Origin of the sequence: Solidesulfovibrio alcoholivorans DSM 5433, assembly GCF_000702665.1 — a bacterium.
Taxonomy (GTDB): Bacteria; Desulfobacterota; Desulfovibrionia; order Desulfovibrionales; family Desulfovibrionaceae; genus Solidesulfovibrio; species Solidesulfovibrio alcoholivorans.
Genome location: NZ_JNJA01000002.1, coordinates 1 through 55903 on the forward strand (window position 1 = coordinate 1; position 55903 = coordinate 55903).

General features: G+C 67.5%; 49 protein-coding genes and 1 pseudogene (1 of these 50 cut by a window edge). 24 read left to right on the plus strand and 26 right to left on the minus strand.

Annotated features, from left to right (window positions below; translation table 11 throughout):
• The 3 genes and pseudogenes from Q368_RS0103255 to Q368_RS0103265 all read right to left on the minus strand — a co-directional run.
• Window positions 1-299: pseudogene (locus Q368_RS0103255) on the minus strand (outer membrane homotrimeric porin); the annotation flags it as partial.
• Window positions 300-636: 337 nt separating this feature from the next.
• Entirely contained in the window at window positions 637-1395 is a 759-nt protein-coding gene (locus tag Q368_RS0103260; protein ID WP_029457299.1) for an acyl-CoA dehydratase activase, read from the minus strand.
• Entirely contained in the window at window positions 1392-2669 is a 1278-nt protein-coding gene (locus Q368_RS0103265; protein WP_029457300.1) for a double-cubane-cluster-containing anaerobic reductase, read from the minus strand. The genes Q368_RS0103260 and Q368_RS0103265 overlap by 4 nt, the downstream gene beginning before the upstream one ends.
• A 207-nt stretch (window positions 2670-2876) precedes the next feature.
• Between Q368_RS0103265 and Q368_RS0103270 the strand changes: the two genes are divergently transcribed.
• From Q368_RS0103270 to Q368_RS0103295, 6 genes are all read left to right on the plus strand, one after another.
• Window positions 2877-3287 carry a hypothetical protein gene (locus Q368_RS0103270; protein ID WP_029457301.1) on the plus strand — a complete coding sequence of 137 codons (411 nt, stop codon included), beginning with the start codon at window positions 2877-2879 and terminating at the stop codon, window positions 3285-3287.
• A gap of 187 nt (window positions 3288-3474) precedes the next feature.
• Complete coding sequence (locus tag Q368_RS0103275; RefSeq protein ID WP_052360006.1) at window positions 3475-3750, plus strand: hypothetical protein; 276 nt, start codon at window positions 3475-3477, stop codon at window positions 3748-3750.
• Between the two features lie 8 nt (window positions 3751-3758).
• Window positions 3759-4787 carry a DUF6599 family protein gene (locus tag Q368_RS0103280; RefSeq protein WP_029457303.1) on the plus strand — a complete coding sequence of 343 codons (1029 nt, stop codon included), beginning with the start codon at window positions 3759-3761 and terminating at the stop codon, window positions 4785-4787.
• Complete coding sequence (locus Q368_RS0103285) at window positions 4784-5824, plus strand: DUF362 domain-containing protein (RefSeq protein WP_029457304.1); 1041 nt, start codon at window positions 4784-4786, stop codon at window positions 5822-5824. The genes Q368_RS0103280 and Q368_RS0103285 overlap by 4 nt, the downstream gene beginning before the upstream one ends.
• 3 nt (window positions 5825-5827) lie before the next feature.
• On the plus strand, window positions 5828-7558 hold the full coding sequence (locus tag Q368_RS0103290; protein ID WP_029457305.1) for a 4Fe-4S binding protein: 1731 nt from the start codon (window positions 5828-5830) through the stop codon (window positions 7556-7558).
• Between the two features lie 98 nt (window positions 7559-7656).
• Window positions 7657-8877: an aldo/keto reductase gene (locus tag Q368_RS0103295; RefSeq protein ID WP_029457306.1), complete on the plus strand. Its 1221-nt coding sequence runs from the start codon at window positions 7657-7659 to the stop codon at window positions 8875-8877.
• Between the two features lie 96 nt (window positions 8878-8973).
• On the opposite strand, the gene Q368_RS0103300 is transcribed toward Q368_RS0103295, so the two are convergent.
• The 6 genes from Q368_RS0103300 to Q368_RS0103325 form a co-directional block, all read right to left on the minus strand.
• Entirely contained in the window at window positions 8974-10518 is a 1545-nt protein-coding gene (locus Q368_RS0103300; RefSeq protein ID WP_245611275.1) for a glycoside hydrolase family 55 protein, read from the minus strand.
• A gap of 234 nt (window positions 10519-10752) precedes the next feature.
• Window positions 10753-12027, minus strand: coding sequence for an ABC transporter permease (locus tag Q368_RS0103305; protein ID WP_029457308.1), 1275 nt, complete (start codon window positions 12025-12027; stop codon window positions 10753-10755).
• Window positions 12002-12700: an ABC transporter ATP-binding protein gene (locus tag Q368_RS0103310; protein WP_029457309.1), complete on the minus strand. Its 699-nt coding sequence runs from the start codon at window positions 12698-12700 to the stop codon at window positions 12002-12004. Before Q368_RS0103310 ends, Q368_RS0103305 begins: the two co-directional genes overlap by 26 nt.
• A complete protein-coding gene (locus Q368_RS0103315) occupies window positions 12697-13962 on the minus strand; it encodes an efflux RND transporter periplasmic adaptor subunit (RefSeq protein WP_029457310.1) in 1266 nt (421 codons plus the stop codon). Before Q368_RS0103315 ends, Q368_RS0103310 begins: the two co-directional genes overlap by 4 nt.
• Before the next feature lie 86 nt (window positions 13963-14048).
• Entirely contained in the window at window positions 14049-14534 is a 486-nt protein-coding gene (locus tag Q368_RS0103320; protein ID WP_029457311.1) for a hypothetical protein, read from the minus strand.
• A 52-nt stretch (window positions 14535-14586) separates the two neighbouring features.
• Window positions 14587-15954: a phosphomannomutase/phosphoglucomutase gene (locus Q368_RS0103325; RefSeq protein ID WP_029457312.1), complete on the minus strand. Its 1368-nt coding sequence runs from the start codon at window positions 15952-15954 to the stop codon at window positions 14587-14589.
• Window positions 15955-16035: 81 nt separating this feature from the next.
• Between Q368_RS0103325 and hflK the strand changes: the two genes are divergently transcribed.
• From hflK to secF, 3 genes are all read left to right on the plus strand, one after another.
• Complete coding sequence (gene hflK, locus Q368_RS0103330; protein ID WP_029457313.1) at window positions 16036-17157, plus strand: FtsH protease activity modulator HflK; 1122 nt, start codon at window positions 16036-16038, stop codon at window positions 17155-17157.
• Complete coding sequence (gene hflC / locus Q368_RS0103335; protein ID WP_029457314.1) at window positions 17154-18002, plus strand: protease modulator HflC; 849 nt, start codon at window positions 17154-17156, stop codon at window positions 18000-18002. Before hflK ends, hflC begins: the two co-directional genes overlap by 4 nt.
• 146 nt (window positions 18003-18148) lie before the next feature.
• On the plus strand, window positions 18149-19246 hold the full coding sequence (gene secF, locus Q368_RS0103340) for a protein translocase subunit SecF (RefSeq protein ID WP_029457315.1): 1098 nt from the start codon (window positions 18149-18151) through the stop codon (window positions 19244-19246).
• 77 nt (window positions 19247-19323) lie between these two features.
• On the opposite strand, the gene Q368_RS23705 is transcribed toward secF, so the two are convergent.
• The 7 genes from Q368_RS23705 to Q368_RS0103375 all read right to left on the minus strand — a co-directional run bounded on the left by Q368_RS23705 (window position 19324) and on the right by Q368_RS0103375 (window position 26011).
• The gene (locus tag Q368_RS23705) at window positions 19324-21321 is read right to left on the minus strand and encodes a cellulose binding domain-containing protein (protein ID WP_052360008.1); all 1998 of its coding nucleotides are present in this window, start codon (window positions 21319-21321) and stop codon (window positions 19324-19326) included.
• 365 nt (window positions 21322-21686) lie between these two features.
• Complete coding sequence (locus Q368_RS0103350) at window positions 21687-21998, minus strand: hypothetical protein (RefSeq protein ID WP_029457317.1); 312 nt, start codon at window positions 21996-21998, stop codon at window positions 21687-21689.
• 45 nt (window positions 21999-22043) lie between these two features.
• A complete protein-coding gene (locus Q368_RS0103355; protein ID WP_029457318.1) occupies window positions 22044-22331 on the minus strand; it encodes a hypothetical protein in 288 nt (95 codons plus the stop codon).
• A gap of 94 nt (window positions 22332-22425) precedes the next feature.
• Complete coding sequence (locus tag Q368_RS0103360; protein ID WP_029457319.1) at window positions 22426-23595, minus strand: response regulator; 1170 nt, start codon at window positions 23593-23595, stop codon at window positions 22426-22428.
• 175 nt (window positions 23596-23770) lie between these two features.
• Window positions 23771-24754 (minus strand): type I glyceraldehyde-3-phosphate dehydrogenase, encoded by a 984-nt coding sequence (gap, locus tag Q368_RS0103365; protein ID WP_029457320.1) that lies wholly within the window; start codon window positions 24752-24754, stop codon window positions 23771-23773.
• A 150-nt stretch (window positions 24755-24904) separates the two neighbouring features.
• A complete protein-coding gene (locus tag Q368_RS23710; RefSeq protein ID WP_052360009.1) occupies window positions 24905-25387 on the minus strand; it encodes a metal-dependent hydrolase in 483 nt (160 codons plus the stop codon).
• Between the two features lie 9 nt (window positions 25388-25396).
• Window positions 25397-26011, minus strand: a complete 615-nt coding sequence (locus Q368_RS0103375) for a hypothetical protein (RefSeq protein ID WP_029457322.1) — start codon at window positions 26009-26011, stop codon at window positions 25397-25399.
• Window positions 26012-26174: 163 nt separating this feature from the next.
• Here Q368_RS0103375 and Q368_RS0103380 point away from each other — a divergent pair, with 163 nt between their 5' ends.
• Window positions 26175-26633 carry a hypothetical protein gene (locus tag Q368_RS0103380; RefSeq protein WP_029457323.1) on the plus strand — a complete coding sequence of 153 codons (459 nt, stop codon included), beginning with the start codon at window positions 26175-26177 and terminating at the stop codon, window positions 26631-26633.
• A gap of 69 nt (window positions 26634-26702) precedes the next feature.
• Here Q368_RS0103380 and Q368_RS0103385 read toward each other — a convergent pair whose 3' ends face one another.
• The 3 genes from Q368_RS0103385 to Q368_RS0103395 all read right to left on the minus strand — a co-directional run bounded on the left by Q368_RS0103385 (window position 26703) and on the right by Q368_RS0103395 (window position 35696).
• Window positions 26703-31064: a translocation/assembly module TamB domain-containing protein gene (locus tag Q368_RS0103385; RefSeq protein ID WP_245611276.1), complete on the minus strand. Its 4362-nt coding sequence runs from the start codon at window positions 31062-31064 to the stop codon at window positions 26703-26705.
• Window positions 31065-31119: 55 nt separating this feature from the next.
• Window positions 31120-32928, minus strand: a complete 1809-nt coding sequence (locus Q368_RS0103390) for an autotransporter assembly complex protein TamA (protein WP_029457325.1) — start codon at window positions 32926-32928, stop codon at window positions 31120-31122.
• A gap of 95 nt (window positions 32929-33023) precedes the next feature.
• Complete coding sequence (locus Q368_RS0103395; protein WP_084158663.1) at window positions 33024-35696, minus strand: cation-translocating P-type ATPase; 2673 nt, start codon at window positions 35694-35696, stop codon at window positions 33024-33026.
• A gap of 196 nt (window positions 35697-35892) precedes the next feature.
• Here Q368_RS0103395 and Q368_RS0103400 point away from each other — a divergent pair, with 196 nt between their 5' ends.
• The 3 genes from Q368_RS0103400 to Q368_RS0103410 are packed head-to-tail and all read left to right on the plus strand — an operon-like array spanning window position 35893 to window position 39165.
• A complete protein-coding gene (locus Q368_RS0103400) occupies window positions 35893-36996 on the plus strand; it encodes an HD domain-containing phosphohydrolase (protein WP_043784975.1) in 1104 nt (367 codons plus the stop codon).
• A complete protein-coding gene (locus Q368_RS0103405) occupies window positions 36993-38123 on the plus strand; it encodes a hybrid sensor histidine kinase/response regulator (RefSeq protein ID WP_029457328.1) in 1131 nt (376 codons plus the stop codon). Before Q368_RS0103400 ends, Q368_RS0103405 begins: the two co-directional genes overlap by 4 nt.
• Before the next feature lie 37 nt (window positions 38124-38160).
• Window positions 38161-39165: a methyltransferase gene (locus Q368_RS0103410; protein ID WP_029457329.1), complete on the plus strand. Its 1005-nt coding sequence runs from the start codon at window positions 38161-38163 to the stop codon at window positions 39163-39165.
• A gap of 7 nt (window positions 39166-39172) precedes the next feature.
• Here the strand turns inward: Q368_RS0103410 and Q368_RS0103415 are convergent, their stop codons facing one another.
• Window positions 39173-39991, minus strand: a complete 819-nt coding sequence (locus tag Q368_RS0103415; protein WP_029457330.1) for a hypothetical protein — start codon at window positions 39989-39991, stop codon at window positions 39173-39175.
• A 134-nt stretch (window positions 39992-40125) separates the two neighbouring features.
• On the opposite strand from Q368_RS0103415, the gene Q368_RS0103420 reads away from it, so the two are divergent.
• The 3 genes from Q368_RS0103420 to Q368_RS0103430 are packed head-to-tail and all read left to right on the plus strand — an operon-like array spanning window position 40126 to window position 43717.
• Window positions 40126-41826, plus strand: a complete 1701-nt coding sequence (locus tag Q368_RS0103420) for an aldehyde ferredoxin oxidoreductase C-terminal domain-containing protein (RefSeq protein ID WP_043784979.1) — start codon at window positions 40126-40128, stop codon at window positions 41824-41826.
• Window positions 41814-42986 (plus strand): class II aldolase/adducin family protein, encoded by a 1173-nt coding sequence (locus tag Q368_RS0103425; protein ID WP_029457332.1) that lies wholly within the window; start codon window positions 41814-41816, stop codon window positions 42984-42986. Before Q368_RS0103420 ends, Q368_RS0103425 begins: the two co-directional genes overlap by 13 nt.
• Before the next feature lie 14 nt (window positions 42987-43000).
• Window positions 43001-43717: a glycosyltransferase family 2 protein gene (locus Q368_RS0103430; protein WP_029457333.1), complete on the plus strand. Its 717-nt coding sequence runs from the start codon at window positions 43001-43003 to the stop codon at window positions 43715-43717.
• Between the two features lie 34 nt (window positions 43718-43751).
• Here the strand turns inward: Q368_RS0103430 and Q368_RS0103435 are convergent, their stop codons facing one another.
• The 3 genes from Q368_RS0103435 to htpG all read right to left on the minus strand — a co-directional run bounded on the left by Q368_RS0103435 (window position 43752) and on the right by htpG (window position 48065).
• On the minus strand, window positions 43752-44246 hold the full coding sequence (locus Q368_RS0103435) for a methylated-DNA--[protein]-cysteine S-methyltransferase (protein ID WP_029457334.1): 495 nt from the start codon (window positions 44244-44246) through the stop codon (window positions 43752-43754).
• Window positions 44243-45685 carry a DNA-3-methyladenine glycosylase 2 gene (alkA, locus tag Q368_RS0103440; RefSeq protein ID WP_029457335.1) on the minus strand — a complete coding sequence of 481 codons (1443 nt, stop codon included), beginning with the start codon at window positions 45683-45685 and terminating at the stop codon, window positions 44243-44245. The genes Q368_RS0103435 and alkA overlap by 4 nt, the downstream gene beginning before the upstream one ends.
• Before the next feature lie 487 nt (window positions 45686-46172).
• Window positions 46173-48065 (minus strand): molecular chaperone HtpG, encoded by a 1893-nt coding sequence (gene htpG / locus Q368_RS0103445; RefSeq protein ID WP_029457336.1) that lies wholly within the window; start codon window positions 48063-48065, stop codon window positions 46173-46175.
• Window positions 48066-48307: 242 nt separating this feature from the next.
• On the opposite strand from htpG, the gene Q368_RS0103450 reads away from it, so the two are divergent.
• From Q368_RS0103450 to Q368_RS24380, 5 genes are all read left to right on the plus strand, one after another.
• A complete protein-coding gene (locus Q368_RS0103450) occupies window positions 48308-48721 on the plus strand; it encodes an Hsp20/alpha crystallin family protein (RefSeq protein WP_029457337.1) in 414 nt (137 codons plus the stop codon).
• Window positions 48722-48748: 27 nt separating this feature from the next.
• On the plus strand, window positions 48749-49117 hold the full coding sequence (locus Q368_RS0103455; protein WP_029457338.1) for an Hsp20/alpha crystallin family protein: 369 nt from the start codon (window positions 48749-48751) through the stop codon (window positions 49115-49117).
• Between the two features lie 351 nt (window positions 49118-49468).
• Window positions 49469-49867: a Ros/MucR family transcriptional regulator gene (locus Q368_RS0103460; protein ID WP_029457339.1), complete on the plus strand. Its 399-nt coding sequence runs from the start codon at window positions 49469-49471 to the stop codon at window positions 49865-49867.
• Between the two features lie 120 nt (window positions 49868-49987).
• On the plus strand, window positions 49988-50263 hold the full coding sequence (locus tag Q368_RS0103465) for an HU family DNA-binding protein (RefSeq protein ID WP_029457340.1): 276 nt from the start codon (window positions 49988-49990) through the stop codon (window positions 50261-50263).
• 179 nt (window positions 50264-50442) lie between these two features.
• On the plus strand, window positions 50443-51183 hold the full coding sequence (locus tag Q368_RS24380) for a polymorphic toxin type 44 domain-containing protein (protein ID WP_084158664.1): 741 nt from the start codon (window positions 50443-50445) through the stop codon (window positions 51181-51183).
• Between the two features lie 93 nt (window positions 51184-51276).
• On the opposite strand, the gene Q368_RS0103475 is transcribed toward Q368_RS24380, so the two are convergent.
• From Q368_RS0103475 to Q368_RS0103485, 3 genes are read right to left on the minus strand one after another with little or no spacing between them, the layout of a single operon-like run.
• Window positions 51277-52014, minus strand: coding sequence for a hypothetical protein (locus Q368_RS0103475; protein WP_029457341.1), 738 nt, complete (start codon window positions 52012-52014; stop codon window positions 51277-51279).
• Window positions 52015-52032: 18 nt separating this feature from the next.
• The gene (gene tmk, locus Q368_RS0103480) at window positions 52033-52665 is read right to left on the minus strand and encodes a dTMP kinase (protein ID WP_029457342.1); all 633 of its coding nucleotides are present in this window, start codon (window positions 52663-52665) and stop codon (window positions 52033-52035) included.
• Entirely contained in the window at window positions 52641-53669 is a 1029-nt protein-coding gene (locus Q368_RS0103485; protein WP_029457343.1) for a 3'-5' exoribonuclease YhaM family protein, read from the minus strand. Before Q368_RS0103485 ends, tmk begins: the two co-directional genes overlap by 25 nt.
• A gap of 127 nt (window positions 53670-53796) precedes the next feature.
• On the opposite strand from Q368_RS0103485, the gene surE reads away from it, so the two are divergent.
• The 3 genes from surE to Q368_RS0103500 form a co-directional block, all read left to right on the plus strand.
• Complete coding sequence (gene surE / locus Q368_RS0103490; RefSeq protein WP_029457344.1) at window positions 53797-54564, plus strand: 5'/3'-nucleotidase SurE; 768 nt, start codon at window positions 53797-53799, stop codon at window positions 54562-54564.
• Between the two features lie 173 nt (window positions 54565-54737).
• Window positions 54738-55703, plus strand: a complete 966-nt coding sequence (locus tag Q368_RS0103495) for a GGDEF domain-containing response regulator (protein WP_029457345.1) — start codon at window positions 54738-54740, stop codon at window positions 55701-55703.
• Window positions 55704-55796: 93 nt separating this feature from the next.
• A protein-coding gene (locus Q368_RS0103500) for a hypothetical protein (RefSeq protein WP_029457346.1) crosses the window boundary here: on the plus strand, window positions 55797-55903 show its beginning. Its footprint extends 364 nt past the window's final position; only the first 107 of its 471 coding nucleotides appear in the window; the start codon lies at window positions 55797-55799; its stop codon lies off the right edge, out of view.

A 55903-nucleotide genomic window follows, 5' to 3' on the forward strand; every position in this document is an offset into this window, starting at 1 on the left:
GGGTTGGCGGCGGTGAAGGTGCCGTGGCCCCAGGTATCTTCCACCTTGATGCCCAGACGGAACTTCACGGCTTCGTTGGCGACGAAGTCGGAACGCAGGCGGAACCGTTCCCAGATCTCGAAGGTGTCTTCGGTCTTGGTGCCGGTCTTGTTCCACCCGGTGTAGTTGCGGTTTTCGAAGAAGTTGCCGTAAACACGCGCATCACCGGTCATCTTGACCTCGGTGGCGGCATGGGCGGCGCCAATGGCACCGAAAACCATGCCGGCCGCCAGGGCCAGTGCTCCCAAACGCTTTTTCATCTCTTCCTCCGATCTCATGCGGATTGCTGTGCAAACAACCACGACGCGCCCTATGCCCCGGTGGCTAATCCGGGAAGGACGTGGCTCTTCTTTAAGGCGAGGGCGTTAATATTGCAATAAGATCATTGTAAGAAAATAATATTTTTCTCAAATGTAAACCGATTGCGGCCATGATTGCATAACATGCCGAATTTGTAGGTGTTTTTTTGTAAAAATGGATGCTCTCGAAAAAGAAACATATGTCCATCTTGAATGTGCGGCGTCTGGAGACGGTGGCCGGAAACATGTCCCGCGCGGGCCGGATCGGGGACGGTGTCCGTAGAGGGCCGGAGACGGTTCAGGCGGGCGTTTGCGCAAGCCAGAGCGCCGCGCCGAGGGCACCGGTCATGTCCGGCTCCGCAGGCACGAGCGGGGCGAACCCCACGGCCTCGGCCACCAGGCGCACGGCGCAGGGGTTTTTCGCCACGCCGCCGACGAAGACCAGCGGCGCGCGCAGCCCCACCCGGGACAGCATGGCCACGGTGCGCGACACGATGGCCTTGTGCAGCCCGAGCGCGATGTCGGCCTGCGCCACGCCCCGGGCCATGAGCGTCGTGGCCTCGGTTTCCGCGAACACCGTGCACATGGAGCTGATGGGCGGCGGGTCGTTGCCGGCCAGGGCCAGGGCGGCGAAGGCGTCCACGGTCAGGCCGAAGGCCGTGGCCGTGTATTCGAGGAACTTGCCCGTGCCCGCGGCGCAGCGGTCGTTCATCTCGAAGCGGCCGACCTTGCCGCCGGGCAGGAGCGAGACGGCCTTGGTGTCCTGGCCGCCGATGTCGAGCAGGGTGGCGGCCTCGGGGAAAAGCCGCGCCGCGCCCATGGCGTGGGCCTTGATCTCGGTCACGGTGCGGGCATGGGGATAGTGCGACAGGGCTAGTTCCCGGCCGTAGCCGGTCACGGCCAGCCGTCCGGGCACACCGTCCGGAAACAGGGCGCGCACCTGCCCCAACGGATCGAAGGTCGTGGGGGCGCGGCGCATGGAGACGACCTCCCCGCCGCGCACCACCACGGCCTCGATGGACCGGGAACCGATGTCCAGGCCCGCGACGTCCGTCACGAAAGCGTCTCCACGAAGGCTTCGACGCGGGTCTTGAGCTGGCCCGCATCCTCCATGCCGTAGTCCGTCTCGATGGCGAGGTAGGGCACGCCCGCCGCCTCCATGGCCTTGCCGACCTTCATCGCCTCGTGGGCGTAGGGCTGGCAGAAAAGCAGGCCGTAGTGGATGACCCCATCGGCCTTGAGCTCCCTGGCCATGGCCGCGATATGCCCGAGGCGCTCGTCGTTGGGGGTGAAGCAGGCGCAGTCTATCTTCATATACCGCGCGGCCAGGGCGTCGAGCATGGCCTCGAGGTCCGCGGGCGTCTCGTCGGTCAGGTCGCGGGTGTTGCGCTCGCCGATGCAGGACTCCTCGCCGACGATGACCGCGCCCGAGCTCTCGATGAGGTACGGCAGCTTCCAGTTGGGCACGGCCATGGGACAGCCGGCCAGAAGCAGCCGGGGCGTCCCCTTGGGAGCCACGCCCTCGCCCTTGGCGATGCGCGCCTCCATCTCGTCGCACAGTTCGTTGACCTTGGCCGTGAAGCGGTCCGGGTCGTCGTAGAAGCTGATCTGGTTGACGAGCAGGGCGTCGCGGCCGGAGATGGGGGCCGGATCCGCGGCGCGCAGTTTCGCCAGGCGCTGGAGTGCCTGGCGCTTGGCGTTGACGCGCCTGGTCGCTTCCGCCAGGGCGGCGGCGGTGATGGCGTTGCCCGTGAGCGCCTCCAGCGCGTCCTTGTAGCGCACGAGTTCGGCCCGGAAGAGGTCCGCGTCACAGGGGGCCTTGCACTGGGGCACTTCCATGACGTGCATGTTCACATGTGCGCCGAAGGCCTCGTAGGCCTTTTTCTTGCCGTCGCAGGTGGTCTCGCCGACCACGAGATCGCAGGATTCGGTGTAGGGGCAAAGCCGGGCCAGCTTGAAGCCGACGAAGGACTTGATGAGGTCGCAGGTGCCGCGCGGCACGAGGGTTTCGGCCATTTCCGTGCCGGCCTTGGCCCCGGCGCAAAGGCCCACCTGCAAGGCCCCGGCGGCCAATGTCAGCTCCTCGGGCACGAACACGCAAAACGTGCCCACGACTTTCTTCCCGGCCGCCTTGGCGTCCTGGATTTCCTTGATGCGCAGGCCGTGCACTTCGGAAAGCACGAAGTCCAGGTACTCCGCGCCCTTGAGTCGCCCCTGCTGGGACAGGTAGATGTCGCCGTAGAACTTGCCCAGAACCGCAAGCAGGGCGTCGTGGGCCTCGATGTCCAGGTCGAGCCGTTCCCACATCGCCGCATGGGCCGCATCCGTCATGGCTTCCTCCAGGAGAAAAAGGTGATCCTCCCTGATATCCGCCTCTTGTCCCGGCGTGAAATCGTTAGTTCCAATCATTTCGTCATGATAGTATTGTAATAAACTATCGCTGCCCCGCTAAAGGATTTCCCGGGGCGTCCGAAAAGGGCTGTGAGCATCACGCGACCGGCCGGAAGCCGGAACGCAAGCCGCCAGGGAGGGAGGCGCATGGCCCAGATAGTGCATCTCGACGACCATCGTCGGATGCGGGAGCCGGGACAGGGGATGGCAACGAACCTGTCGCCAAAGCGGCCGCGTCTGAGCGATCGGGATCTGTGGACCCGGGATTATCGTCAAATAGATAATATATTATACGCCATCATGAAAATCAAGGAGATCCTCGACTACCATCTCTACTACGACGACGTGTGGCCGTACCTGCTGCTTTCGTTTCTCGAAGCCGTGCACAACACCAAGCAGGGCGACGCCAGGGAACTGCCGGGAACCGGCGCGTCGCTCAAGGACTACGTGCTTTCGGCCGTCACACCAGTCAACAAGCGGGATCTGTCCATGGTGCTGCTGCTGACCGACCTGATCGAAAAGTCCCCCCATTACCGGGGCAGTTCCTCGTCGTCCTGAACGACATCGCACGAGGGGCCGGGCGCGACGCGTCCGGCCCCTCGTCTTTGCGGTCACCCGCCGGTGGGGTGGGGCTGTCGCAACGGGCTAGGCACTTTTTGCATACTCCTTGCCAGCGGCGTTTGGATTTTGCTACTGCGGCAGGTAGATTCCTCGGAGTCCGGGTACGCGCCCGGCGGGAGGCGGAATGCCGCGTTTTTTCATTGTGTTCGCGGTGTTGCAGGCGGTTCTCGCGGCATTGTCCGGCGGGGTCGCCTACGTTTCGGCCCAATCGCAACGGGCAATGGCCCTGCGCAAGGAACTGGGCTACGCGCCCTACGCCCCGCCCAAGGCCTTCCTGGACGGGGACTTCACCGCCGACGAGTTCCGGTCCGACTCCCTCTTCGGGCCCGTGGCCGATTTCGTCGCCGCCCGGACCTGTCCCACGGCCTGGCGCGTCGAGGCCGGAAAGGCCGTCCCATAGGAGCCGCCATGGCTTTGCGTCGTCTGGGACCGGGCCGCGCCGAACGCACGGCGTCGCTGGCCGTGCTGACCGTGCTCGTCGCCCTGGCTGTCTGGCTGGGGTTTGCCCAATCGCGTTTTTCCCCGGCCGTGCTCGTGGCCACGTCTCCGTTGCCCCCGCCGGCCTCGGCCGGGCTGGCCGCCGGGCACGCCTTCGAGACCGCGGCCTTTCTCGATGCGCTCGCGGGAACCACGCCGGCTGGGCCGGTGGAAAGCTACGACGCCGAGACGCTTTCCGACCGCATCGACGGCAAGGCCGAGCTGTATCTCGCGGCCAGTTTCAAGGAAATGTCCGTGCGCGCCTTTTCCCTGGCCTCGGGCGCGCGCCTGGATGCCTACGTCTACGCCCAGGCCTCGCCCCGGGACGCCTACGCGGTTCTAAGCGGCCAGCGCCGCCCTGGCGCGACGCCAAGCGATCTTTCCCCGGACGCCTACGCCACGCCAAACGCCCTCTATTTCACCAGGGGCCGCTTTTACGTGGAGCTTTCCGCCGACCGCGCCGATGCCGCCACCCGGGACGCCCTGGCCGCGGTCGCCCGGGAACTCGCCGCGCGCATGCCCGAGGAAAAGCCGGCCGCCGACGCCGCGGGCGCGGCCCCCGATCCCAGGACGCTCTTTCCGGAAACGGGGCAGGACGCGGCGAGCCTGCGTCTGGCCGCCTCCGACGCCATGGGCATGGCCGGGTTTTCCAACGTCTACACGGCCGACTACGCCATGCCGCACGGCGCGGCCACGGCGTTTCTGGCCGCGCGCGACACGCCGGACGCGGCAGCGGCCGGCGCCAAGGCCTTTGCCGCTTTCCTGACCCAAAACGGCTACGCCCGCGAGGACGTGGCCGGATTGCCCGAGGGCGCGGTCCTTTTGGCAGCGCCCGGCTCCTTCGAAATCATCTGGACCAGGGGCGGGCTTGTCGCCGGCGTGCACGACGCCGTCAGCCGGGAGGCCGCCCTGGAGCTGGCCGCGAAGCTCGCGGCCAGCCTCAAGGAACGCATGCCATGAACGAGCATGGGAAGAGGCCCGCTGCGGCCAAGGGAAGCCCCGGACCGCTGTCGCGCCGGGATTTTCTGCTGCGCCTGGCCGCAGCGGGCGCGGCGGCCGTGGCCGTGGGCGGACTTGGGCTTTCCCTGCGCGACCCGGCCGGGCCGGCGGCCGTGGAGAACGCCCGGACGCTGACGACGCTCGGCGATTTCGCCGCGCCCTCGCCCCAGGCCGGCAAGCCCCGCCTGGCCGAGGTGCACGGCACGGACCGCGCCGTCATGTTCAAGGCCGGGGTCGCGGCCCTTGGCGGCATGGGCGCATTCATCGCCAAGGGCGACACGGTGCTGCTCAAGGTCAACGCCGTCATCGCCTCGCCGGCCATCCTCGGCGCGACCACGAGCCCGGAGCTTGTAAGCGCCGTGGCCGCCGCCTGCCGCGAGGCCGGGGCCGCGAAAGTGCTCGTCGCGGACAACCCCATAAACAACCCCGAAAGCTGTTTCGAGGTCTCGGGCCTGGGCGATGCGGCCCGGGCGGCCGGGGCGCGGATCATCCTGCCGCGTCCGGCACTTTTCTCCCCGCTCTCCCTGCCGGGCGGGCGGCTGCTCACCGACTGGCCGGTCTTTACCGGGGCCTTTGCCGGCGTGACCAAGGTCATCGCCCTGGCCGCGGTCAAGGACCACCAGCGGGCCGTGGCCTCCATGTCGCTCAAAAATCTTTACGGACTCCTCGGCGGGCGGCGCAACATCTTCCACCAGGACATCAACGGCATCATCGCCGAACTCGGCGGCATGCTGCGCCCGACGCTGTGCGTGCTCGACGGCACGACCGTGATGATGACCAACGGCCCCACGGGCGGTTCGCTCTCCGACCTGCGCGCCGCCGGGGTCATGTACCTGTCGCCCGATCCCGTGGCCACGGACACGCGCGGCGTGACGCTTCTCGGCAAGACGCCCGCGGACCTGCCCTATCTCGCCCTGGCCCAGGCGGCCGGCGTCGGCACCATGGACGTGGCGAGCATGCACCCCGTCACCGTCAACACCGAACCGGCGGCGGGCTAAGCCATGCGCATCGTCGTCGCCAGGCGCGTGAGCCAGACCTTCTTCGTGCTGCTTTTTTTGTGGTTCTGCGTGGTCGCGACCGTGGGCGACGCCTTCTGGCAGCTGCGCGGCTGGCCCATCAACTTCCTCCTCTCCCTCGACCCGCTTACGGCGCTGGCGACCGTGCTTTCCACGCACACGCTCTACGCGCCGCTTTTCTGGGCACTGCTCGTCCTGGGCGTAACCTTTTTCCTCGGCCGCTTCTTCTGCGGCTTCGCCTGTCCCCTGGGCGCGCTCAACCAGCTTGTCGGCTGGCTGTGGCGGCGGCGGGCGGGCGCGGCGCGACGTGCGGCGGAAAACGTGCCTGGCCGCGGCCAGGGCGTCAAATACGTGCTGCTGGCCTTTTTCCTGGGTGCGGCGGCCCTCGGCAGCGTGCAGACGGGGCTGCTCGACCCGCTGCCGCTGGTCGCGCGCGGCGTCAACCTCGCCGTGCTGCCGCTGGTCGATCCCGGCCGTTTCGGCATCCACGGGGAAGGCCGCTTCTATGCCGGGGCCTGCGCCATCGGGTTGCTCCTGCTGGCCATCCTGGCCGCCAACCTGTGGCGGCCCCGCTTTTTTTGCCGCTACGTCTGCCCGCTCGGGGCGCTCTTCGGCCTTGCCGTGCGCTTCGTACCCTGGCGCATCGGCAAGGCCGACGCGAAAGCGTGCGGCACGTGCCGGCGCTGTGAGGAATACTGCGAAGGCGGCTGCCGGCCGTCCGGGGAACTGCTGCTCAGTGAATGCGTGCTGTGCATGAACTGCCTGGGCGCCTGCCCCACGGGCCGCATCGGCTTCGGTGCGCGCCCGTCGGCCTGCGGCGAGCGGGCGCTGCCGGATCTCTCCCGGCGCGGGGCCCTTGTGGCGCTGGCCGCCGGCGCGCTTGCCGCGCCGCTGTGGCGCGTGGGCGGGGCCGAGGCCCTGGGCCGGAGCGCGAGCCTCATCCGCCCGCCCGGGTCCCTTGACGAGGACCGGTTCCTTGCCCGCTGCATCCGCTGCGGCCAGTGCATGCGCGTGTGCCCGGCGGGCGTGATCCAGCCGGCCGTGACCGTGGCCGGCGTCGCCGGGCTGTGGACGCCAGCGCTTGATTACCGCCTGGGAAGGGCCGGCTGCCTGCAAAACTGCATCGCCTGCGGGCAGGTCTGCCCCACGGCGGCCATCCGGCCTTTTTCGCTCGCCGAAAAGCTCGGGCGCGGCGACTTCGCCGCCGCCGGCCCCCTGCGCCTGGGCACGGCGTTCGTGGACCGCACGCGCTGCCTGCCCTGGGCGATGGGCCGGCCGTGCATCGTCTGCCAGGAGGTCTGCCCGGTCAGCCCCAAGGCCATCGGCGTGCGCACGGTCTTCGAGCCCGTGTTCGGCGGGGCCGTGGATATCGCCGACGCCCACGGCGCGGTCCTGGCTCTTGCCGCCGCGCCGGGCACGGGCCGAAACTGCGGCAGCGGCGACTATTTCCTGCGCCCGGCGGGCTTTCCCGACGCAGCGGTGAGGCGCATCGTGTCCCTTGCCGGCGCGAGCCTGACGCTCGAAAAACCGCTGCCCGACCTCGGCCAGGGCCGCCGCGCCGAGATCGTGGTGCGGCTCCAGCAGCCCCACGTGGACCCGGCGCGCTGCGTGGGCTGCGGCATGTGCGAGCACGAATGCCCGGTGTCGGGGCTGCGGGCCATCCGCGTGACGCGCGAAAATGAATCGCGCTCGGGCCCGGGACGGATGCTGGCCTGACGCTTTCCCGCCCATTGCCGGACGCGGCGGGCGGGTGATGACGCATACGGCCCTGCGGGGCGCGACGCGGGGGAGCCCGCGCGCCAAGGAGGACGGCGATGGCTGCGGAAAAAAAGGCCGGTTTCACCCGGCGCGACCTGATGAAGACCCTGGGGCTTGGCGGGCTGGCCGTGGCCGGCATGGGCCTGCCCGGCCCGGCCCTTGCCGCGGGCGAGCCCGAAAAGGCCGCCCCCGGCCCCATGCCCCGGCGCAAGCTTGGCAAGACCGGACTCGAGGTGTCCATTTTAAACCTCGGCGGCATGTTCGACACCATCAACAACCAGCTGCTCCTGCGCCAGGCCCTGGGCTGGGGCGTCAACTTCTGGGACACGGCCGAGGCCTACGGCAACGGCATGTCCGAAGAGGGCTACGGCCGCTTTTTCGCGCGCAATCCCGAAGCGCGCAAACAGATCGTCCTGACCACCAAGCTCGTGCCCAAGGGCGGCAAGTTCGACGAGCGCCTGGACGCCGCGCTCGCCCGGCTCAAGACCGATTACGTGGACCTTTTCTATGTCCACGGCATCTCGGGCATCGGCGAGATGGACGGGCAGATGCGCGACTGGGCGGCGGCCAAGAAAAAGGCCGGCAAGATCAAGTTCTTCGGTTTCAGCTCCCACGCCAACATGGAGGACTGCCTGCTCGGCGCGGCCAAACTCGACTGGATCGACGCGGTGATGGTGTCCTACAACTTCCGGCTCATGCACGAGCAGAAGATGCGCGAGGCCATCGCGGCCTGCGCCAAGGCGGGCATCGGCGTGGTGGCCATGAAGACGCAGGGCGGCGGCCCGGTCAAGACCGACTCGGAAGCGGAGCTGGACATGGCCGGCCGGTTCCTGGAAAAGGGCTTCACCGACAAGCAGGCCAAGCTCAAGGCCATCTGGCAAAACCCGGACATCGCCGCGGCCTGCTCCCAGATGCCAAATCTCACCATCCTCTCGGCCAACGTGGCCGCCGCGCGCGACGCCACGGCGCTCGCCCGGGAGGACTTCGATGCGCTGCGCGCCTTTGCCGACGCCACGCACGGCGACTACTGCGCGGGCTGCGCCGGCCTGTGCGGCGCGGCCATGGGCGGGGCCGTGCCCGTGGCCGACGTCATGCGCGCCATGATGTACCATCGCGACTACGGCGAAACGGCCATCGCAAGGGAGCTCTACGCGAGCCTGCCCGAGGCGCTGCGTCGCGAGCCCTCCTCCCTGGATTTCTCCCGGGCCGAGGCGGCCTGTCCGCGCGGGCTGGCCATCGCCGCGATCATGGAAGACGCTTCCAGACTCCTTGCCTGACATCCCTGCGGGGAAGCCTGGCGCTTTCCCCACCCTCCTTGCCGCGCCCGCTCCCGTTCCCCCGGGGCGGGCGCGGTTTTTGGAGCGGCGCGGGCGTCATTGCAGCAGCAGTGTGAAGACGGCTTGTGCCGGGAACGCCTGTTTCGGCTTCACGGTGCTCGTCTTGCCCTCGTAACGCATGCCGGCCGGATTGCGGGCCGCCTGGCAGGAGAGCATGGGCCAGGAGCAACCTGTGTAAAAGGCTGGCTCGCCGGCCAGGTAGAGACTGTTGGGGCCTTCGGGCAGGGTTGTTTCCACGGTGTTGGTCGTCTGGGGGACGAGGATGTTGCCTGTAAGGACCGTGCCGGTGATCCCCTTTTCCACGCTGAGCGGTCCGCCGGCCAGGATCAGGTTGGCGATGGCGGCCTGAGCGTGGGAAGCGTCCATGATCTCGATCCCTTCCTGGGACACGATGTTGCGCAGCAGCACGTTGCCGGGGCCGGCCGGGCCCCAGTAGTCCGTCATGTCGATTTCCTCGACCATGTTGCCTTCGAACAGGTTGCGGAAGGGAAAATGCCCGTGCAGGGAGATGTCGCAGGGTGTCCAGGCGGTCGTTTCGCATTTGCGGATGGTGGAGAAATTGTAGCCGAAGACGTTGCCGTTGGCGCCCTGGCTCACGATCATGGCGTGGCGCAAGGTCTCGAAGACGTTGTTCTGCACGAGGCAGTCCGAGACATGCCGGCCCAGGCTCACGCCGTAGCCCCGGCCGCCGTCGCCGTAGTCGTGGGAATACTTGAAGGTGGAATCCGTGACCTCAATGGCCGCCGAGGACTCGGCGTAGACATGGGCGCTGACGGTGTAGAGGCTTTCCACGCGGCGCACCCAGCAGTTGGCGGCGTACTTGAAGTGGATGGTCTCCCCGCCCGAACCCGCGTCCTCGCGGCGCAGGCCGAGATCCTCGATACCGACGTTTTGTCCCATGGAGTAGACCCGGGCCCGGGCCGTGAGCGCCCTGGTGAAGTCGATGCGCAGCGGCCTGTCCAGCGTCACCGTGGTCCCCGAGACGGAAACGACCCTGGCGAACTGGCCGACCACGCTCTGCGCCCAGTCCTGGTCCCATTCGGGATCGGTGTACATGCGCGCGGGGTCGTTTTGCTGCTCGATCTCCACCCAGGCGCCGGCGGTCATGTCTTTGGCGCTGGCCACGGTGATGGTGGTCGCGCCCAGGGCCGCGTCCGCAGTGAAGTCCGTCCAGGAGCGGGAATTGTAGGTGGTGAAATCCAGGCAGGGGTCGGACGCGCCGCCCAGGTCGAACACGAGCAGGCTCTTTTGTGCCCCGTCGCCGCGCAGGACCATGCCGCTTTCCAGGGAAAGGGTGCGGCGCAGGCGGTAGGTTCCGGCCGGGATGCGCAGCACCCCGGGCTTGGCCAGGGCGGACATGGCGGCCTCGAAGGCGGCGGTGTCGTCGGTTTCGCCGTCGCCCGTCGCGCCGTAGTCGCGCACGGAGAGGGTCGCAACCGGCGTCGGGGGGGACGTGCGCAGCCCGGCCCTGTCCCAACTGGCGGCCGGGTCTTCGTAGGTGGTCGCAGCCGGGGCCGTTCGGGCCGCTGCCAGCAGCATGGCCAGGGCCAGGAGAAGAACTCTGCGGGAGGGGAGGAACATGGGCATCCGTGCGTCGCGGGTTGGGCCGGGGGAGGAGTCCCCGGTTGCCAAAGATTTGCACAGGCGATGCCGTTGTGGAAAAAGTCAAGAATTCGTATTTTAGTATATTGAATACGGGGTGTTGGTGTATTGAGAAAGGGGGGACAGGAAAACGGCCCTCAAGACGCTGTCCATTGTCTGTGGAAAATCCACGAGGCATGGAACCCGGAGCGTCTTTTGGAGATCGCAGGAGGATCAGTCGCCGCCGCCGCGGAGGGCTTCGATGGGATCCATGGCCGCGGCCTTGCGCGCGGGCCTCAGGCCGAAGACCAGGGCGATGGCCACGGCCGCGGCAAGGGAGAGCACGAAGACCTTGGGCGACAGGCGCAGTTGCAGCAGGCCCAGGCGGGACAGGGATTCCCCCAGTGCCACGCCGAGCGCCACGCCGCACAGCGAGCCGGCCAGGGTCAGGTAGAGGGCCTCGGACAGGAACTGGGCGGTGATCGCCGCGCCGCTCGCGCCCACGGCCTTGCGCAGGCCGATTTCCACCTTGCGTTCGCTGACGCTTAGAAACATCAGGTTGGCCAGTACGAAGCCTCCGACCACGATGGCCACCCCGGCCGTGATGCCGAGGAAGGCGACCAGTCCGCCGGTGAACGCCGTGAGGAACTTGAGGATTTCGCTGGCCGAGATGATGGTGAAGTCGTCGTTGTCCGTGGGCCCGAGGTGGTGCAGGTGGCGCAGCAGGGCGCGCAGGTTGTCCTTGTGCGTGTCGATCAGGGCCGGGTCGTGGAACTTGACGCGAAGTCCGCGGAAGTACTTGCGGTCGAGGTTGAAGCGCTGGGTGAGCGTGGTGATGGGCATGATGACGCGGTCGTCGATGGTGACGTCCGACCCCCCGCCCGAGAGCCCGCGGTAGGCCAGCCGGCCGACGATCTGCACGGGCAGGTTCTTGACCATGATGGTGCGCCCGAGCGGCGAGGCGTCGCCGAAGAGCTGACGCGCCGGCTCGTCGCCGATAAGCGCCACCTTGGCCCCGCGCGCCACGTCCTCCTCGGACAGGTCGCGGCCTTCGGCCAGCGGCCAGTTCCAGGCCCTGGCGTAGTTTTCCGTGGCCCCGACCACCACCGGGGATTCGTGATTCCTGTTGCCGTACTTGAGCGTGATCTGGCGGATCGAACGCATGGGCAGCACGGCGTAGGCCCCGGGCAGGGAGCGCGACACGGCCCGCGCGTCGGCCCAGGTGAGGGTGTAGACGCGCTGGCCCACGGGCCGGTTCTCGATGTCGCCGCCAAGGACCATGACCGCGTCCGGGCCGAAGAAATCGACGATCTCCAGTGCCTTGCGCCGCGCGCCATCCACCGAGGCCACGATGACCGTGAGCGCCGCCACGCCCATGGCCACGGCGGCGATGACGAAGGCGCTGCGCGCCTTGTGCGCGGAGAGCGCAAGCAGGGCCATGCGCTGGATGCGCCAGAGGATGCGCAGGATGCGCAGGGCGCGCCTAGGATTTGGCGATGCGGCCGTCATGGACGAGGATTTGCCGGCGCGCGTAGGCGGCCGTGGCCTGGTCGTGGGTGACGACGATGACGGTCTTGCCCGCCTCGCGGTTGACCGTGGCGAGCAGCCCCATGATTTCGGCGCTGGTGGCCGAATCGAGCTGGCCGGTGGGCTCGTCGGCCAGGATCAGGTCCGGGTCGTTGATGAGCGCCCGGGCCAGGGCCACGCGCTGCTGCTGGCCGCCGGAAAGCTGGGAGGGCTTGTGTCCGGCCTGGGCGGTAAGGCCGACCTGGGCCAGGAGCGCCTCGCCGCGCCGGCGCAGCGCCGCGCCCGGCGTGTCGCTGTAGAGCCCCGGGAGCAGCACGTTGTCGAGCGCCGTGGCGTAGGGCACGAGGTAGAAGCTCTGGAACACGAAGCCGATGGCCTGGTTGCGCAGCCGCGAGAGGGCGTCGTCGTCGAGCCCGCCGGTGTCGCGCCCGCCCAGGCGGTAGCTGCCCGAGGTGGGGCGGTCGAGCAGCCCCAGGATGTGCAGCAGCGTGGATTTGCCCGAGCCCGACGGCCCCATGATCGCGGCGAATTCGCCGGAGGCGATGTCGAGCGTGACCCCGGCGAGCACGGTGTGGGGCGTGTCGGCCATGACGTAGGTCCGCGTGACGTCCGCAAGCTCGATCAGCGCGCCCGGGGCGTCGGCGGGGGCGCTCATCGCCGCACCGGCCTGTTGGCGCGGGGGGCGTTGACGGTCGGCGCGGCAAGCCCCGGCAGCACGATCTGCGTGGCCACCTTTTCGCCCGGGGAAAGCCCCGCGGTCACCTCGGTCTCGTTGAGGCCCTCCAGTCCGAGCTTGGGGCTGACCTCGCGCACGGAGCCGTCCCCGGCCACGGCGAACACGACCTGGCGGTCGCCGATCCATTTGAGCGCGGCGTTGGGGATGACGAGCACGCCCTTTTTCTCCTGGACCACGATCTGGCACTGCGTGGTCATTTCCGGGCGCAGCTGCGCGGACTCCTTGGGGTCCAGGCGCACGAGCGCCTGGTAGTAGACGATGTTGTCGCGGATTTCCGGCTGGGGGTAGATCTGGTCCACGCTGCCCTTAAACACCGTGGCGGGATGGGCGTCCACGCGAAATTCCACGGCACGGCCGGGGTGCACCTGCCCCACGTCGGTCTCGTCCACGTAGATCCACATTTCCAGGCGCGTGGGATCGAGCACGGTGATGAGGTTGGCCACCTGCAACCCGGCCACGACCGTCTCGCCGGCCTGGGAGGTGACGAACGCGACCACGCCGTCGATGGGGCTGACGATGCGGGTGTAGGAAATCTTGGTCCTGGCGGACTCGATGACGGCTTCGGCCTCTTCCTTGGCTTTTTGCGCCTTGAAGCGCTCTTTCTCGAACTCGGTTCGCAACCTGATCTCGGAGGCCTCGCGGGCGAGCACCTCGTTTTGGCCGACCAGGGCGTCGCGGTGGGCGGCGTCGAGGACGTCGCGGGCGATCAGCGACTTGCCGTAGAGCTCCTGCTGCCGTTTGAGGTTGGCGGCGGCGTAGTCGCTCTTGGCCCGGGACAGGCGCTGTTCGGCCTGCGCCTCGGCGATGCGCTTGGGGTAGACGGCCTCGACCTGCGCCAGTTCGGCCGTGGTCCGGGCGAGCTTGGCCTCGGCCTCGTCGAGTTGGGCGCGCAGTTCCCGGTCGTCGATGACGGCGATGAGCTGGCCCTTGTGGACCTCGTCACCGACCTTGACGTTCATTTCCTTGATGGTGCCCGTGGCGCGCGCGCCGATCTTGACGATGGCCCCGACCTGCGCCTTGATGATGCCCGTTGCCTCGAGGACCTTGCGCACGTCGCCGACCTGCGCTTCGGCCGTGGCCAGCACGCGGGGCGGTTCGACGGTTTTACGGGTGATTTTCCAGGCGTAGATCCCGGCCCCGGCGACGACGGCCAGGACAATGAGCCACTTCAGTCTGCGCATGCGTTGTATCCGGAGGTCGGTTTTCCCGTCCTATAGCCCGGATGGCGCGGCGGGGCAAATCGGGGTTGCGTCTGTGCGGCTGCCGCCTAAAACGGCGAAAGCTGCTTCCAGAACGGCTTGCCTTCCTTGGGCGGGGGGCCGGGTTTGGCGCGGTTTTTCTCGATCTTGCACTCGACCATGGCGAAGGTCTCGGTCTTGCCGCCGGAACAGCCCACGAACACCTTCACGTGGTAGCTGTTGTCGTTATGGAGCAGAAAATATTCGAGCAGGGTCTTGCCGCCCGGAGCCGGGGCGGTGGCGTCGGGACGGCCGTACTTGGCCGTGAAGTCGGCCGTGGCTTTGGCGACGTCGCACGTTTCGAGTTCCATCCTGGAGGGGCTTAGGGAAAAGCTGTCCTTGTAGATGCAGCTGTTGTCCAGGATGTTCTTGCCGCCGACGTTGGCGGGCTGGGCGATGTATTTCGTCTTGGCGAGCAGTTCGCCCAGAGCCGGATTGGGATGGTAGGTCTGGGCCAGGGCCGGGCGGCAACACAAGAGCGCGGCAAAAAAGCAAAACGTCGCAACCGTACGCATCGTCATTCCTCCTTGCGCGGACGCCGCCGCCGGCCCGGGCGGGCGCGAGCGGCTACGCCGAAAGCTCCGCGATCCAGCCGGCCACCGGCTCCTCGATCAGGCGGCGGATCGCCGCGAGCCGCTCGGGTGTCTCGGCCTCGAAGCGCAGCACCAGCACGGGCTGGGTGTTGGAGGCGCGCAGCAGCCCCCAGCCGTCGGGGAAGGTCAGCCGCACGCCGTCCACGTCGATGACGTCGTAGCGGCCCGTAAAATAGTCACGCGCCTTCTCGACCACCGCGAACTTGACCGCATCCGGGCAATCCATGCGGATTTCCGGGGTGTTGACCGTGGCCGGCCAGTCCGAAAGCATGGCCCCGAGCGGCCTGTCCGAGGCGGCCACGATCTCGGCGAGCCGCGCGGCGGCGTAGATGCCGTCGTCGAAGCCGAAATAGCGGTCCGCGAAAAACATGTGCCCGCTCATCTCGCCGGCGAGGATCGCGCCGGTTTCGCGCATGCGCGATTTGATCAGCGAATGGCCCGTGGCGGCCATGATCGGCTCGCCGCCATGGGCGGCGATGTCCTTGTAAAGCAGGTGGCTGCACTTGACCTCGCCGATGACCGTGCCCCCGGGATGGGCGGCGAGCACCGCGCGGGCGTAGATGGCCAGGACCTGGTCGCCGTACATGAGCCGGCCGGAGCCGTCCACGACGCCGATGCGGTCCGCGTCGCCGTCGAGGCCCACGCCGAAATCCGCGCCCTCGGCCACGACCCGCGCCGCGAGGTCGGCGACGTTGGCAAGCACCACGGGGTCGGGGTGGTGGTTGGGAAAGCGGCCGTCGGGCTCGCAATAAAGCGGCACGACCTGCGCGCCGCACTGGCGCAGGGCCTCGGCGCAGACGAGCCCCCCGGCCCCGTTGCCGCCGTCCACCACGACCTTGACCGCGCGCGAAAGCACCATCTGGTCGGTCAGATGCTCCACATAGGAGGGCTTGATGTCGTGCTCGCAGACGATGCCCATGCCGGAAACGAACTCGCCTGCGGCCATGATGTCGTAGAGTTCCCGGATGGCGTCGGTGTGGATGGTGGTCTCGCCGCACCAGATCTTGAAGCCGTTAAATTCCGGTGGGTTGTGGCTGGCCGTGACCATGACGCCGGCTTTGCGCCCCAGTGCCTTGACCCCGTAGTAGAAGACCGGCGTCGGCACCATGCCAAGGCACACCACGTCGATGCCGCACGAGGCCAGGCCCACGGCCAGACGCGCCTGGTATTCGGGAGAACTCAGGCGGCAGTCGTGGCCGACCACGGCCTGACTGTGCCCCTGGCGCAGGAAATAGGTCCCGGCCGCCCGGCCGAGCAGCTCCACCCAGTCGGGGTCGAAATCGACGTCCACAACGCCTCGGATGTCATAGGCGCGGAAAACGCCGGGCGAGACGGATTTCATGCAGCATCCTCCATGCTGTTACGACGGCGGCGGTGGGGGCTTCCCTTGACCTTCCCCCGCATCTCTCCTATGCCGCCTGGGATGAACTGGGATTGGGAAAAGCTCACTGAGCAAAAACGCCGCCAGGGTTCGCCGATTCCGGACCCCGGCCGCTTCGGCGAGGATCTGGGCAAGAAACTGTCCTCTTTCAAGGGGCGGTTGCCGGGGGGACCGAAACTCGTGCTGTTGGTCGTGGTCCTTTTGTGGGCCGCCAGCGGCATCTACATCGTGGAGCCCGACGAGGCAGGCGTGGTCCAACGCTTCGGCGCCTACGCCTACAGCACCGGACCGGGGCCGCATTACCACTTACCGTTTCCCCTCGAGACCGTAAAGACCCCGAAAGTCTCCCAGGTGCGCCGGGTGGAAATCGGGTTCCGCTCCATGGCCGGGCGCGACGGCGGCACGTTGCAAAGCCGCCCGGTGCCGGAGGAATCGCTCATGCTCACGGGCGATGAGAACATCGTGGACGCGCAGTTCATCGTGCAATACCAGATCGGCAACCCCGTGGACTATCTGTTCAAGGTCGACCACCCCGACGAGACGGTCAAGAGCGCGGCCGAGGCGGCCATGCGCGAGGTCATGGGCGACGCCAAGATCGATTCCGTGCTCACCTCGGGCAAGCTCAAGGTGCAGACCGACGCCAAGAAGCTGCTCCAGGAGATGCTCAACCGCTACGACAGCGGCGTCGAGGTGCTCGCCGTGCAGTTGCAGGACGTGCATCCGCCCCGTGAAGTGGTGGACGCCTTCAAGGACGTGGCCAGCGCGCGCGAGGACAAAAGCCGTCTGATCAACGAGGCCGACGCCTACGCCAACGACATCCTGCCCAAGGCCCGGGGCCGCGCCGCGGCGATCCTCAACGAAGCCACGGCCTACCGCGAGCAGACCATCCGCCGCGCCAAGGGCGGCGCGGACCGCTTTTCGGCCCTGCGCACCGAATACGACAAGGCCAAGGACGTCACCCGCGAGCGGCTCTATATCGAGGCCATGGAAAACCTCTTCGCCAACCCCGACCTGGAAAAGATCGTGCTCGGCAACGACGCGGCCCGCCAGGCGGTGCCTTACCTGCCGCTGACCCAGCTTGCCCCGGCAGCGCCCGAAACGGCCGCCGCGCGGCCGGAGGCGGCCAAGGCCGACCCGGCCAAGCCCAAGGGAGGCCGGCCGTGAAAACTTCCGTCATCATCACCGCGGTGCTGGCTTTTTTCGCCCTTGTCGCCGCTTTTCAGAGCGTCTACGTGGTGGACCAGACCGAAACGGCCATCGTGCTCCAGCTCGGCAAGCCCACGGGCGACGCCAAGGGGCCGGGCCTGCACTTCAAGATCCCCTTCATCCAGAACGTCGTCTTTTTCGACGCCAGGCTCCTGGAATACGACGCCAAGACGGCCGAGGTGCTCACCCTCGACAAGAAAAACCTGGTGGTGGACAACTACGCCCGCTGGCGCATCGCCAATCCGCTCCTGTTCTACCGCACGCTGCGCACGGTGGGCCGGGCCCACGCCCGCCTCGACGACATCATCTACGCCGAACTGCGCGTGGCCCTGGGTCAGTACACGCTCCAGGACATCGTCTCGGAAAAGCGCGCCGTGATCATGGGCGAGGTGACGCAGAAGTCCAACCAGCTGCTCTCCCCCTACGGCATCGACATCGTGGACGTGCGCATCAAGCGCACCGACCTGCCGCCGGAAAACGCCCAGGCCATCTACGGCCGCATGCGCGCCGAACGCGAGCGCCAGGCCAAGCTGTACCGTTCCGAGGGCTGGGAGGAGATGGAAAAGATCAAGTCCGGCGCGGACAAGGACCGGGCCGTGCTCCTGGCCGAGGCTGAACGCCAGGCCGAAGTGCTGCGCGGCGTGGGCGACGCCGAGGCGGCGTCCATCTGGGCCGAGGCCGTGACCAAGGCCCCGGACTTCTTCTCCTTCACGCGCAGCCTCGAGGCGTACCAGAAGGCTTTTGCGCACAAGACGCGGCTGGTGCTCACGCCCCAGAGCCCGTTTCTCAAATACTTCCGGTAGGCCGTGCCCCGGTCCCGTGACCGGGGCCGGCCCGCCGGCCTTGACAAGCCCTGCGCCTTTGGCGGAAGGTTCAACCCCATTTCCGCGGGCGGGTGGCCCGGGCGCCTTCCGTCCGCCATTCCCGCACCAACCCAGAGGGGGAAACGATGGTCCTCGAGCTGATCAAGCCCGGCACCAACATCAACTTTCTCAAGTACCGCAAGCTGGCCTACCTGATTTCGGGGGCCATCATCGTGGCCGGGTTCATTTCCCTGGCCATGCATGGCGGGCCGCGCCTGGGCGTGGACTTTTCCGGCGGCCTGTCCATCCAGGTCCGCTTCGCCAAGTCCATCGACGTCAAGACGATCACCCAGGCCGTGGACGGCGTGGGCCTGGACAACGTGGTCGTGCAGCGCTTCGGCAAGGACGACGCCAACGAATACCTCATCCGGGCCTCGGAAAGCGACGCGCACCAGGAATCCATCCGCGCGGCCGTGGAGGCGTCCCTGGCGAAAAACCTCCCGGATTCGGGTTTCGAGGTCCAGCGCCTGGAGATGGTCGGCCCCAAGGTCGGCGCGGACCTGCGCGGCAAGGCGCTCGAGGCCATCTTCTATTCGGTGCTGCTCATCGCCATCTATATTTCCGGTCGCTTCGAACAGCGCTGGATGGCAGCGGGCATGATGGCGGCGGGGCTCGCCGGCGGCATCTACGTGCTCAAGCTCTTCGGCGCGTCGACCGTGTGGCTCATCGTGGCCGCCATGGTCATCACGCTCGCGCTGTGCTTCGTGATGCGCCTCAAATACGCGCTCGGGGCCGTGGTCGCGGACCTGCACGACATTCTGGTCACCATCGCGCTCTTTTCGCTGCTCGACAAGGAGTTCGACCTGACCATCGTCGCGGCGCTGCTCACCATCCTCGGCTATTCGCTCAACGACACCATCATCGTCTACGACCGCATCCGGGAACATCTCCGCGCCGCGGGCAAGGGCATGCCCTTTGGCCAGTTGATCAACCAGAGCATCAACGAAACGCTCTCGCGCACCATCCTCACGGCCGGCACCACGCTCATCACCGTGGCCTGCCTGTACGTCTTCGGAGGCGCGGTCATCCACGACTTCGCCCTGGCCATGCTCATCGGCATCCTGGCCGGCACGTATTCCTCGGTCTTCGTGGCCAGCCCCATCCTGCTCGACCTGGGCTCGGGCCTGACGCCGCGCCCCAAGGTCCCGGCGACCAGCGGCGACGCGACCGCGGCCAAGGCCTGAGGCCGACACGCTTTCGCAGACGCAAAAGGCCGTCTCCGCAGGGAGGCGGCCTTTTTTCATTGCGCCGGGGCAAAGGGCTACTGCCCGGAAAGCAGGAGCAGCAGCGGCGCCGGCGGCAGCGTCGTCACCGCGGACGCGGCGGGATGGGCCAGGGAGTATTCCTGGACGGCCTGGATGAAGAACCAGCCGTCCGTGGGCGGGTTGCCCGTGCCATGGGTGCTGTCGCCGACGCCCGCGCCGAACAGCGCGGCGATGACGCCGTATTCGGGCAGCGCGCTTATGTGTTCGCTCCAGGTCACGGTCGTGCCGTCGCGGGAGACGCCCGCGTCCCCGGCCTTGTTCGTGGCGAAATAATCGGCCCGAAGCGTGGTTGTTTCGGTGAAGGCGTCGCCGAAAAAGAAGGTGGCGCAGCTGTCCTCGTAATGCTGGGAGGTGTTGTCCAGGTCCGTGAAGGCCTCCCCCGTGCGCACGCTGACGCGCGAAGTGGCATTGATGCGTCCCACGGGCAACTGCCACAGTACCATGGGCTTGCCCGTGGCCTCGCCCAGCGTTTTGACGAACAGCAGGTAATTGTTCCAATGGTCGCTGTTCCAGAACCAGGTGGAATTGTCCGGGTCGTCGGGAGAGCTGATGCCGGCGTCCAGGCCGTACTTGTCGATGGACACGAAATCCGCGTCGCTTTCGAGGATGCCGGCGGCGACGGCGTAGGCGGCGATCTCCTTGGCGGCGTCGACGATGGTCTGCCGTCCGGCGGTCCAGCCGAGGTCGCGTTCGTCGGTGCGGCGCATGACGCCGCGCGCGCCCGTGGCCGTGGGCGAAGCCCAGAGGTTCAATTGCCAGCCGAAAACCACGTTGCCGCCCTCGGCGCGGACCTTGGCGTTGATGCGTTTGACCGTGTCCGTGAGGGTGCCGTCGGCGGTCGTTATGGCCGCGGGGGCGAGCCCGGAATTCTGCTCCATGTAGCCGAGGAAGTCCGGTTCGAGGATCACGCCGTAGAGCTCCCCCTGCATGACGGCCGTTGCCTGGGAGAGAAAGAGGCTCAGGTTTTCGTAGTAGGCGGCCATGTAGGACGCGTCCTGCACGTGGCTCAAGTCCGTGTAGTAGCTCTCGCCGCCGTCCGGGATGTTGTAGAAGACGAAGAAGGGCACGAGTCCGAGTGCCAGGCTTTCCTTGGCGTAGGAGGTGGCCCGGTCAGGGTCCCAGGAGCTCCAGCCGGAGACGGGGCCGCCGTTGATGTAGATGTAGCGGATGTCCGCCCGTGTGCCGGCCTTGCCCGATTCGTGCCCGCGCCAGAAGGCGAGGTCGGCATCCGAATCCTCGGAAACCGAGCCGAGGGCCACGGGCCCGGGCAGTCCCAGCAGGCTGCCGTCGGCATTGTCCACGCGCAGTCCCATGAAAAGGGTCGTGCCGTCGGCGAAGGTCAGGCGTAGTCCCGTGCGGCCGGGGGCGCGGCCCGTGGCGCGCAGCGCGCCGTCCGCGACGACGAGGCGCGCCGCGTCCGGGTTTCTCGGGGTGACGGCCGTGAGTGTCTTGTCGAAGGAAAAGGTCCGCGTCTGTCCCGCCCGGACATGGATCTGCAAGGGGTCGTTGACGCCCAGGGTGAAGGTGTTCGCGTCGCGGTCGGCGTCGATGCGGTAGTCGCCGGTCGTGGTCGTGGTGGTCGTTGTGGTCGTGGCGCAGTCCGCGCACCACGTGCCGGTGACGGTGATGTCCGCTGGCGCGGCAAGCCCGCCCGGGGCCGCCGTGAACCCGATGCTGACCGATGCCCCCGGCGCGATGGTCCCGTTCCAGGAGGCCGGACCGAAGGCCGCCGTGCCGGCGTCGCTGCTTAAGGAGACGGCGTTCCAGCAGCTTTGGATGGTCCCGGCCAGGGGGAAGGAGACCGTCCAGTCGGTCAGGGACTGGGTGGCGGAATTGTTGGCGACGGTGAGCGTGGCGGTGAAGCCGGACCCCCAATCCTGGTCCACCGTGTAAGCGGTCGCGATGTTCTCCAGGGCGCAGGCCGCACGGGGGGCAAGCAGGCAGGCGAGCGTCAGCGCGATATGGAGCGGGAGGCGCAACGGGAAAGTTCGCATGCATTTCTCCGGTTCGGGACTGGGAGCGGAAGGGCCTCTGGAGAGAAGCTCCAGCAAAATTCATGCAATAAGGAGCAGGTACGGCGACGTGCGCAGCGTCTGCCGCGTCGTTCCACATCCGGTGGATGCCGCCGTGGTGATGCGCCAGTGGTCATGGAACCGTGGGAAGGGTTTCACAGGCCGGTGCGCGGCCGTGTGTGAAGATTCCCGGCGCTCAAAGGAGTCTCGCCCCGGGACGGCTTCCGCTGCGGAAACGCGCGGGGGATGCGACCGAAACGGTCAGGCGATGCGGGAAAGAGGCACGCCGGCATGACGCCCCACCACAGCCGGGCATTGTAGCGACCGGCTGTGGTGAGGGACGGCGGCTACTTGGACAGGCCCGAGGCGTGCTGCGACTGGTACGCGGACAGTTCCTGGTCGTAGCGCTTGTACTGCTCGAGCGCCGCCTCCTTGGCCTGACGATAGCGCGTCGCAGCCTCGGCGTTGCCGTCGCGGCGGGCGTCCTCCTCGGCCTGGGAGTAGCGCATGTAAGCGTACTTGTTTGATTTGACCTTTTCGGCCAGCACCTGGTCGGGGGCGTGGACGATTTTCGAGCTGCATCCGGACAGGGGCAGCCCCAGAAGCAGCGCGAACAGACAAACGATCAGACGCAGGGAAGGATGAAGTGCTTTTTGCATGGCGAATGACGGGCGGAGCCCATGCCGCGTCACATGGCGGCGGGACTACAGCCGGATGTTGACGATGCCGCCCTGCGTGACTTCCAGCACGCCGGAAGCGACGGGCTGGATGTTGCCTGCGGACGTCGGTTCCACATGGCCTCCCAGGGGCACTTCCACGTGTCCGGCCGGCGACGTCTGCACGGCGCCCGCCGGCGACGGCGTCACCGCGCCGGGTGGGCCGGCTTCGAAACGGCCGGGCGGCAACGCTTCGATGCGGCCTGGGGGCAGGGCCTCGATATGGCCGGAGGGAGACGCTTCGGTGTGTCCGGCTGGCGTGACGGCATCGGACATGGCTCTTCCTCCTCGGACGCACGGCGTCCTTGCCTGTCTGTATGCCGTATTTCGCCCGGCGAGGCAATGCCGGGGCAGATCGGGGGGACGGCGGTCAGGCGGCGCGGGCGGCCTTGCGCGGTCGCACCAGGGTTTCGGAAGCGATTCCGGCCAGGTAGAGCACGCCGCGCAGCAGCAGCGGATAGCGCGGCGCGGGGGCCTCCTGGGCTGCCTGCTCCATGGAGGCGATGTCGCCTTGACGCCGCCCCTGGGTCAGGCGGCGGTGGATGGCGCGCGCTTCCTCGTTGCGGTCGTTTAAAAGCAGGCTCTTGTGCGCGGCCCGGCGGGCCAGATCCGGCCGGCGCAGGAAATGGTAGGCCTTGGAGAGCCCCAGGTAGATGTCGGCGTTTTTCGGGGCGAGCTCCAGGGCGTGGCGGTAGAGCACGATGGACGAAGTGTAATGGCGTTCACGCAGAAGCTCGTTGCCAAGGGCCAGGAACGGATTGAACCCGGCTTCGTCATCGCGAAGCAGGGCCACGAACTTGTCGCGCAACTCCACGAAGCGGTTCGCGCGCGCGCAGACCGAGGCCGCTTCCTTCATGTAGTGCCGATACTGCTTGGTGCTGCCCTTGGACTTCCAGGCCCGGGCCAGGCCGAGGTAGGCCTCGACGAACAGGGCGTTGATCGCCAGGGCCTTGTGAAAGGCGAGGATGGCGCGTTCCACGTCGCGCACGGCAAGCGCGGCCATGCCTTCCTCGAAAAAACGGGGCGCGTCGTCGGGCGTGCGGGCCACTTCCTCGTAGTCCTGCCGGGCTCCGTCGGGGTCGCCGGCGGCCTCCCTGGCGGCGGCGCGGGCCAGGGCCGCCTTTTCCGCGGCGGCGAAACGGGCCATGTGCGCGGCCATGGCGAGGTGCTTGCGGAAGGTGTCCTCGGAGTAGGGGCGCAGGCACAGGCCGGCCGCGCCGAGCTTCACGGCCGAGAGCACGTCGTCGCGCCGGGCATCGGTCATGGCCAGGATGACGGGGATGTGCGCCAGGGCCGGATCGGCCCGCAGGGCGGCGACGAAGGTGTTGCCGTCCATGTCGCCGAGGGCGGCGTCGCAGAAGATGACGTCCACGGGCTCGCGGCGGGCCAGGGCCAGGGCCTCGGTCCCCGTAGACACGTGACGCACGGCGAACATGCGCACGCGCTTGAAGAATTCCCGATCGATGCGGGCATGGCCTTCGCTTGCGGTCACGATGAGCGGGGAGCGGAAGAGCGTGTCGGGCGTCACTGGCGCGGTCATGGCCGAATCCTCGTCCTGGCGTTATGCGGGGCGGGCTTGCCCCGACACACACCGTATCGACCGCCGCATCGGATGCTTTAGGGGAAAAACCCCATCGGGCCACGAGACGCAAACCGCCCGCCGGGTGCGAGACCCGGCGGGCGGCAAAATGAGGCATAAGGACGGGGTGTCGCCGTTACTTCGCGGCGACCATCTTGATCAGGCGCACGAGCTGGTTGGTGAAACCGGCCTCGTTGTCGTACCAGGCCAGGACCTTGCACAGCGTGCCATCGAGCACCTGGGAGGCCTTGGCGTCGACCACGCCGCCGTGGGTGTCGCCCAGGAAATCGACGGACACCAGCGGCTCTTCGGTGAAGCCCATGTTCTCGCCCGAGGCGGCCTTGAGCGTGGCGAGCATGCCCGCCGTGTCCGTGGGCTTCTCCAGTTCACAGGTGAAATCCACCACCGAGACATTGGGCGTGGGCACGCGGATGGACATGCCGTCCAGGCGGCCGGTCAGCGCCGGGATGACCTTGGTCACGGCGCGCGCCGCGCCGGTGGTCGTCGGGATCATGGACAGGGCGCAGGCCCGGGCCCGCCGCCAGTCCTTGTGGGAGCCGTCCAGGATGCGCTGGCTCATGGTGTAGGAGTGGATGGTGGTCATCAGGCCGTGCTTGATGCCGAAGGCGTCGTTGAGGGCCTTGGCGATGGGGGCCAGGCAGTTGGTGGTGCAGGAGGCGTTGGAGATGATTTTGTGCGCGGGGGAAAGCTCGTGGTCGTTGACGCCCATGACGATGGTGACGTCCTCGTCCTTGCCCGGGGCGCTGATGATGACCTTCTTCGCGCCGGCGCACATGTGCTTTTCGCAGGATTCGCGGTCCACGAACTTGCCTGTGGTCTCCACCACATAGTCGCAGCCGCATTCGTTCCAGCGCCACTCGCCGCCGCCGTGGCGGGTGATCTTCACGGGGTTGCCATTGATGCGCAGGCCCTCGTCGGTGGGCTCTACCGTGCCCGCGAAGCGGCCGTGCACGGAATCGTACTTGAGCAGGTGGGCAAGCTGGGCGTTGTCGGCCCTGGCATTGATGGCCGTGAGGGTGATCTCGGGGTCGTCGGCCACAAGCCGCGTCAGGTACCGGCCGATGCGGCCGAATCCGTTGATGCCGATCGTCACCGCCATATGCGTGTCCTCCTGGGATGGTTCGTATACGGGCGTTGGAAAGTCGGGTTTCCAGCGGGCGACGTGCCCGCAAGCGGGCAAAATCTTAGGCCGAATCACGCTTTTGTGTCAATGCGGCGTCGCCAAAAGGCGGCCGTGCCCCGGCGGACGTCAAAGACGGCCATGGGCCATGGCCGCACGGCGCGGCAGGGCCGTCAGCCGCGCCGCCACTGCCAGGGCAACGAGGGTCAGGTCGCACCAGGCCATGGCCGAAAGGGGGCGCGCGGCATAGAAGTTCCAGGCCGCTTCGGCCGTGGTGTGGGCGTAGACGGGAAAGGAACCCAGGACCGGCCAGAGCAGGACTGCGGGCTTGACCATGTCGCAAAGCAGGTGCAGCGCCCAGAATAAGGCCGCCACAAAGGGCCAGCAGGCCGGCAGGGAAAAGCGCCGGCAAGCCCAGGCGAAGGTCCCGAGAAAAAGCGCCGCGCCGCAGAGGCTGTGGGCGATGCCGTGGCCGGGCAGGCCGAAAAGGAGCTTGAGCGGCTTGTCGATCCAGTCCGGGCCGAAGGCCGCGATCATGCAAAACGGCAGGTCCGCCCGGCGAAAAAGGAACTGCTGGCCGAGCGAGCCTGCCGCGAGGTGTCCGAACACCATGGGGTGGCCTTATTTGGGCAAAAGCCAGGTTTCGTCGATTTCGAAAAGCGGAAAGGCCGGCTGGGGTTCGGGCGCGCCGCGCACCATGCCGTCGTAGCAGGCGCGCTCCTGGTTGAGGGCGCCGTTGTCCGTGATGCGGATGACGTTGCCGACCGGCTCCTCGCCGTTTCCTTTCTCGAAATGCTCAAGCAGCAGGTCCGTGCCGCCGGACTTGTTCGTGCCGAAAAGCCAGCGCAGGCCCTTGTACTTGCCGCCCTTGGCCCCGGGCAGGGGCGTGGGCACGCCGTAGCGCGCGGTCAGTTCCTTGGCCAGCCTGTCGAAAAGCGCCAGGGAGCCGTCCTTGTATTTGAGCCGCACCCGCTCCACGCGGTTGGTGGTGGCGCAGCCTCCGAGGATCACGTAGCCGGCCTCGAAGCCCTTGGTCGGCTTGAGGTTGGCGCGAATCATCCAGGGCCGGTCCCACAGCGGGGCCAGGCGGGAGAGGTCCAGGCGGTCGCGCAGGCTCTCGGCATCCGCGCCGAGGGCGATGCCGGCGATTTCCGTGGGAGCCTTTGCGGCGAAGGCCGGAACGGCCAGGGCCACGGCGAGCAGCAGGGCGAGAAGGACCGGAAGGCGATGGTGCATGGGGCGCTCCTTGAACGGCGTTTGAAGAAAACGCCTTTCACAAAGCCTGCGGGCGGGGCCGTTGTCAAGGGGCCGGGCTTGCCGGGCGGCACACCATGGCGTAGAACGCGCGCATGCCCGCCGGGCGTGTCCGCCCGCCGCCATTTCCAAGGAGAACGCCGTCATGTCCAAAAAGGCCCTGCTTTTTGCCGCTCTGTTCGTGCTCGTGGTCTTCCGGGGACCGGCCCTGGCCGCTTCCGCCAGCTCGGCCACCTTCGCCCACGCCTGGAACAACTATTCGGAAAAGGAAAAACGCTCGTTCCTGTTCGGCTTGGCCACGGCCGCACGGGCGATCTGCACGGACCTGACCAGCCTGCAGAAAAATCTCAAGCCTCAGGAAATGGAAAACAGTTTCCGGGGCTGCTTCAACAACTACGCCGGCATGGAGCCCGATCGCGTGATCGCGGCCATGAACGCCCTGTACGCGGATTCGAAAAACGCCATGATCCCCATCGACGGCGCCTACCGCATCGCGCTCATGCAGGTGCGCGGGGACAAGGTGGACGACATCATCGTCCAGTCCCGCAAGTACGGGGAAGGTCTCAAGAAGCAGCTCGAGCAGCAGCACAAGGCCGACCAGTAGGCTTTTCCGGGGCGCACACCCCGTTTTCCGCGGGCCGGGGGAGACCGCCTGCTCCCGGCCCGGCCCTGCCTAGTAGTCCCACTTCCAGTTGACTCCCACGCCCTGCTTGTTGTTCGCGCCCACGCGGCTGTCGATGGTGATGTTGGGGGTGACCTGCACCTCCACGGACACGGCCCCGCTTTGCGCGCCCATGCCCTGTTCCACGCCCACGGTCACGCCCTTGACGATTTCCTTGCCGGCCTTGAGCACGGTGGAGGAGATGCCGCCCTTGCCCGAGACCAGGGTGAGCTGGTCGAGGCCCAGGATGCGGCGCGTGCGGGCCAGGATGCTCGTCGGCGTGCCGCCGGCGTAAAGCGAGGCCGCGGCCTGGGCCAGCTGGGCCGCCTGGAGCGGCGACAGCGTGGCCGCGCTTTGCCCAAAAAGGATGCGCGAGAGTATCTCGTCGTGGGACAGCGTCGGCTTGGACACGAGCGAGATGTTGGGGCTCGTCGCGTCGCCCGTGATGGCCACGCCTGCCGTCACCCCGTCCGAGGAGGTGTTTTCGGCCAGGATGTCGAAGGTCGGGGCCGGAGGCGTCTCGCCGTGGAAGACGATCTCGCCCTTGCTGATTTCCAGGTTGCTGCCGAAAAGCTCCACCCGGCCCTTTTCCACGTAATACTTACCCACCACCCGGGGCGCGGCCGCCGTGCCCGTGACCTTGACCTCGCCGCTCCAGCGCGATTCGAGCCCGAGCCCCCGCACGTAGACGGACTGCCCGAGCGCCACGGCCAGATCGAGGTCGATGTGGCGCGCGGCCGCGGGTGTTGCGAGCTTTTTCTTTTTTTTCGGTGTGTTGGGATCGTTGATGATGGTGACGGGGATGACCGTCACCTCGGGAGGCAGGGAGGACGGCAGATTGATGTCCGCCGGGCCCAGCGTGATCTTGCCTGTGGCGCGCATGCGCGACAGGGTGCCGCTGACCTGCGCCTTGCCGTCGGCCGTGACCGTGGCCAGGTCGAGGCCGGCCACGCGCAGCCGGGTCAGGGCCAGCGCCAGATCCACCGGGCCGTTGACGAGGTCGGACACGCCGACGGTGCCCGAAAGCGTGAAGCTGCCGCCTTTGCCGTCCTGGCCGGAGCCCTGGCGGATGGTGAGCACGCCGCCGGCCGCGTCGGCGCGCAGGAGCAGGTTGTGCAGCACGAGTCCGGCGTCGGCGTTTTCGAGTTTCCTGGCGGCAAGGGCCAGGGAACCGGTCAGCGACGGCGCGGCAAGGGTGCCGCCGAGGCTCAGGTCCGCCGAGAGCCTGCCATCGATGCGGGTATTGGCCTGGGCCAGCAGCACGGCCATCTGGGACAGGTCGCTGTCTGCGGTGATGCGTCCGGAAAGCGCGGCCCCGGCGGGCACGTCGGCGACGAAGGGGGCGAGCGCGAAGCGGATGGGCACGGCCGCCTCCACGGTCACGGCTTCCTTTTGGCCCGTGGGCGCGACGCCGGCCGCCAGGGTCGCCTTGCCGCCGGCGACCGTGGCCTTGGCCCGCATGGAGAGCGAAGACATCCCTTTGCCTTTCTCCGCGGCCAGCGTGACCTTTTCCAGGCGCGCCTCGGCCGTGCATTCGGGCCGGGACGGGGAGCCGGAAAGCGTGGCCGTCACGGACGCCGTGCCGCCGATGCCCGGCGCGCCGAAAGCTCCGAGCAGCGGCAGGGGAAAGCCCGTGATCGCGGCCTTGCCCGAAACCCCGCGCGGCCCGAGGCTGCCCGAGGCCTCGATGCGGGCCTTGTCGAAAGCCAGGGACAGCCCCGAAAGGCTGGTCGTACCCCCGTCGAGGCCGACCACGGCCGGCGCGGCCAGATTGAAACGGCGGCCGTCGAGAGCGCCGGAAAGGGAGGCGAGCGTCACCTTGCGGCCCTTGCCCGCGGCGGCCATGGAAGCCTTGGCCGCCAGTTGCAGGGCCTTGCCGCCGGCGACGGTCCCTTTGGCGTCCAGGTCGGCGGCCAGGGTGCGGCCGTCGCCCGAGGCGGCGACGGAGAGGGAGGAAAGGGCGATGCCGCCGGCCGCGATGCCGGAGCCGGCAACGGTCGCCTTGCCGCGCGGATTTCCCGTGACGTCGCCAAGGCTCGCGGCGACGGTCAGGCGGCCGGCCGAAAGTCCCGGCAGGGCGAGGTTGGTCGCGGCGATGTCTGCCGTCAGGCCCTGTCCGTCGCGGGCGGCGTCGGCGGCGACGTACAGCCGTAGCGCCCCGGCCAGGCGTTGGCCCGTGAAGCGGCCAAGTCCGGCCAGGTTGGCGGCGTTGCCCGAGAGCTTGCCGGTGACACGTCCGGTTGCAAGCGCCACGGCGGCCTCGCCGGAAAAGGAGGCGTCCGGCGCGCCAAGGCGCAGGTTTTGGATGCGCAGCCGGTCGCCGGCCAGGGCGAAATCCGTCTCGATTTTTGCTGTCTCGCCTTCGCGCCGGGCGGCCAGGGCGAGCTTGCCCGCGGCATTGCCGGCCACGTCGTCGGCCGTGACGTCGAGGTTGACGCCGGCCAGGGCCAGCTCCCCGGCAAGGAGCTTGTCCAGGGTCGCCTTGACCGCCACATGCGGCGAGGCGGCCTTGCCCGAGGCCGTAATATCGCAGGAAAGGGCCCCGGCGACGCGCTGGCCCAGGGCGTGCTCCAGCACGGACAGGTCCGGGGCTGCGAGCGTCAGCTTGGCCGCGACGGTGCCGGCGGTCTCGAAGCTGCCGGAACCGGTCAGGCGTACGGCTTTGCCGTCGAGGTCCAGATCACGGAGTTTCGCGCCGTTTCCCGAAAATTCGAGTGCGGTGGACAGGCGCGGCACGGGGCCGAGCAGGGCGGCCAGGGCGGCGCTCGCGGCGTCGTCACCGGGCGCGGCCGGGCCGGCGAGGCGGGAAAATTCCGCCGCGAGCGTGGCCTTGCCCGCGCCGTCGGTGTCGGCCGCGACCGAGGCCTTGAGGGAAAGGCCGCCGGAAAGGCGCAGGCCGGCCAGGGACGCCGCGCCGGCGAGGTCGGCCACGGTCAGCGACGCGTCGCCCGTGGCGCGCCCCTGCGCGAACCGGGCGTCGGTCAGGCGCAGCTCGCCGCCCTGGCCGGTGAGCGAAACCGATTTCGCGGCAAGGTCGCCCTTGGCGTCCATGCCCGCGTCCACGGCCAGACGCAGGGACTGTCCGAGCAGCGTCGCGCCTTCGGGGCCGGTGAGGCCCGCAAGGTCGCCCGTAACCGTGACCTTCGCGCCGGGAAAGGCGTCCGCGGCAGGGCCGGCGAGGGCGGCTTCGGCGCGGATGTCCCCGGATTCCATGCGCAGGGGGCCGGCGGCGAAGCGCGCGGCGCGCACGGTCGCCGTCACCGCCGGCTGCGCGATGCTGCCCGAGGCCTTGACCGTGACCGTGGCGGTTCCGGCCAGGAACGGGTCGAGTACGGCGGCGTCGGGCACGTTCGCCGTGATCGTCGCGGCGATGTCCTTGCCGTCCGGGGGCAGGTGCGCCGTGGCGGCGAGCGTGCCGGCCGCGGCGGCGACGTCCGCGCGGTCGAGGAAGAATTCCCCGGACAGGATGCCGAAGCGGCCGGCCAGGCGGCAGTCGGGCCGCTCCCCGACGATGCCGGCCACGGCATCCGGCAAAAGTCCCGGCGGCGGTGAAAAAGCGGCGTCCAGGGAAAAGGAGCCCATGGCGGCCGCAGCGAGCGGCACGGCCAGGCCGAGGTCGGCGTGCAGGAATTCCTTTTGCTGAAGCGTAGCGGAAAGGCGTCCCTTCCAGCCGGAAAGCGGGCCGTCGCCGGCGAGGCCGACGGCGAGCGCGCCGCCGTCCGGCCCGGCCAGGGCGCTTGAAAGAAGCCCGCCGGGGGCGTCGTTTACGGAAATCTTGGCCGAGAGCTTCCAGTCGGCGTAGTCCAGCGCGCCGCCGGCGCGCAGGGCAAGCGGCTTGTCGCCGTCCAGGCGCGTGGCTTCGAGCGCCAGGGCCACCACGCCCTTGCCGGACTCGGCCAGCCTGCCCGCCACGGCAATGACCGCGTCCTGGCCGGCCACGGGCGCGTCCAGGATGATGCGGTTGACGGCGAGGCGGTCCACCAGGATGGCCGGCAGGCGCGGAAAATGCGGCGGCCATTCCATGGGCGGGGCGGGTTCGGTCGCGGGCGGTACGTCCGGCGCGCGGCGCAGGCGCACCACGTCGGCCGAGACTTCGTTTATGAGCACGCGGCCGCGCACGAGCGCCGTCGGCGACCAGGAAAAGCGGGCGTCGCTGACCACGAGCCAGATGCCGTCCTTGTCGGCCAGGGCGAAACGCCCCACGCGCAGGGAAACGGGCAGGACGCCGGAGACGTCGCGGATGGTCGCGGTCATGCCCGAGGCGGCGTGGATGGCCGACTCGGCCAGACCGGCCGCCGCGCGAAGCCCTGCCGGGGTGAGCAGCGCCGCCCACGCGAGCAAAAGCAGGGCGAAAAGCCCGCCGCAGCAGATCACGACGGTGCGCGGGAAGGAACGCCGCCGGGGACGCGGGTGCTTTGGCGGCGGGGCCTTAGAAGGACTGTCCGATGCTGAAGTAGAATTGGGCAATGTCGTCGATGTCCTTGCGCGGGGTCACGGGCGTGGCCACATCCAGGCGCACCGGGCCCACGGGCGTGTACACGCGCACGCCGAGCCCCGCGCCGAGCAGCAAAGGCTGGTTGTAGGGCGGCAGGGGGTTTTCGAAAGCCGATCCGCCGTCGAGGAACGGCACCACGCCGATGAGTTCGGTGATGCGCAGGCGCAGTTCCGAGGAAAAGGTCAGTACCGAGCCGCCGCCGATGGGGGTGTTGCCCCGCAGCGGGCCCACGGTCTGGTAGGGGTAGCCGCGGATGGAGCCCGCGCCGCCGGCATAGAAGCGCAGGTCCGGGGACACGTCGTCGCGGTCGGCCCCGATATTGGCCGCGCCGGTCACGCGGGTGGCCAGGACGAGGCCGGGCTTGTCGATGAGCTTGAAGTAGTTGGCCACGGAGAATTCCGGGCGCAGGAAATTGGGGCCGCCGGCCAGGGTGCCCCAATAGGGGGCCATGGAGAGGCTGCCGAGCACGCCCTTTTGCGGGTCGAGCACGTCGCTTCGGCTGTCGTAGCCGGCTTCGAAGGGCACGAACACGAAGCCGTAGCGTTTGTCGTCCTCCCAGGGCCGCGACTGGTCCTTTTCGATGCGCGAGGCGCGGTAGCCCAGGCCCGCCGCGGCGGAAAAGGATTCCGTGAACTGGCGGCGCACCGAGCCCGTGGCCTGGACGTTCTGGCCCGCGTAGGCCTTCTTGTTCTCGTTGGCGGTCTTGAAGTTGGCCTTGAAGAGTTCCTTGGGCGTGATGAAATCCGGCTTTTCGAAGGAGGCTTGGCCGACCTGTTCAATGGAGGAGGCGCTGGCGGACACGGAAAGTTTCTCGCCGCCGCCGAAAAGGTTGCGGTGCTCCCAGCCCAGGTTGGCGCCCGGTCCTTCGTCGGTGCGGTAATCCACGCCGCCCTTGACCGTGCGGTGCTTGCGTTCGGTCACGGTGACGACGATGGGCACGCGTCCGTCCGGCGCGGGTTCGGGAGCGGGGTCGGCCTGGACCATGGCGAAGAGGTCCAGGGAGACGAGCTTCTTGCGGTATTTCTCCACCAGGGTGACGTCGTAGGGCGCGCCTTCGGTCCAGGGCGCAAGCCCGGCGAGGTAGTTTTCCTTGACCGAGGCCAGCCCGGAAAAGCGCGGCGGCCCGAAGGTCGCCTTGGCCCCGGCGTCCACGTCCCAGGCCACGGTCACGGCATGGCTGTCGAAGTCGGCCGTGACCTTGCGGTCCGTGACCTTGGCGTAGGGGTGGCCCTGGCGGCGCAGGATGTCCGGGATCTTGGCCTCGGCGTCCACCACGGCCTTGGCGGAAAACGGCGAGGGCACGGTCAGGCCCAGGGCTTCGGGCGTGGGCAGGCCGGCGTCCCGGGGGTTGAGCTTGACCCGGCGCAGCTCAAAACGCGGCCCGGGATCGATGGCGTAGGTCAGCACGGCGGGCGTGGCCGACTGGTCCACGGAAACGGCGATGGTGGCCGCGAAATGGCCGTCGGACTGGAAGACCTTGGTGAAGGCGGCCTTGTCTTCCTCGGCGCGGCGCTCGAGCAGCAGGATCGAATCCGGCGGTGATTGGATGAGGGTTTCAGCCTTGGAAACCTGCTTGAGCAGTTCCAGGGTCTCGGGGGGGACGTCGCCGCTGTAGCGCACCACGTAGGAAAGCCCCGCCGGCGTCTGGGACGCGGCGGTGCGGGTCGCGGCGCGACACGGACCCGGCCAGGCCAGGACGAGCGTCACGATTGCGACGAGCACGGCGCGGACAAGCATTTGCATGGGAAAGCCAACACGACGTTTCCGCAAAGGAAACATCCTCCCCTGAAAACACTGCCTAGCACGATGCACGGCGGCCAAGCAACCGGTTCGATGGCTCATGCGCGCCTGTAAAGCATCTTTTCCGCTTCCATGACGCAAAATCCGGCCACGGCCGCGCCTGCGACGCGCAACCAGGACGCCGCGCCGATGGCGGCCGCGTCGAACACGTCGCGAAGCGGCGGGGCGTAGGTGAAGGCCAGTTGCAGCAGCATCGCCCCGGCCATGCCCCACAGCACGTAGGGGTTGCCGGCAAGGGGCAGCGAGAGGGCCGGGCGCGAAAGCGACCGGCAGGACAGGAGGTACGCCGCGCCCATGGCCACGAACACGTTGACGGCCACGGTGCGGGCCTGCGCCTCGCTGCCGCCCGCGGCCAGCTCCCAGTCGTAAAGGCCGAAGGAGGCCGTAAGCAGCAGCAGGCCCATGAGCGCCACCCGGCGCGCCAGGGCCCAGCCCAGGATGGGCCGGCGGGGATCGCGGGGCGGGCGCTCCATGATGCCCGGTTCGCGCGGCTCGAAGGCGAGCATGAGCCCGAGGCTTCCCGCCGTGGTCATGTTGATCCAGAGGATCTGTCCGGGCGTCATGGGCAGGGGCAGCCCGAAAAGCACGGCGCAAAGGACAACGAGCCCCTCGCCGAGGTTGGTCGGCAGCGTCCAGACCAGGAACTTGACCAGGTTGTCGAACACGCCGCGCCCTTCCTCCACGGCGGCGGCGATGGTGGCGAAGTTGTCGTCGGCCAGCACCATGTCCGCGGCTTCCTTGGCCGCTTCGGTCCCGCCCCGGCCCATGGCCACGCCGATGTCGGCCTGCTTGAGGGCCGGAGCGTCGTTGACGCCGTCGCCGGTCATGGCCACGACATGCCCGATCGATTGCAGCGCCCGCACCAGGCGCAGCTTCTGTTCGGGCGCGACCCGGGCGAACACCTGCGTGCGCGCGGCGAGCCCGGGCAGGTCGGCCTCGGGCGCGGCGTCGATATCGGCCCCGGTTGCGGCCGCAACCGGCGCGCCGGCCTCGCCGAGGCCCAGCTGCGCCGCGATGGCCGCGGCCGTGGCCTTGTGGTCGCCGGTGATCATCTTGACCATGACCCCGGCGCGGCGACAGGCGGCGACGGCGGGGACGGCCTCCGGGCGCGGCGGGTCGAGCAGGGCAGCAAGTCCCAGGAAGGCGAGCCCCCCGTCCCGCGTGGCGTCCCCGATGGCCGCCTCCCCCGGGGGCAGCTCCCGCCGGGCCACGGCCAGGATGCGCAGGCCCCGGCTCGCCATGGCCTCGGCGACGCGGCGCACGTCCGGGGCAAAGGCCGGTTCCCGGCCGTTTTCCCCGCAGCGGGCGAGCACGGCCTCGGTCGCGCCCTTGACGTACAGCACGCGTCCCGCGCCGTCCGGCCGCGCATGGAGCGTGGTCATGTACATGCGCGCGGAATCGAAGGGTTCTTCGGCCAGACGCGGATGGGTCGCGCGCGTTCGTTCTGGGTCGATGCCGGCGGCTGTCGCGGCCGCGAGCAGCGCGGCCTCGGTGGGATCGCCGGTAAACCCGTCCGCCGTATCGGTGAGGACCGCGTCGTTGCAAAGCGCCGCGGCGGCGAGGAGCGCCTTGAGGCCCTCTCTTGCCGGGGCGTCCCCGGGCGTCCCGGCGTGCGGCGCGAACGCCCCGTCCGTGAGCCGCCAGAGCGTCCCCCCCGCCAGGGCTTCTGTTGCGGTCATGCGGTTGATGGTCAAGGTGCCGGTCTTGTCCGAGCACACGACCGTGGTCGAACCCAGGGTTTCCACGGCGGGCAGGTGGCGGATGACGGCCTTGCGCGCGGCCATGCGCGAGACGCCGATGGCCAGGATGACGGTGACGGCCGCGGGCAGGCCCTCGGGGATGGCCCCCACGGCCAGGGCCACGGCGGCCATGAACATGGCCTGGGGCGGCTCGCCGCGCCAGACGCCGACCGCAAAACAGACCCCGGCCAGGGCCAGGATGGCCACGAGGAGCACGGTGGAAAAGCGCGCGATGGCCCGGGTCAGCGGCGTGGCCAGGGCATCGGCCCCGGCGGTCAGGTCGGCGATGCGCCCGATTTCGGCGTCGTGCCCCGTGGCGACGATGACGCCGGTCCCCGCGCCGTGGGCCACGGCCGTGGCGGCGAAGGCGAGGCACGCGCGCTCGGCCAGGGGCGCGTTTGCGGCCACGGGCTCCGTGAACTTGTCCACGGGCACGGATTCGCCGGTCAGGGCCGATTCGTCGATGCGCAGGGACTTCGCGGCAAGAAGGCGCATGTCCGCCGGGACCCGGTCGCCGGCGCGCAGGCGTACGATGTCGCCGGGCACGAGTTCCGCGGCCGGGATGACGGCGAACGCGCCCTCGCGCAGCGCCTCGGCTGTGGCGACCATGGTCCGTGACAGCGCGGCCAGGGCCGTGACGGCCTTGGCTTCCTGGAAATAGCCGAGCGCCGCGTTGACCGCGACCACGGCGCAGATGACCCCGCCATCCAGGATGTGGCCGAGGAAAAACGACGCCGTGGCCGCGGCCAAAAGGAGCAGCACCAGAGGCTGGAGGAACTGCCCGGCCAGGCGGCGCAGGGGACCGGGGCCATCGGCGACGTGCAGGGCGTTGTCGCCGAAGCGGAGGCGGCGCGCCGCGACCGTGTCGCGGTCGAGGCCTTGTTCGGGATCGACGCCCAGGGCGGCGAGGACGGCGGCGGCGGGCAGGGCATGGGGTTCGGACACGGCGGACAGGGGAGGCGAAGCGGGCATGCGGGACCTTTCCGGTTACAGGGGCGGCGACAAACCGGGAGCGTTATTCTATTGTATTCCAGGTTCGCCGTTGGAATTCAAGTCCCGCAGGTCCGCAGCGCGGCTTGACCCCCGGGGAACCGTTGTCCTACTATCGTAGAGCGAAGGGGCGCGAAGCCCATTTTTAGTAGATAACCCTGCCAAAGGCTGGTGGAAGTTGGACAGGCCCAAACGTATTCTGGCGATAGACGACGAGCGCATCAATCTGCGGGTCATCGGCGGACTTTTGCGCAACCTCGGGCATGAGCCTGTCCTGACGGAATCGTTTGCCGAGGCGAGCGGATTGCTTGATGCGAGCATCGACCTCGTGCTGCTCGACGTCATGATGCCGGAGACCGACGGTTTCACCGTGGCGCGGCGCATTCGCGAGATGCCGGGCGTCTCCGACGTGCCCATCATCATGGTCACGGCGCTGACCAGCAAGCAGGACCGGCTCAAGGCCGTGGAGGCCGGGGCCAACGATTTCATCTCCAAGCCCATCGACCTGACGGAACTGCGCGTGCGCATGGGCTCGCTGCTCAAGATGAAGGAGTCCCAGGACGAGGTGAAGCGCTACCAGGCCGAGCTCGAGGAAATGGTGGCCGTGCGCACCTCGGCGCTCCAGATGGCCCTGGAAAACGTCAAGGAATCCCAGCGCACCATCCTGGCCGCGCACCTGGAGACCATCCACCGGCTGGCGGCGGCGGCGGAATTCAAGGACGAGGAAACCGCCGACCACATCCAGCGCATGAGCCGCTACTGCGCGCTCCTGGCCCACAAGCTGGGCCTGCCCGACGCCGAGGTGGACCTGGTGCTGCAAGCCAGCCCCATGCACGACATCGGCAAAATCGGCATTCCGGACAGCATTCTCTTAAAGCCCGCCAAGCTCACGCCGGAAGAATGGGTCGTGATGCAAAAGCACACCATCTTCGGCGCGCGCATTCTCGGCGAATCCAATTTCGAGCTGCTGCGGGTGGGCGAGATCATCGCCATGTCCCACCATGAGAAATGGGACGGCTCGGGCTATCCGCGCAACCTTTCCGGCGAGGACATTCCGCTCTACGGCCGCATCTGCGCCGTGGCCGACGTCTTCGACGCCCTGACCAGCAAGCGACCCTACAAGGAAGCGTTTTCCAACGAGAAATCCCTGGAGATCATGCGAGCCGGCCGGGGCAGCCATTTCGACCCGCGCATCCTCGACGTCTTTCTCCAGGACTTCGAGAGTGTCGCCGCCATCCAACAGGAATTCGAGCTGGACGGCCCTCTTTCCAAGGCCCTATGAGCGAGGACGCCCGCCGGCCGTCCGTTCTCATCGTGGACGATGTGCCGGCCAACATCCGGGTGCTGGTGGATTTCCTGCGCGAAGGCCACGACCTGCATGTGGCCACGAGCGGGGCCGGCGCCCTGGAACTGGCCGCGCGCCTCGCCCCGGACATCATCCTTCTCGACGTGGTCATGCCCGACATGGACGGCTACGAGGCCTGCCGCCGGCTCAAGGCCGACGAGGCCCTGGCCGGTATTCCCGTCATCTTCGTCACCGCCTGCTTCGCCCCCGAGGACGAGGCGTTCGGGCTCTCGCTCGGCGCGGTGGACTACATCGTCAAGCCGGCCAGCCGGGCCGTGGTCCGGGCGCGGGTGAAAAACCACCTGGAGCTGCGCCGGGCCCGGGAATCCCTGGCCCGCCAGAACGCGGTCCTGACCGAGGCGGCCAAGCTGCGCGAGGACGTGGACCACATCATGCGCCACGACCTCAAGGCGCCGCTGACCGGGATCATCGGCCTGCCGCCCCTGATCCTCGAAGAGGGGGGCCTCAGCGACCAGCAGACCCTGTTCCTCAAGCTCATCGAGGAAAACGGTTTCAAGATGCTCTCCATGATCAATCTGTCCCTCGATCTGTTCAAGATGGAGCGGGGGGCCTATGTGCTGTGCGCCGAGCCCGTGGATGCGGCGGCCGTGGCGCGCCGGCTGTTCGTGGAGCTTGCGACCCTGGCGGGCTACCGGCGCAACGCCTTCGTCCTGACCGTGGACGGCAGGCGCGACGACGGCGCGACGCCGGTCGTGATCTGCGTGGAAAAACTGCTTTTTTACACCATGCTCGCCAACTGCCTCAAAAACGCCCTGGAAGCCTCGCCCGGGGATGCCGCAGTGTCCGTGGATTTGCGCCAGGGCAACCCGGCCCTGGTGGTCATCGCCAACCACGGCGTGGTGCCGCGGGACATCCGCTCGCGGTTTTTCGGGAAGTTCGCCACCTCGGGCAAGAAGGGCGGCACGGGGCTCGGGGCGTATTCCACGCGCCTTATGGCCGAGACCCACGGCGGTTTCGTCCGCATGGAGACCTCCGACGAAACAGGCATGACGGTCATCACCGTGGCCCTGCCCCAGCCGGAGACGCGGGAAACGACACCCTGACAGCCCGTTGCGCCGGAAGAAAGCACAGGAGGACGTTATGGACGCATACGACGATCCCGGCCGGCTGCTCGAACTTTCCGGGTCCTACTGGCAGGCCTGCGCCCTGCACGCCGGGGCCATGCTCGACGTCTTTTCCCCGCTGTGCCGCGCGCCCATGGACGTACCCGCCCTGGCCGCGCACCTTTGCTGCGACGCCAGGGCCCTGGCCATGCTGCTGACGGCGCTGGTCGCCATGGGGCTGCTCGTCAGGGACGGCGACGCCTACGCCGCCGCGCCCCCGGCCCGGGCGTTCCTGGACAAGGGGTCGCCGCGCTGCGTGGCCCACGTGGTGCGCCACCACCACCGCATCATGGCCTCGTGGGCGCGCCTGCCAGAGGCCGTGCGCACGGGCCGGCCCCTTGGCGAGCACATGACCGATTACGGCGACCCCGGCGCGCGGGAGGACTTTCTTTTGGCCATGGACGGCATCGCCTCGGCCATCGCCCCGGTCCTCGCGGCCAGGGTGGACCTGTCCGGCCGGCGGCGCTTTCTGGACGTCGGCGGCGGGCCCGGCACCTACGCCTCCCATTTCTGCCTGGCCAACCCGGGCATGACGGCCACGGTCTACGACCTGCCGGCCAGCCGGGAATACGCCCTGGCCAAGGCCGCGCGCCTGGGGACGGCGGACCGTGTGGATTTTTCCGCCGGCGACTACCTGCGCGATCCCCTGCCGTCCGGCTACGACGTGGCCTGGCTGTCGCAGATCCTGCACGCCGAAGACCCGGACGGTTGCCGCACGGTCATCGCCAAGGCCGCGGCCGTACTTAATCCCGGGGGCCTGCTCTTCGTGCACGAGTTCATGCTCGACGACACGCTGGACGGACCGCTTTTCGCCGCGCTTTTTGCGCTCAACATGCTGCTCGGCACGCCGCACGGCCAGGGCTACGCCGAAGGGGCGATCCGGGGGATGCTCGAGGAAGCGGGCGTGCGCGAGGTCAGGCGGCTCGATTTCACCGGTCCCAACGGGTCGCGGGTGCTGTGGGGCGTGGTTTCGGCAGCGTAGGGGCCGCTCAGACCGCCATGTCCAGGACCGACCCTTTCTCCAGGGCGGTGGCCTGGCCGGTCAGGGTCGTCTGGCCGAGGCCGGCGGCCTCGCCGTACTGGCCCGTGAGGTAGGCGTCGGCGGCGGAAAGGGCCGTGCCGAGGCCCTGGCGGTTGACGCCGGTCTGCTCGAGGCTCGCGTCCAGGATGTCCGACACCGCGTCGGCGGTTTCCTTACCGAAACGCTTGGTCACGTCGTCCAGGGTGGCGGAAAGGGTGCTTTGGATGGCGTCCGCGGTCCCGCCCGAACCGGTCGTGCCGTCCGTGGCGTAGAACAGTTCGTCGTGGCCGTTCTGGAAATAATCGTTGACCGCGTCGTTGAGCGTGCCGTTGAACTGGGCGATGGCGGCGTCGCCCGAGGCGATGCCGAAATTGCGGTCGATGAATTTAAGGGAGGAGACCAGCGCGTCGCCGAGCGCGTCCTCGCCGCCCGAGCCGTCGTCCACGCCCTTGATGACGATGCCCATGACCGCGGTCGCGGCGGCGTCGCCGTGTTTTTCCCGCACGTATTCGATGGTGTCGGCCAGGGATTTTTCGAGCGCCCCGGCCGCGCCGCTGTCCATCAACGTCCCGGCGTTGCTGGCCGTTTGCGCGGCTTGCAGCTTACTCAGGATGTCGGCGGCGAACACGTCCGCCGTGCCGGAGGGGGCCTTGAGCGTCGCCGTGTACGCGGCGGTTCCCTCTTGTTGCGTGGCGAAGCCGAGCTTGAGGCCATGGCCGTCGGCCTTGCCCGAGGGCAGCAACGTGCTGAGCGTGCTTGTCGTATTGCTCAAGGAACCTATCTGCATATCCGCCTCGCCGTTAGGGGAACGTCCTACACGCATCGGCCGAAACGCGGGGAAGTTTAGGCCGGTGCGGCGCGTTGCCTCGACGTGGCGCATCTGGTACTTCCGCAACGCGCCCCGGCGCAGCAAGGAACGTCATGCCGCAATCCGTCGCCCCCGCCATCCTGCACGTCGATCTGGCCACGGCCGGCATGCGCCGCGTCGCCGCATCGCCGCGTCTTTCGCGCGGGGAGGGCGGCCGGGCGCTGTCCACGGCGCTTTGCGATACGGACAGCCCCCGGCGCGTCGCCTGGGACGATGCGGACGCGCCGCTGTGCCTGGCTGCCGGAGCCCTTGCCGGCTGCGACCTGCCCGGGTGCGGCCACGTGTCCCTCACCTTTTTTTCCCCGCGCACGGGCGGCGTTGCCACGGCCTGCCTCGGCGGCGGCCTGGGCCATGCCCTGGCCCGGGCCGGCATCGCGGCCGTGGTCGTCACCGGCCGTGCGACGCGGCCCGTGGGCCTTGCCGTCGCGAACGGCGACGCCCGCCTCGTTCCGGCCGGCGACCTTGCCGGGCTGGCGACGCCGGCTCGCTTCGACGCCCTGGATCCTTGCGACGCCGCCCTCGTGACCGGACCGGCGGCACAGGCCGGCGCGCGCCTTGCCACCGCCGTCGTCGATCGCTGGCACGACGCCGGCCCGACCGGCGCGGGGCTGGCCCTTGCCGCCAAAAATCTCGTCTATGTGGCCGTCTCCGGCACGGGGCGCGTCGCCGCTGCCGATCCCGAAGGCCTGGACCGCGCGCGTGCGGCCATGGAGCGCCTCATCGCCGCGTCTCCCGCCCTGGCCGGCCCGTGCGGCTTTGCCCACCACGGCACGGCCGCCCTGGTCGATCTGACCCACGGCCGGCGCATGCAGCCCACGGACGATTTCCGGGCCACGTATTTTCCGCAAACCGCCCCGGTCAACGCTCCGGCCCTGGGCAAACGCTTCGCCGCGCGGGGCGTCGCCTGCCCGGGCTGTCCCGTGCCCTGCCGTCGCCTGGACGCCTCCGGCCGGCTGCTGCCGGACGTGGACGCGCTTTCCCATTTTACGGCCCTGCTGGGGTTGACCGATGCGGATCTCGCCGTTTCCGCGCGGCAGTACTGCCTGGAGCAGGGCCTCGACCCTGCCGGCGCGGCCGCGTCCCTGGCCGCCTGGGCCACGGCGCGGGGGAAAACGCCCGATGCCGGGTTCGTGCGCGAAGGCCTTGCCGCCCTGGCCGCAGGCGGCGCGCCGGGGGGGGAGATCGAAGCCGCGCTTGCCCTTGCCGTCAAGGGCGTGCCCCTGCCCGCCTTCGATCCGCGCGGCGCGTATGGCCTCGCGCTCTCGCTCGCCGTGGGGACCGGCGGCCCCGACCCCTGGCGGGGCGGTTGCCTGGCCCACGAACTGCTCAGAAAACCCGTGGCCACGGACCGTTTCACCTTCGAGGGCAAGGCCCGGGCCGTGGTGCTGGGTGAAAACGCCCTGGCAGCCGCCCAGAGCCTTGGCGGCTGCGCCTTCCTGTCCCTGGCCGTGACGCTCGAGGAATGGGCGCTGGCGCTTTCCGCCGCCTCGGGCGCGCCGGTTGCGGCCGGCGACCTTGCCGCCCTTGGCGCGCGGGTCGTTTGCCGCGAGCGCGCGCAGAACCTGCGCCAGGGCCCCGGCCCGGAAGCCGACGACCTGCCGGTATGGTTTTTCAGCGCTCCGGGCACGGCCGGCGAAGGCATCGTCGTACCGCCGCTGCCCCGCGCGGCCTTTCTCGCGGCCCGGGACAAGTACCGCCGACTGCGCGGCGAAGGGGAGATCGTGGCCCCACGGGAGGCGGCATGGACGCCCTGACCGTGCGTTTCGCCGAACGCCTGGCCCGGGCGGGGCTTTGCGCGCCCGGCGAGGCCGCCATCGTCTGCGTGGACGAAGCCGCGAGCTTTTCCCGGCAGGATTTCCCGTTGAATGATTTTCTGGCCGAGACGGCGCGTCTGCTGGACGTGGCCTGCCTCATGCTCGCGCCTCCGGCCGAGCCCTACCGCACCATCCTCGAATACCTCGCCAAGCGCGAGGCCCCGGCGATACAGCCCCGGGACTGCGAGACGCGCACGTTTTTCCACGACATCCCGGTCGTGGCGCAGCCCTTGCCGGAGCTTGCCGCCGCCGCCCTGTCGCGGCGCAAGGGGGCCTACCTGCCCGGCTGCGGCATCCTGGCCCACGGCGCGCTTTCCCCGGAGCAGGCCTTCATCACGGTTTCGTCGGTCGCCTTTGCCGGCTTCGTCAAATTCTTTTCCGACCACCTGTCCGCCCACCGCGACGGCACCCTGGAAGCCGCAGGCCGGGAGGCCTTCGCAGCGGCCGTGCGTGCCCTGCCGCCAGCGCCGCGGGCCGTGCCGCCCCTGGCCCGGGGGCCGTTCGCCGACCGCGACGCGGCCCTTGCCGCCATGGCCGAGGCCGGCCGCGCCACCGTCGCCCTGGGGCTCGTCGATTCCGTCTTCGGCAACATCTCCTACAACCTGGACGGCGTGCTCGCCATCAGCCAGACCGGCAGCGCCCTGGACGCCCTGGAAGGGGCCATCGACTGCTGTCCCCTGGACGGGTCGTCCTGCGCGGGGCTCACCGCCTCGAGCGAGCTTTCGGCCCATGCCGCCCTCGTCTCCCGCGACCCGCGCCGGGCCATCCTGCACGGCCATCCCAAGTTCGCGGTCATCCTCTCCATGGACTGCGCGGCGCGGCGCGACTGCCCGCGGCGCGAAACCTGCCATGTGGACTGCGACCGGGCGCGCTTCGTGGACGACATTCCCATCGTGCCTGGCGAGGTGGGCTGCGGCCCGCGCGGCCTGGTCCACACCATGCCGCCGGCCCTTGTCGGCCGGCGCGGTGTGGTCGTGCTCGGGCACGGTGTCTTCACCATGGGGCGCGACGACTACAACGAGGCCCTCGGCGACCTGTGCGCCGTGGAAACGCTGTGCCGTGCTCGCTATTTCCAGGCGCTCGGCCTTCCCCCAGCCTGATACGGAGTTCCCGCATGCATGTGACGTTTTCCGATACGCCGCTTCGCGTCAGCGTCGTCATTCCCGTCTACAACGAAATGCAGACCCTGCCGCTGGTGCTTTCCAAGGTGCTGGCCCGGCCGGAAACCTGGGAAGTGGTGCTGGTGGACGACGCCTCCACCGACGGCAGCCGCGCCTACCTCGAGGGCCTTGCCGGCACGGACCGCATCCGCGTGCTGCTGCACGAAAAAAATCAGGGCAAGGGCGCGGCGTTGCGCACGGGGTTCGACGCCGCGCAGGGCGATGTGGTGCTCATCCAGGACGCGGACCTGGAATATGATCCCGACGACTACCCGGTCCTGCTCGCGCCCATCCTGGCGGGCAAGGCCGATGTGGTCTTCGGCTCGCGTTTCCTGGGCGGGCCGCACCGGGTGCTTTATTTCTGGCACTCCGTGGCCAACAAGTGCCTGACGCTGCTGTCCAATATGCTCAACGACATCAATCTCTCGGACATGGAAGTCTGCTACAAGGTCTTTCGCCGGGAGATCTTGCAAAAAATCCGCATCCAGAGTGACCGCTTCGGCGTGGAGCCTGAGCTGACGGCCAAGGTGGCCCGGCTGCGGGCGCGCATCTACGAGGTGCCCGTATCCTATTACGGCCGCACCTACGAGGAAGGCAAAAAGATCGGCTGGCGCGACGGCCTGGCCGCCTTCTGGTGGATCGCCCGCTTCGGCATTTTTCACCGGGGCTAGCGTTGCGTCCTTAGCGCCCGGCCGCAACGCCGTCTCAGGCGGCGCGTCCCGGCAGGGCCTTTTCCAGGGCGAGCAGGGCGCGCTTGCGATCGAGCCCCCCGGCATAGCCGGTCAGGTCGCCCTTCGCGCCGACGACCCTGTGGCAGGGGATGAAGATGGAAAGGGGGTTCCGCCCCACGGCCGCGCCCACGGCCCGGGCGCTGCCGGGCCGCCCCAGCCGCGCGGCGAGTTCCCCGTAGGAAAGCGTCTGGCCGTAAGGAATCGCCCGCAGCGCATCCCAGACCGCGCGTTGCCAGGGCGTCCCCCGGGGCGCGAGGGGAACGTCGAACGTCCGTCGCTGCCCGGCCGCATAGGCGTCGCATTCGCGCGCCGCCCGGGCGAGCACCCCGTCCGGCGGCGCGTCGCCATTTGCTGCAAGCGCTTCGGGAAAATGCTTCTGGCCGAGGAACCAGGCCCCGAGCAGCGCGCCGTCCTTGGCGGCAAGAAGCATCGGGCCGAAGGCGCTGTCGTAGGAACACGTCGTCATCATTTTTTTTCTCCGTGGAGTGTGCGCCACAGGTGCACGACCGCATAGGCCCGCCAGGGCCGCCAGGCTTCACCTCGGGCCAGGATGCGGCGCGGATCGGACTCCCCGAGCGCCTTTTTCACGCCTCCGTCCGTGTGGGGGAACGCGTCCGGCCAGCCGAGCGCGCGCATGGCGATGTATTGCGTCGTCCATTCGCCGACGCCGGGCAGCGCTCGCAGGGCCTCGCAACTCGCCGCAAGGTCGGCCGTTCGCGCAAGCTTCAGCCCGCCGTCGCGCACGGCCCGGGCCAGTGCGAGGATCGCGCCGGCCCGCGAGGCAATGATCCCAAGCGACGCGATGGCGTCCGTCGTGAGCGCGGCCACGCGGCCGGCATCGGGGAAAACGGTCGTCAGCGCGCCGTGCGGCGTCGCCACGGGATCGCCGAACGCCGCCACGAAACGCCCGGCCAGGGTGCGCGCGGCCGCGACCGTGATCTGCTGGCCCAATATCGCGCGCACCGCCGTTTCGAAGCCGTCCGCCGTCCCGGGCAGGCGCACGCCCTCGTGCCCGGCCGCCAGAGCGCCAAGCCCGCGTGCCACGGCTCCGGGGTCGCAACCCAGGTCGAACAACTGCGACACCCGGGACAGCACCGCCGGCAAGACCGGCAGCAACCCGGCGGAAACAGACACACGAAGCGCGTTTTTCTCCGCCGCCCGGGTCGCGGCAAACCAGCCGGCATGCGCCACGCCCTTGCGCCGCAACCGCAACGTGCGGCGATACGCACCATCCGCGACATCCTCGACGCCGGGCACGGCCCGCGCCCCGAGAAAGCCGAGCAATCCCTCCCAATCGTAGGGCGGACGAAACCCGAGTTCCAACTCCGCCGCATCCGCCGCCGTGTGCGCGCCATCCCGCCGCAGCGCCGAAGGGGTAAGCCGGTAGCGGCCTGCAAAAAGCGCGTTGAAACGCCGCAGGCTGGCAAACCCGCTGGCATACGCCACGTCCGTCACGGACATGGCCGTGTCCGTCAGCAGAGCCTTGGCCAGAAGCAGCCGCCGCGTCTGCGCATACGCCACGGGCGTCACGCCGAAGCGTGCCCGAAACATCCGGCGCAAATGCCGCGCGCTCACCCCAAGCCGGTCGCCAAGCGCCTCCAGGCCGCCGTCTTCCAACGCGCCCTCGGCAATAAGCACCGCCGCCGCATCCGCCAGACGCGTCCCCGCCTCGGCCGGCGACTGCCCCGGCGCACGCTCGGGACGGCAAATCAGGCACGGCCGGAAACCCGCCGCCTCGGCCGCCGCCGCGCTTGGGAAAAATCGGCAATGCTCGCGCTTCGCCAACCTGGCCGTACAGATCGGCCGGCAATACACCCCCGTCGAAGTCACGCCGGTATAAAAACGGCCGTCGAACCGCGCGTCCCTGGCCGCCCACGCCCTGTAGCACTCGTCCGGATGCAACAACATGGAAGGAAAATACCTCCGCCTTGCCAAGCGCGCTAGCCGTTTTCGGCCATGGCAGCAGCTCCGTTACGCGAACGCCTCCGGCGGCCGGGACGCTGTCCCGGACCCTGCCGGGGCTCTGCCCCGGACCCCGCCGGGGGGAGTCACTCCCCCCGGTCCCCCCGTCCGGCGTCGTGGCGCGGAGGAGGCTGCGGGCACCGCGAGGCTTGGCGTTGGCGGTACGAAGATGGGGCCGGAATTTTCCCTGCCGCTGCCGCCGCTTTCGCGGCAGGCTCGGCAGGGAAAATTCCGGCCCCAAGCCGTCGCCCTTTCAGGGCGAAAAGGAAGTTAGCTTCTCCAAATGCGGCGCTTCCCCGACCACATGGTCGACGCACCGCCCGCCGACCATCCTCCCACCCGCTTCCCGCTCCCCCGCTCAGGGGGTCCGGGGGGGATGATCCCCCCCGGCCGCCGGAGGCATCTTCCTGTCTTTCTCCCTCATCTCTCCCACTTATTTCGCGTGCAACGCGCTGGCGTCGGCGAGCAGGTCGTTGATACGGGCGACCATCTGGTGCGGGTCAGAGAGGTAGCCGTCGAGGAGCAGGGCGGAGTCGTAGAGTTGTTCCACGGCTTTGGAGAGGAACGGGTCCTCGGCGTCGCGGCGGTAGATGGAGAGCAGGTTGCGGATCAGCGCGTGGTCGCGGTTGATCTCCAGGGTTTTCTTGGGGATGGAGGTGTCCTTGCTGACCAGACGCATGATTTTCTGCATGCTCGAGGTCATGTGGTCGTCGGGGGAGACGAGGCAGGACGGGCTTTGTGTCAGGCGTGTGGACAGGCGCACCTCGGTGATGTGGTCGCCGAGGAGTTCCTTGATTTTCTTGAGGAACCCGTCGAACGAGCCTTCCTCTTCCTGGGTGAGTTCGGGCGTTTCGGTTTTGGGTGCTTCGCCTTCGAAGGCGTCGAGTTCGGCGTGGTCGGCCAGTTCGGCGGATTTGAGCTTGAGTTCCTTGTAGGTGCCGATGGTGTCCATGATGAACTCGTCCACGGGCTCGTAGAGGTAGAGCACTTCGAGGCCTTTGGCCCGGAAGATTTCCAGGTGCGGGTTCAGGTCCAGGGCGGCGCGGGAGGGGCCGGAGAGGTAGTAGATGGACTTCTGGCCTTCCTTGGCGCGTTCGACGTAGGCGTCAAGCGAGGTGAAGTCGGCGTCCGGGGCGATGGCCGAGGAGTCGAAGCGCATGAGGTCGGCGAAGGCTTCGCGGTTGGCGAAGTCGCCGTAGCCGAGTTTGAGGGCCTGTCCGTGTTCCTTGAAGAACGCGGCGTATTTTTCGGGGTTTTCCTTGGCCAGGTTTTTGAGTTTGTCGAGGATCTGTTTGACGATGACGGTCTGGATTTTGCGCAGCACCAGGTTTTCCTGGAGCGTTTCGCGGGAGATGTTGAGCGGCAGGTCTTCGGTATCCACCACGCCGCGCACGAAGCCCAGGTATTCGGGGATGAGCTCCTTGACTTCCTTGGAGATCATGACCCGGCGCACGTAGAGGTCGAGGCCGTGGTGCAGGGCTTCGCGGAAGGCCATGGGGCCGAGACCCTTGGACGGGATGAAGAGCAGGGCGGTGAACTGCACGGGCGCGTCCACGCTGACGTGGATCGTGGCCAGGGGCTCTTCGTTGTCGTAGGTGAGGAACTGGTAGAATTCCTTGTATTGTTCCGGGGTGACGGAGAATTTGGATTCGCGCCACAGGGCGGGGATGGTGTTGGTCTTTTCGCCGTCGACGAGGATGGGGAAGGAGATGAAGTTGGAGTGCTTGCGCAGGACGTCCTTGACGCGCTGCGGGTCGGCGTACTCCTTGTTCTCGTCGTTGAGTTCGATGGCGATGGTGGTACCGCGCGGGGTGTCCGCGGGGGCTTCCTCCACGGCGAAGCTGCCTGCGCCGTCGGAGATCCAGCGGGCCGGGGCGGCGTCTTCGCGGTAGGAGCGGGAGGTGACGGTAACGCTTCCCGCGACCATGAACACGGAGTAGAAGCCGACGCCGAAGCGGCCGATGAGGTTCGAGGCGGCGTCCTTGTTGTCGGCCACGGACTTCATGAAGGCCTCGGTGCCGGATTTGGCGATGGTGCCGAGGTTGTCCACGAGTTCTTCGCGGGTCATGCCGCAGCCGGTGTCGGCGATGACGAGCTTGCCGGCGTCCTTGTCGGTGGTGATGCGGATTTCAAGCGGCGTGTCGGGGTTGGCGATGGCGGTGCCCCGGCTGGTTTCGAAGCGCAGTTTGTCCAGGGCGTCGGAGGCGTTGGACACCAACTCGCGCAGAAAGATTTCCCTGTTGGTGTAGATGGAATGGGTGATGATATCCAGGAGCTTGCGAATTTCGGCGCGAAACTCGTGGGTTTCTCCCTGGGTTGCGGACATGGGCGTCTCCTTTTTCCGTGGATTCGGGCAAAGCGTCCGGCCCAAAAAAAGGCTCGCGCCCGCGCGTGCGGGTCGGGCCTTTCGGGGGACGCGCCCCGGCAAATGATTGGCGAAAAGATAAGCAGGGAGAGCGGGTTGTCAAGGTGCCGGGGGCACGTGAAAAAATGGGAAAACCCCATTGACAGGTCCCGGGGGTTGTTTATTTTCGGCTGTGAAGAACAACCTTTCCCGGAGGTGCAGATATGGTCATTGATTTGAGTCCATTCTACGGCTCGAGCACGCCGATGGACCGGCTGTTCGAGTCCTTGTGGCCGTCCATGGCCATCAGTCAGCGCAGCATGGCGTATCCGCCGCTCAACATCGGCGAGGACGACGAGAATATTTACGTGAGCTGCGAGATACCGGGCATGGAAATTGCTGACCTTGACCTGACGCTTACGGACTCGAGCCTGGTCATCAAAGGCGAACGCAAGGCCGCGAAAGGAAAGTATTATCGCCAGGAACGGCCGACGGGCTTTTTCCAGCGGGTGGTCAATATCCAGGCCGCCGTGGCCAGGGACAAGGTTTCGGCCTCCATGCGCGACGGCGTGCTCGACGTCGTGTTGCCCAAGTCCGACGAAAGCAAGCCGAAGAAGATCAGCATCGAGGCGGTATAACCGCACGCCAGCCCAGGGAGGATCGTCATGACGGACAACGCGGTCAAGAACGAGGAACGCCGGCTGCCCCGGGTCAAGCCGGCCACGGATATCATTGAAAAGGAAGACGGGTTTTATATTTTTGTCGATATGCCGGGCGTGAGCAAGGAAGCCTTGGTCATCGACCTCAACGAGGACGAACTCAAGGTTTCCGGCAAGGCCGAGTATCCCCTGCCCGAGGGCCGCAAGCTCGGGCATGTTGAGTTCGGGGGCGGCGAGTATTTCCGCAGCTTCACGATCTCGCACATCGTGGACAAGGACCGCATCAAGGCCACGCTCAAGGACGGTGTACTGGAACTGTACCTGCCTCGCCACGAAAAGGTGCAGCCCCGCAAAATCGAGATTCAGGCCGGCTGAGCCGGCATTCACTTCTGGAAGACTGCGGGCTGCTTTGCCTGCATCGGTCCCGGGGGAGTGATTCGACGCTCCCCCGGGACCTTTCCTTTTGCTGCACCGCACGCCGTGGCGCACATCCCCGGGAAATGGTCGTGGAGAGGAGCGGGAATCCCTGCTTTCAGGGTGTCATTTGGTCTGTTTTATTATTTCAAAAAAGTAATAGTGGCATTCCGGCACTTCCGGTGCAGGAGATATTGGTTTCAGCAATGGTGATGCGCAGAGAAAATTGCATTTTAGGTGTTGACAGTAGCCGTCTTTCATCTCACAGAAGTGACGTTGCAAATATCGGCTTTGCCGTTTGAAGGAGATGGTATGGAAGAATACGTCAAATGCGCCTTGGAGATCGTCAAGGCCCAGGCGTCCGTGCGCACCATGACCGACGAGGAGATCACCTCCATGGTGCGTCGCCTTGCCGCCGGCATCCGCGACATCAGCGGTGACGTCCATGAGGGCGAAACCGAGCAGGTCGTGGACATGGATCCCAAGAAGGCGGTCAAGGAAAAGTCCGTCACCTGCCTGGAGTGCGGCAAGTCGTTCAAGGTGATCACCAAGAAGCATCTGGCCACCCACGGACTGACGCCCGAGGAGTACAAGGCCAAGCACGGCTACAAGAAGTCCATGCCGCTTGTGTGCAAGTCGTTACAGCGGGATCGTCGCAAAAAAATGAAGAATATGCGCCTGTGGGAGAAGAAGGGAAAAGTAGTGGCCTAAGCCGCCTTTTTTCGATAAAGCAGGGGCGCAAGGGGGCTGGGCGCGATCCGAATGGACGCGCGTCCGTCCCCTTGACTGCCGAATGGCCGGCAATCCTACGATTAAGGAGATCGCACGCACATGGCTAAGACAGACATCATCGCCAAAATCCAGGCCAACGCCGGCATCGCCACCAAGGCCGAGGCGGGCAAGGTCCTTGACGCCGTCTTGGAGGCCATCCAGGACTCCCTGGCCGCGGGCGAGGCCCTGACCCTGACCGGTTTCGGCACCTTCAAGGTGTCCGAGCGGGCCGCACGCACCGGCCGCGATCCCCGCACCGGCAAGGCCATCGACATCCCGGCTTCCAAAGCCGTCCGCTTCACCCCGGGCAAGACCCTCAAAGACGCCGTGAAGTAGTTTTCCTTCTGTCCTCAGGACAGCGAAAGGCCGCGGGTGACCGCGGCCTTTTTGTTTTTGGCGACCGGGAGCGGGCACGTTGTTTCGCCGTGAAGAAGGATTGACAGTCGTTTTGATCCATGGACTCCTAGGATTGCGGGGACAGTCCCCAGGATGCGACCGCAGCAAGGAGAAACGCCATGCCTTTCGATCCCCGCGAGTTCAGTGAAAGTCTACGCCTGGAAACCGTCATAACTTCTGCTGAAATTGAATTGGAGAATTCTCTTGTATATGCATTATACAGCAAAGCTCAAGAATTTGACAATGCGCAACTACGTAATGAAATAAATAACTATATCCCCAAGAATAAGGTTAGCAAAGAGCTTCCTGGTTACAGTGGAACAATACCCATGCCTATTTCCCCGCAATCCGCTGATATAGATTGGAATATTAAGAGAGCTCGTATGAGCTGGAGTCCTAGTTGGTTTATTGAACGGCTCGCGCCTGGTGGAGAAATGGATTACAAAGCTGGACGTGGCAATATAATATACGAGGATTTTGGAAATTTCAACTATGGCGCTGTTGCTCTTGCATTTGGCCTCTCTGAGTCAGCTGCGTTACGCGGCGCCGGATTAATACAGATTATTGTAAATGCAGAACGGCTTAATAGGGATGGTAAGATGGAGGAGTTGCGAAATTATGTATTAGAACATGGTGTAGATTTTATGAGGGATGTACCATATGGAGATCAGAAAAAAGATCAAGAGATGATCCGTCAGGGGTTTCGCTATTATAAAGAGGTCTATTTATGGACGCATCCACAACAGATGGCCCCTGAAGAATATAAAACCATGAAGCAAATAATGGCCGTAGAAGAAAGCGAAAGTTTTTATCGTGGGATGAGAAAAATTGGGGATATTTTGAAAGGCTTGTCGGAATGATCGTTCTGGCGATGATGAAAATTTACAATGAATATACAAAGTTGCTATCTTGGATAGATATGGGGGGTAGGGCGGAGAGGTAGGTTTTATGCGCTATTTTGTAGGCCAATTCATGATCGCCCGTATATATCCAAATTTAGGGGTGATGATGTACCAGTTGTCTTCTATCTTTTCTGTGCTGTGGATTTTTCTTTGTCTTAGCCAGTGCGCAGGGTTGTTGTCAGGGACGTAGCAAAGAGCGAAATCCTGTGTGAAGAAGTTGCTCCCAATTGCAAAGAGAACACTCGCTTTTTTGCCTTTCATCATATAGGCAATGAGACCATTTTGCAAGGCGAGGTGGGTATAAGGCTGCGGTAAGTGTAGGATGCAAGTTTCGGATTTGAGCGTCTGATTCTCGATCATTTCGATGATCTGCATGCGTTCTTGTTTGAATAGCTCAAAGTAGAACTTCTCGTTGATCCGGCCGGGCGAGCCAGGTGGGTAATAGAAGACAAAATAGAGGTTTAGGATGATGGGGAGTGCAGCCCAGAGCGGTGTCCGCCACACATATCTCGCAAGAATATATGCATTGCGCAGGAACATCCAGCATTCATAAAGAAGAATCCAGTTCGGCAGCAAGCTGCCGATGCCGAAGGGCATGCGGCAGCATAGAATAGAGCCGAAATAGAGAAACGGCGTAATCAGCACCATGAAAGCGATGGTTGTGCGGAGCGCCCGAAGGCAGCGGCGCTTGGCCAGCCAGCGGCGGCGGCTGCGCAGTGCGGCCTTGGCGACGGCATCCGGCAGGGGCGGCATGGCGCAAGCGTAGCGCATTGCCGCCCGATGCGCCATGCCGTTACGGCGAGCGCCTCAGCCGAGTTCCGGTTGCAGGACGCGCCAGATGTCGTCGGCCACGGCGTCGGGGCTTTTGGCGGCGTCGAGGGTGCTGAAGCGGCGGGGATGCTGGCTGGCCAGGGCGAGGTAGCCCTGGCGCACGAGGCGGTGGAAGTCGAGGGCTTCGGCTTCGAAGCGGCCCTCGTTGACGGCGCAGCCGGCTTCGATGTTGCGCGCCAGGGCGCGGCGCAGGCCCTGTTCGGGGTCGATGTCGAGCAGAAAGGTGTGCTGCGGCCAAGCGCCGGCCACGGCGACGTCGTTGAGGGTGTTGAGCAGCGCGACGTCGAGGCCCCGGCCGTAGCCCTGATAGGCCACGGTGGAATCGGCGAAGCGGTCGCACACGACCACGTGCCCGGCCGCCTGCGCGGGGCGGATGACCTCGGCCACGTGCTGGGCGCGGTCGGCCAGGTAGAGGAACAGCTCGGCCCGGCTGTCGAGGTTTTGCGTCTTGGTCGAAAGCAGGATGGCGCGCAGGGTGGTCCCGAGAGCGCAGCCGCCGGGCTGGCGCGTGACCACGACCGTCCGTCCGGCCGCTTCCAGGCGCGCGGTGAGGCGCTTGATCTGCGTGGTCTTGCCCGAGCCTTCTACGCCTTCAAAGGTAATAAACATTGGGCGTCCTTTTCCTTGGGCTTGGGCGACTTCTCCGGCGCCTCGCGCGGCGCGCGCCGGGGATTGTAGAGGTAGCGGTCGAGGGTGCGGGCGAAGGGCGACCACTGGCCGGGTTCGTCGGACTCGAAGGCGTTTTCGATCTGGTTGATCTTCGCGTCGATGTTGTCCGCGAAGTGCAGCACGAAGGCTTCGGCGGTCTTGGGCCGGCGCGGCGAGCCGTATTCGTATTCGCCGTGGTGCGCGAGCAGGATGTGCTTGAAGTGCAGGGCCAGCTCCGGGTCGATGCCGGACTTCTTGAGCAGGGGCTCCACGAGCTCCATGGTGATGACGATATGCCCGAGCAGGCGGCCGGCGTCGGTGTAGTCCCGGGCCGGGCCGGCGGAAAGCTCCCAGGCCTTGCCGAGGTCGTGGCACACGGCCGCGGCGACCAGGGTGTCGCGGTCCAGGCGCGGATAGCGCCCGCAGATGGCGAGCACGAGCCGGGCCACGGACAGCGTGTGCTCGAGCAGGCCGCCCCGGTAGGCGTGGTGGACGTTCTTCGCGCCCGGGGCCTCGACGAGGCGGTCGCGGAATTCGGGGTGGGAGAGCACCTTGCCGCAGAACTTGCGCCAGGGCGCATGGGAGATTTCGGCGCGGCACAATTCGGTGAGCTGCTCGAGGAGCGCCTCCGGCGGCTCGGCGCTCGTCGGCACGAACTGCGACAGGTCGGGCGTATACTCCTCGGGGGAAAGCACGCGCAAGCGGTCGATGTTGATCTGCGGCCGGTCGCGGTAGGCCCCGACCTGTCCCTCCACGAACACGAACTGGCCCGGGGCGAGGTCCGTGTAGTGGCTGGCGGCCGGGCTCCAGATCTTGGCCTCGATCTGCCCTGTGGCGTCTTCGAGGGAAAGCGTCCAGAAGGGGCCGTTTTTGGCCTGCGCCAACCGTGCCGCGCCCAGGCAGAACACGTCGGCGGCGGGCTGGCCCGGGACGAGGTCTTTGACGTATTGTGTTTTTGCGGTCACGAGGCGGTCACCGTGGTTTTGGGAGAAAGGAGGGTGCCCGGCGGCGCGGCGGATGTCAATCCTCTCCGCCTTGACAACCCTTGACCTCCGGCATAGTCCACCTGCGGGGACTCCCCGGGGAGAGTGCATGCGCATCCTGTTGACAAACGACGACGGCATCCATGCCGTGGGCATCCGCGACCTCTACAAGGGACTCGTCGCCGCCGGGCACGAGGTGCTCGTGGCGGCCCCGCTTTCGGAACAGTCGGCCGTGGGCCACGCCATCACCATCGCCCTGCCGCTTCGCGTCAAGGAATTCCAGGAAAACGGCTTCAAGGGCCTCGGCGTTTCCGGCACGCCGGCGGACTGCGTCAAGCTCGCGCTCACCACCCTCTGCGAAACGCCGCCCGACGTGGTGGTCTCCGGCATCAACGCCGGGGCCAACGTCGGCGTGGACATCCTCTATTCCGGCACGGTCTCGGCCGCAACCGAAGGGGCGCTCATGGGCTACCCGGCCGTGGCCGTCTCCGCGGACGACTACGCGCCCACGGACCTCACGGAGCAGGGCCGCTACGTGGCCGACTTCATCGCCTCCCGCCCCTGGGAGGCCGTGCCGCCGCGCTGCGTGCTCAACCTCAATTTTCCGGCCGTGCCCCTGTCCCAGGCCAAGGACTTGCGGCTCTGCCCGCCCACGTCCGCCGTGTACGAGGACTGGTACGTCACCCGCCAGGACCCGCGCGGCCGCAACTACTACTGGCTTACGGGCGTGATTCCGCACGAGGCGCTTTCCCCGGAGACGGACCGGGCCATGCTGACGGCGGGGCACGTGACGCTCACTCCCCTGCGTTTCGATTTCTCCGACCGTGAAACCATGGAGCGCCTGTCCGCCCGTCTGGGCGCGCCCGTCATGGGCTGACGGTTGCTTTTTTCCGGCGATAAGGCATGATCGTACCCGTAACGGATAGGGCCTCCGGCTGGCTCGGACCGCATTGCATCGTCCCGGATGTCTGCTTCGGGACACGGGAGCGCGATGCGAAGGCTGCGTACACGCCGTCCGACAGCGACCAGGGGAGCCTCACCAGGATCGGTATGAACATCCTGATCGTGGACGACTCCGACTCTTCGCGTCTGCTGTTGTCCACCATTCTCAAGGGGGCCGGGTACGTCGAGCCCCTGAGCGCCGGCTCCGCCGGAGAGGCTCTGTCGCTGCTCGACGACCGTTGCCGCCAGTACGAGGTGCCGGACGTGGATCTCGTCCTTATGGACGTGGTCATGCCGGACATGGACGGCATCGACGCCACGCGGCTGATCAAGGCGGACCCAAGGCTCCGCGACATCCCCGTCATCATCGTCACGGTCAAGGACGACGCCGCGAGCCTGGAGCGCGCCTTCGAGGCCGGGGCCATGGATTTTCTGGCCAAGCCGGTCAACAGCATGGAGTTGCGCGCCCGGGTCCGCTCGGCGCTCAAGCTCAAGGAAGAGATGGATCAGCGCAAGGCCCGGGAACGGGAGCTCGAGGCGCTGACCCGCAAGTTCGAGCAGCTTTCCAACCAGGACGGGCTGACGGGTGTGCCCAACCGCCGCTGCTTCGAGGACGTCTTCCGCAAGGAATGGCTGCGCTCGCGCCGCGAGGGCACGCCGCTTTCGGCGCTGATGATCGATATCGACTGCTTCAAGGACTACAACGACACCTACGGACACTTGCAGGGCGACATGTGCCTGCGCCAGGTGGCCGAATGCATCGAGGCCGCGCTCAAGCGGCCCGGCGATTTCGTGGCCCGCTACGGCGGGGAGGAATTCGTCGCCCTGCTGCCGGGCACGGACCTGGCCGGGGCGCTTTCCATCGCCGGGCTCATCCGCGCCAACCTGCGCGCGGCCGGCATCGAGCACGCCAGTTCCAACGTGGCCGACGTCGTCACCGTGAGCATCGGCATCTCGGGCGTGGTGCCCAACATGGACATCGAGGCCGAAGCCCTGCTCGCCGCCTCGGACGCCGCCCTCTACCAAGCCAAAAGCGCCGGCCGCAACCGCGTCGAAGTCCGGCCCCCGGCATAGGCGGGGAGACGCCTCCGGCGGCCAGGCGAGGCGGGCCTCTCCCGGACCTCTCCGCGAGGGAGGGGCGGGGCAACGACAATCCTCGGAGCGCGCATGTATCGACTGGTGCTGCTTGTGCTGCTGGCCTTGCCGCTGACGGGCTGTTTTGCGCCGCGCGCCGAGGTCACGGCGCGCAACTGGCGGCCCTTGGGCGTTAACGG

Bases quoted from the DNA above. Each gene is read 5' to 3' on its own strand.
- Q368_RS0103465 (WP_029457340.1), top strand. From the start codon at position 49,988: ATGGCTAAGACAGACATCATCGCCAAAATCCAGGCCAACGCCGGCATC.
- Q368_RS0103350 (WP_029457317.1), bottom strand. From the start codon at position 21,998: ATGCAAAAAGCACTTCATCCTTCCCTGCGTCTGATCGTTTGTCTGTTC.
- Q368_RS0103320 (WP_029457311.1), bottom strand. From the start codon at position 14,534: ATGCGTACGGTTGCGACGTTTTGCTTTTTTGCCGCGCTCTTGTGTTGC.
- Q368_RS0103290 (WP_029457305.1), top strand. From the start codon at position 5,828: ATGCGCATCGTCGTCGCCAGGCGCGTGAGCCAGACCTTCTTCGTGCTG.
- Q368_RS23710 (WP_052360009.1), bottom strand. From the start codon at position 25,387: ATGGTGTTCGGACACCTCGCGGCAGGCTCGCTCGGCCAGCAGTTCCTT.
- Q368_RS0103325 (WP_029457312.1), bottom strand. From the start codon at position 15,954: ATGAAATCCGTCTCGCCCGGCGTTTTCCGCGCCTATGACATCCGAGGC.
- Q368_RS0103460 (WP_029457339.1), top strand. From the start codon at position 49,469: ATGGAAGAATACGTCAAATGCGCCTTGGAGATCGTCAAGGCCCAGGCG.
- htpG (WP_029457336.1), bottom strand. From the start codon at position 48,065: ATGTCCGCAACCCAGGGAGAAACCCACGAGTTTCGCGCCGAAATTCGC.
- Q368_RS0103405 (WP_029457328.1), top strand. From the start codon at position 36,993: ATGAGCGAGGACGCCCGCCGGCCGTCCGTTCTCATCGTGGACGATGTG.
- Q368_RS23705 (WP_052360008.1), bottom strand. From the start codon at position 21,321: ATGCGAACTTTCCCGTTGCGCCTCCCGCTCCATATCGCGCTGACGCTC.
- Q368_RS0103355 (WP_029457318.1), bottom strand. From the start codon at position 22,331: ATGTCCGATGCCGTCACGCCAGCCGGACACACCGAAGCGTCTCCCTCC.
- tmk (WP_029457342.1), bottom strand. From the start codon at position 52,665: ATGTTTATTACCTTTGAAGGCGTAGAAGGCTCGGGCAAGACCACGCAG.
- Q368_RS0103395 (WP_084158663.1), bottom strand. From the start codon at position 35,696: ATGCCCGCTTCGCCTCCCCTGTCCGCCGTGTCCGAACCCCATGCCCTG.
- secF (WP_029457315.1), top strand. From the start codon at position 18,149: ATGGTCCTCGAGCTGATCAAGCCCGGCACCAACATCAACTTTCTCAAG.
- Q368_RS0103430 (WP_029457333.1), top strand. From the start codon at position 43,001: ATGCATGTGACGTTTTCCGATACGCCGCTTCGCGTCAGCGTCGTCATT.
- Q368_RS0103275 (WP_052360006.1), top strand. From the start codon at position 3,475: ATGCCGCGTTTTTTCATTGTGTTCGCGGTGTTGCAGGCGGTTCTCGCG.
- Q368_RS0103410 (WP_029457329.1), top strand. From the start codon at position 38,161: ATGGACGCATACGACGATCCCGGCCGGCTGCTCGAACTTTCCGGGTCC.
- Q368_RS0103375 (WP_029457322.1), bottom strand. From the start codon at position 26,011: ATGCACCATCGCCTTCCGGTCCTTCTCGCCCTGCTGCTCGCCGTGGCC.
- Q368_RS0103280 (WP_029457303.1), top strand. From the start codon at position 3,759: ATGGCTTTGCGTCGTCTGGGACCGGGCCGCGCCGAACGCACGGCGTCG.
- Q368_RS0103390 (WP_029457325.1), bottom strand. From the start codon at position 32,928: ATGCAAATGCTTGTCCGCGCCGTGCTCGTCGCAATCGTGACGCTCGTC.
- Q368_RS0103415 (WP_029457330.1), bottom strand. From the start codon at position 39,991: ATGCAGATAGGTTCCTTGAGCAATACGACAAGCACGCTCAGCACGTTG.
- Q368_RS0103380 (WP_029457323.1), top strand. From the start codon at position 26,175: ATGTCCAAAAAGGCCCTGCTTTTTGCCGCTCTGTTCGTGCTCGTGGTC.
- Q368_RS0103295 (WP_029457306.1), top strand. From the start codon at position 7,657: ATGGCTGCGGAAAAAAAGGCCGGTTTCACCCGGCGCGACCTGATGAAG.
- Q368_RS0103270 (WP_029457301.1), top strand. From the start codon at position 2,877: ATGGCCCAGATAGTGCATCTCGACGACCATCGTCGGATGCGGGAGCCG.
- Q368_RS0103285 (WP_029457304.1), top strand. From the start codon at position 4,784: ATGAACGAGCATGGGAAGAGGCCCGCTGCGGCCAAGGGAAGCCCCGGA.
- Q368_RS0103425 (WP_029457332.1), top strand. From the start codon at position 41,814: ATGGACGCCCTGACCGTGCGTTTCGCCGAACGCCTGGCCCGGGCGGGG.
- Q368_RS0103310 (WP_029457309.1), bottom strand. From the start codon at position 12,700: ATGAGCGCCCCCGCCGACGCCCCGGGCGCGCTGATCGAGCTTGCGGAC.
- Q368_RS0103265 (WP_029457300.1), bottom strand. From the start codon at position 2,669: ATGACGGATGCGGCCCATGCGGCGATGTGGGAACGGCTCGACCTGGAC.
- alkA (WP_029457335.1), bottom strand. From the start codon at position 45,685: ATGTTGTTGCATCCGGACGAGTGCTACAGGGCGTGGGCGGCCAGGGAC.
- Q368_RS0103450 (WP_029457337.1), top strand. From the start codon at position 48,308: ATGGTCATTGATTTGAGTCCATTCTACGGCTCGAGCACGCCGATGGAC.
- hflK (WP_029457313.1), top strand. From the start codon at position 16,036: ATGAACTGGGATTGGGAAAAGCTCACTGAGCAAAAACGCCGCCAGGGT.
- Q368_RS0103475 (WP_029457341.1), bottom strand. From the start codon at position 52,014: ATGGCGCATCGGGCGGCAATGCGCTACGCTTGCGCCATGCCGCCCCTG.
- Q368_RS0103435 (WP_029457334.1), bottom strand. From the start codon at position 44,246: ATGATGACGACGTGTTCCTACGACAGCGCCTTCGGCCCGATGCTTCTT.
- Q368_RS0103315 (WP_029457310.1), bottom strand. From the start codon at position 13,962: ATGCGCAGACTGAAGTGGCTCATTGTCCTGGCCGTCGTCGCCGGGGCC.
- Q368_RS0103455 (WP_029457338.1), top strand. From the start codon at position 48,749: ATGACGGACAACGCGGTCAAGAACGAGGAACGCCGGCTGCCCCGGGTC.
- Q368_RS0103495 (WP_029457345.1), top strand. From the start codon at position 54,738: ATGAACATCCTGATCGTGGACGACTCCGACTCTTCGCGTCTGCTGTTG.
- surE (WP_029457344.1), top strand. From the start codon at position 53,797: ATGCGCATCCTGTTGACAAACGACGACGGCATCCATGCCGTGGGCATC.
- Q368_RS24380 (WP_084158664.1), top strand. From the start codon at position 50,443: ATGCCTTTCGATCCCCGCGAGTTCAGTGAAAGTCTACGCCTGGAAACC.
- Q368_RS0103300 (WP_245611275.1), bottom strand. From the start codon at position 10,518: ATGTTCCTCCCCTCCCGCAGAGTTCTTCTCCTGGCCCTGGCCATGCTG.
- Q368_RS0103360 (WP_029457319.1), bottom strand. From the start codon at position 23,595: ATGACCGCGCCAGTGACGCCCGACACGCTCTTCCGCTCCCCGCTCATC.
- Q368_RS0103420 (WP_043784979.1), top strand. From the start codon at position 40,126: ATGCCGCAATCCGTCGCCCCCGCCATCCTGCACGTCGATCTGGCCACG.
- gap (WP_029457320.1), bottom strand. From the start codon at position 24,754: ATGGCGGTGACGATCGGCATCAACGGATTCGGCCGCATCGGCCGGTAC.
- Q368_RS0103305 (WP_029457308.1), bottom strand. From the start codon at position 12,027: ATGACGGCCGCATCGCCAAATCCTAGGCGCGCCCTGCGCATCCTGCGC.